Source organism: Mycolicibacterium rhodesiae (assembly GCF_002086695.1).
Lineage (GTDB): Bacteria > Actinomycetota > Actinomycetes > Mycobacteriales > Mycobacteriaceae > Mycobacterium > Mycobacterium rhodesiae.
This window is the reverse complement of record NZ_MVIH01000002.1, coordinates 1-56,175: the sequence shown is the minus strand read 5'-3', so window position 1 is coordinate 56,175 and position 56,175 is coordinate 1. Positions and strand designations below refer to the sequence as shown.

The 56,175-nt window shown below is 64.7% G+C and carries 57 protein-coding genes and 1 tRNA gene (1 of these 58 only partly in view); 25 read left to right on the top strand and 33 right to left on the bottom strand.

Annotated elements, in window-relative coordinates; all coding sequences use genetic code 11:
• Both BST42_RS04320 and BST42_RS04315 read right to left on the bottom strand, forming a co-directional pair.
• Positions 1-601, bottom strand: the 5' portion of a protein-coding gene (locus BST42_RS04320; RefSeq protein ID WP_237159245.1) for a 2-hydroxyacid dehydrogenase. Its footprint begins 386 nt before the window's first position; only the first 601 of its 987 coding nucleotides appear in the window; its start codon is at positions 599-601; its stop codon lies beyond the left edge, outside the window.
• Positions 577-1,698, bottom strand: a complete 1,122-nt coding sequence (locus BST42_RS04315; RefSeq protein ID WP_083117855.1) for an alpha/beta hydrolase — start codon at positions 1,696-1,698, stop codon at positions 577-579. The genes BST42_RS04320 and BST42_RS04315 overlap by 25 nt, the downstream gene beginning before the upstream one ends.
• 121 nt (positions 1,699-1,819) lie before the next feature.
• On the opposite strand from BST42_RS04315, the gene BST42_RS04310 reads away from it, so the two are divergent.
• Complete coding sequence (locus BST42_RS04310) at positions 1,820-2,398, top strand: VOC family protein (RefSeq protein WP_083117854.1); 579 nt, start codon at positions 1,820-1,822, stop codon at positions 2,396-2,398.
• Here the strand turns inward: BST42_RS04310 and BST42_RS04305 are convergent.
• Positions 2,395-3,015, bottom strand: coding sequence for a TetR/AcrR family transcriptional regulator (locus BST42_RS04305; RefSeq protein ID WP_083117347.1), 621 nt, complete (start codon positions 3,013-3,015; stop codon positions 2,395-2,397). The genes BST42_RS04310 and BST42_RS04305 overlap by 4 nt on opposite strands.
• A gap of 85 nt (positions 3,016-3,100) precedes the next feature.
• Between BST42_RS04305 and BST42_RS04300 the strand changes: the two genes are divergently transcribed.
• From BST42_RS04300 to BST42_RS04290, 3 genes are all read left to right on the top strand, one after another.
• A complete protein-coding gene (locus tag BST42_RS04300) occupies positions 3,101-4,000 on the top strand; it encodes an oxygenase MpaB family protein (protein WP_083117346.1) in 900 nt (299 codons plus the stop codon).
• Between the two features lie 90 nt (positions 4,001-4,090).
• A complete protein-coding gene (locus BST42_RS04295) occupies positions 4,091-4,411 on the top strand; it encodes an EthD family reductase (RefSeq protein WP_083117345.1) in 321 nt (106 codons plus the stop codon).
• Positions 4,412-4,458: 47 nt separating this feature from the next.
• Positions 4,459-5,370: a class I SAM-dependent methyltransferase gene (locus BST42_RS04290; protein ID WP_083117344.1), complete on the top strand. Its 912-nt coding sequence runs from the start codon at positions 4,459-4,461 to the stop codon at positions 5,368-5,370.
• 338 nt (positions 5,371-5,708) lie between these two features.
• Here BST42_RS04290 and BST42_RS29320 read toward each other — a convergent pair whose 3' ends face one another.
• Positions 5,709-6,014: a hypothetical protein gene (locus tag BST42_RS29320; protein ID WP_133057414.1), complete on the bottom strand. Its 306-nt coding sequence runs from the start codon at positions 6,012-6,014 to the stop codon at positions 5,709-5,711.
• Between the two features lie 121 nt (positions 6,015-6,135).
• Between BST42_RS29320 and BST42_RS04285 the strand changes: the two genes are divergently transcribed.
• Entirely contained in the window at positions 6,136-8,322 is a 2,187-nt protein-coding gene (locus tag BST42_RS04285) for a hypothetical protein (protein ID WP_133057413.1), read from the top strand.
• A 1-nt stretch (position 8,323) separates the two neighbouring features.
• On the opposite strand, the gene BST42_RS04280 is transcribed toward BST42_RS04285, so the two are convergent.
• Both BST42_RS04280 and BST42_RS04275 read right to left on the bottom strand, forming a co-directional pair.
• Positions 8,324-9,526, bottom strand: a complete 1,203-nt coding sequence (locus BST42_RS04280) for an alpha/beta hydrolase (RefSeq protein WP_083117342.1) — start codon at positions 9,524-9,526, stop codon at positions 8,324-8,326.
• Positions 9,527-9,581: 55 nt separating this feature from the next.
• Positions 9,582-11,414 carry an ArnT family glycosyltransferase gene (locus BST42_RS04275; protein WP_237159244.1) on the bottom strand — a complete coding sequence of 611 codons (1,833 nt, stop codon included), beginning with the start codon at positions 11,412-11,414 and terminating at the stop codon, positions 9,582-9,584.
• A gap of 99 nt (positions 11,415-11,513) precedes the next feature.
• Between BST42_RS04275 and BST42_RS04270 the strand changes: the two genes are divergently transcribed.
• Positions 11,514-12,305: a trans-aconitate 2-methyltransferase gene (locus tag BST42_RS04270; RefSeq protein ID WP_083117852.1), complete on the top strand. Its 792-nt coding sequence runs from the start codon at positions 11,514-11,516 to the stop codon at positions 12,303-12,305.
• On the opposite strand, the gene stf0 is transcribed toward BST42_RS04270, so the two are convergent.
• Entirely contained in the window at positions 12,266-13,069 is an 804-nt protein-coding gene (gene stf0 / locus BST42_RS04265) for a trehalose 2-sulfotransferase (RefSeq protein ID WP_083117341.1), read from the bottom strand. The genes BST42_RS04270 and stf0 overlap by 40 nt on opposite strands.
• A gap of 68 nt (positions 13,070-13,137) precedes the next feature.
• On the bottom strand, positions 13,138-14,496 hold the full coding sequence (locus BST42_RS04260; RefSeq protein ID WP_083117340.1) for a sulfatase family protein: 1,359 nt from the start codon (positions 14,494-14,496) through the stop codon (positions 13,138-13,140).
• A 213-nt stretch (positions 14,497-14,709) separates the two neighbouring features.
• Between BST42_RS04260 and BST42_RS04255 the strand changes: the two genes are divergently transcribed.
• A complete protein-coding gene (locus tag BST42_RS04255; RefSeq protein ID WP_083117339.1) occupies positions 14,710-15,378 on the top strand; it encodes a phosphatase PAP2 family protein in 669 nt (222 codons plus the stop codon).
• On the opposite strand, the gene BST42_RS04250 is transcribed toward BST42_RS04255, so the two are convergent.
• The 4 genes from BST42_RS04250 to BST42_RS29310 are packed head-to-tail and all read right to left on the bottom strand — an operon-like array spanning position 15,332 to position 20,582.
• Positions 15,332-16,822, bottom strand: coding sequence for a bifunctional phosphatase PAP2/diacylglycerol kinase family protein (locus BST42_RS04250; RefSeq protein ID WP_083117338.1), 1,491 nt, complete (start codon positions 16,820-16,822; stop codon positions 15,332-15,334). The two genes, BST42_RS04255 and BST42_RS04250, sit on opposite strands and share 47 nt — an antisense overlap.
• An 18-nt stretch (positions 16,823-16,840) precedes the next feature.
• Positions 16,841-17,800: a hypothetical protein gene (locus BST42_RS04245; protein ID WP_083117337.1), complete on the bottom strand. Its 960-nt coding sequence runs from the start codon at positions 17,798-17,800 to the stop codon at positions 16,841-16,843.
• Positions 17,797-20,127 carry a DUF5631 domain-containing protein gene (locus tag BST42_RS29315; RefSeq protein WP_133057412.1) on the bottom strand — a complete coding sequence of 777 codons (2,331 nt, stop codon included), beginning with the start codon at positions 20,125-20,127 and terminating at the stop codon, positions 17,797-17,799. The genes BST42_RS04245 and BST42_RS29315 overlap by 4 nt, the downstream gene beginning before the upstream one ends.
• Positions 20,124-20,582: a hypothetical protein gene (locus BST42_RS29310; protein ID WP_133057411.1), complete on the bottom strand. Its 459-nt coding sequence runs from the start codon at positions 20,580-20,582 to the stop codon at positions 20,124-20,126. Before BST42_RS29310 ends, BST42_RS29315 begins: the two co-directional genes overlap by 4 nt.
• 288 nt (positions 20,583-20,870) lie before the next feature.
• Between BST42_RS29310 and BST42_RS04235 the strand changes: the two genes are divergently transcribed.
• On the top strand, positions 20,871-21,533 hold the full coding sequence (locus BST42_RS04235) for a L,D-transpeptidase family protein (protein ID WP_083117335.1): 663 nt from the start codon (positions 20,871-20,873) through the stop codon (positions 21,531-21,533).
• 73 nt (positions 21,534-21,606) lie between these two features.
• On the opposite strand, the gene BST42_RS04230 is transcribed toward BST42_RS04235, so the two are convergent.
• A complete protein-coding gene (locus BST42_RS04230; protein ID WP_083117334.1) occupies positions 21,607-22,089 on the bottom strand; it encodes a nuclear transport factor 2 family protein in 483 nt (160 codons plus the stop codon).
• A 53-nt stretch (positions 22,090-22,142) separates the two neighbouring features.
• On the opposite strand from BST42_RS04230, the gene BST42_RS04225 reads away from it, so the two are divergent.
• Both BST42_RS04225 and wrbA read left to right on the top strand, forming a co-directional pair.
• Complete coding sequence (locus BST42_RS04225; protein ID WP_083117851.1) at positions 22,143-22,976, top strand: hypothetical protein; 834 nt, start codon at positions 22,143-22,145, stop codon at positions 22,974-22,976.
• Positions 22,973-23,584, top strand: coding sequence for an NAD(P)H:quinone oxidoreductase (gene wrbA, locus BST42_RS04220; protein WP_083117333.1), 612 nt, complete (start codon positions 22,973-22,975; stop codon positions 23,582-23,584). Before BST42_RS04225 ends, wrbA begins: the two co-directional genes overlap by 4 nt.
• A gap of 128 nt (positions 23,585-23,712) precedes the next feature.
• On the opposite strand, the gene BST42_RS29535 is transcribed toward wrbA, so the two are convergent.
• Both BST42_RS29535 and BST42_RS04215 read right to left on the bottom strand, forming a co-directional pair.
• Positions 23,713-23,856, bottom strand: coding sequence for a hypothetical protein (locus tag BST42_RS29535; RefSeq protein WP_165760778.1), 144 nt, complete (start codon positions 23,854-23,856; stop codon positions 23,713-23,715).
• Positions 23,857-24,100: 244 nt separating this feature from the next.
• Positions 24,101-24,694, bottom strand: a complete 594-nt coding sequence (locus BST42_RS04215; RefSeq protein ID WP_083117332.1) for a TetR/AcrR family transcriptional regulator — start codon at positions 24,692-24,694, stop codon at positions 24,101-24,103.
• A gap of 41 nt (positions 24,695-24,735) precedes the next feature.
• On the opposite strand from BST42_RS04215, the gene BST42_RS04210 reads away from it, so the two are divergent.
• From BST42_RS04210 to BST42_RS04200, 3 genes are all read left to right on the top strand, one after another.
• Complete coding sequence (locus BST42_RS04210) at positions 24,736-25,971, top strand: hypothetical protein (protein WP_083117331.1); 1,236 nt, start codon at positions 24,736-24,738, stop codon at positions 25,969-25,971.
• 3 nt (positions 25,972-25,974) lie between these two features.
• Positions 25,975-26,931 (top strand): NAD(P)H-dependent amine dehydrogenase family protein, encoded by a 957-nt coding sequence (locus BST42_RS30010; RefSeq protein WP_308207483.1) that lies wholly within the window; start codon positions 25,975-25,977, stop codon positions 26,929-26,931.
• Positions 26,932-27,092: 161 nt separating this feature from the next.
• The gene (locus BST42_RS04200; RefSeq protein ID WP_083117330.1) at positions 27,093-27,485 is read left to right on the top strand and encodes an Rv0313 family protein; all 393 of its coding nucleotides are present in this window, start codon (positions 27,093-27,095) and stop codon (positions 27,483-27,485) included.
• On the opposite strand, the gene BST42_RS04195 is transcribed toward BST42_RS04200, so the two are convergent.
• Positions 27,486-28,499: an alcohol dehydrogenase catalytic domain-containing protein gene (locus BST42_RS04195; RefSeq protein ID WP_083117329.1), complete on the bottom strand. Its 1,014-nt coding sequence runs from the start codon at positions 28,497-28,499 to the stop codon at positions 27,486-27,488.
• 122 nt (positions 28,500-28,621) lie between these two features.
• On the opposite strand from BST42_RS04195, the gene BST42_RS04190 reads away from it, so the two are divergent.
• Positions 28,622-29,140, top strand: a complete 519-nt coding sequence (locus BST42_RS04190) for a phenolic acid decarboxylase (RefSeq protein WP_083117328.1) — start codon at positions 28,622-28,624, stop codon at positions 29,138-29,140.
• On the opposite strand, the gene poxB is transcribed toward BST42_RS04190, so the two are convergent.
• From poxB to BST42_RS04150, 8 genes are all read right to left on the bottom strand, one after another.
• Positions 29,137-30,873, bottom strand: coding sequence for a ubiquinone-dependent pyruvate dehydrogenase (poxB, locus tag BST42_RS04185; RefSeq protein WP_083117327.1), 1,737 nt, complete (start codon positions 30,871-30,873; stop codon positions 29,137-29,139). The two genes, BST42_RS04190 and poxB, sit on opposite strands and share 4 nt — an antisense overlap.
• Before the next feature lie 9 nt (positions 30,874-30,882).
• Positions 30,883-31,140: a hypothetical protein gene (locus tag BST42_RS04180; protein WP_083117326.1), complete on the bottom strand. Its 258-nt coding sequence runs from the start codon at positions 31,138-31,140 to the stop codon at positions 30,883-30,885.
• Between the two features lie 78 nt (positions 31,141-31,218).
• Positions 31,219-32,202, bottom strand: a complete 984-nt coding sequence (locus BST42_RS04175; RefSeq protein ID WP_083117325.1) for an ABC transporter ATP-binding protein — start codon at positions 32,200-32,202, stop codon at positions 31,219-31,221.
• A complete protein-coding gene (locus BST42_RS04170) occupies positions 32,199-33,188 on the bottom strand; it encodes an ABC transporter ATP-binding protein (RefSeq protein ID WP_083117324.1) in 990 nt (329 codons plus the stop codon). The genes BST42_RS04175 and BST42_RS04170 overlap by 4 nt, the downstream gene beginning before the upstream one ends.
• Complete coding sequence (locus tag BST42_RS04165; RefSeq protein ID WP_083117323.1) at positions 33,185-34,147, bottom strand: ABC transporter permease; 963 nt, start codon at positions 34,145-34,147, stop codon at positions 33,185-33,187. Before BST42_RS04165 ends, BST42_RS04170 begins: the two co-directional genes overlap by 4 nt.
• Before the next feature lie 3 nt (positions 34,148-34,150).
• Complete coding sequence (locus BST42_RS04160) at positions 34,151-35,134, bottom strand: ABC transporter permease (RefSeq protein WP_083117322.1); 984 nt, start codon at positions 35,132-35,134, stop codon at positions 34,151-34,153.
• Entirely contained in the window at positions 35,134-36,765 is a 1,632-nt protein-coding gene (locus BST42_RS04155) for an ABC transporter substrate-binding protein (protein WP_083117321.1), read from the bottom strand. Before BST42_RS04155 ends, BST42_RS04160 begins: the two co-directional genes overlap by 1 nt.
• A 278-nt stretch (positions 36,766-37,043) precedes the next feature.
• On the bottom strand, positions 37,044-38,498 hold the full coding sequence (locus BST42_RS04150; protein WP_083117320.1) for a hypothetical protein: 1,455 nt from the start codon (positions 38,496-38,498) through the stop codon (positions 37,044-37,046).
• A 442-nt stretch (positions 38,499-38,940) separates the two neighbouring features.
• Between BST42_RS04150 and BST42_RS04145 the strand changes: the two genes are divergently transcribed.
• Positions 38,941-39,765 (top strand): glycoside hydrolase family 16 protein, encoded by an 825-nt coding sequence (locus BST42_RS04145; RefSeq protein WP_237159276.1) that lies wholly within the window; start codon positions 38,941-38,943, stop codon positions 39,763-39,765.
• Between the two features lie 21 nt (positions 39,766-39,786).
• Here BST42_RS04145 and BST42_RS04140 read toward each other — a convergent pair whose 3' ends face one another.
• Entirely contained in the window at positions 39,787-40,887 is a 1,101-nt protein-coding gene (locus BST42_RS04140) for a ferritin-like domain-containing protein (RefSeq protein WP_083117318.1), read from the bottom strand.
• Between the two features lie 124 nt (positions 40,888-41,011).
• Positions 41,012-41,875, bottom strand: coding sequence for a DUF4344 domain-containing metallopeptidase (locus BST42_RS04135; RefSeq protein ID WP_083117317.1), 864 nt, complete (start codon positions 41,873-41,875; stop codon positions 41,012-41,014).
• Between the two features lie 30 nt (positions 41,876-41,905).
• Between BST42_RS04135 and BST42_RS04130 the strand changes: the two genes are divergently transcribed.
• On the top strand, positions 41,906-42,886 hold the full coding sequence (locus BST42_RS04130) for an SMP-30/gluconolactonase/LRE family protein (RefSeq protein ID WP_165760777.1): 981 nt from the start codon (positions 41,906-41,908) through the stop codon (positions 42,884-42,886).
• Between the two features lie 7 nt (positions 42,887-42,893).
• Here the strand turns inward: BST42_RS04130 and BST42_RS04125 are convergent, their stop codons facing one another.
• The 4 genes from BST42_RS04125 to BST42_RS04110 all read right to left on the bottom strand — a co-directional run bounded on the left by BST42_RS04125 (position 42,894) and on the right by BST42_RS04110 (position 46,195).
• Positions 42,894-43,268: a DUF2834 domain-containing protein gene (locus tag BST42_RS04125; protein WP_083117315.1), complete on the bottom strand. Its 375-nt coding sequence runs from the start codon at positions 43,266-43,268 to the stop codon at positions 42,894-42,896.
• 33 nt (positions 43,269-43,301) lie between these two features.
• A complete protein-coding gene (locus tag BST42_RS04120; protein ID WP_237159243.1) occupies positions 43,302-44,822 on the bottom strand; it encodes a GMC family oxidoreductase in 1,521 nt (506 codons plus the stop codon).
• 37 nt (positions 44,823-44,859) lie between these two features.
• Positions 44,860-45,444 (bottom strand): DUF308 domain-containing protein, encoded by a 585-nt coding sequence (locus tag BST42_RS04115; protein WP_083117313.1) that lies wholly within the window; start codon positions 45,442-45,444, stop codon positions 44,860-44,862.
• Positions 45,445-45,601: 157 nt separating this feature from the next.
• On the bottom strand, positions 45,602-46,195 hold the full coding sequence (locus BST42_RS04110) for a TetR/AcrR family transcriptional regulator (protein ID WP_083117312.1): 594 nt from the start codon (positions 46,193-46,195) through the stop codon (positions 45,602-45,604).
• A 115-nt stretch (positions 46,196-46,310) separates the two neighbouring features.
• Between BST42_RS04110 and BST42_RS04105 the strand changes: the two genes are divergently transcribed.
• Both BST42_RS04105 and BST42_RS04100 read left to right on the top strand, forming a co-directional pair.
• Complete coding sequence (locus BST42_RS04105) at positions 46,311-46,997, top strand: Abi-alpha family protein (protein WP_083117311.1); 687 nt, start codon at positions 46,311-46,313, stop codon at positions 46,995-46,997.
• Positions 46,998-47,062: 65 nt separating this feature from the next.
• The gene (locus BST42_RS04100) at positions 47,063-48,259 is read left to right on the top strand and encodes a DUF445 domain-containing protein (RefSeq protein WP_276009848.1); all 1,197 of its coding nucleotides are present in this window, start codon (positions 47,063-47,065) and stop codon (positions 48,257-48,259) included.
• A gap of 6 nt (positions 48,260-48,265) precedes the next feature.
• On the opposite strand, the gene BST42_RS04095 is transcribed toward BST42_RS04100, so the two are convergent.
• A complete protein-coding gene (locus tag BST42_RS04095) occupies positions 48,266-48,631 on the bottom strand; it encodes a DUF1330 domain-containing protein (RefSeq protein ID WP_083117309.1) in 366 nt (121 codons plus the stop codon).
• 88 nt (positions 48,632-48,719) lie between these two features.
• On the opposite strand from BST42_RS04095, the gene BST42_RS04090 reads away from it, so the two are divergent.
• Entirely contained in the window at positions 48,720-49,331 is a 612-nt protein-coding gene (locus BST42_RS04090) for a TetR/AcrR family transcriptional regulator (protein WP_083117308.1), read from the top strand.
• A 64-nt stretch (positions 49,332-49,395) separates the two neighbouring features.
• Positions 49,396-50,070: a DUF998 domain-containing protein gene (locus BST42_RS04085; RefSeq protein ID WP_133057410.1), complete on the top strand. Its 675-nt coding sequence runs from the start codon at positions 49,396-49,398 to the stop codon at positions 50,068-50,070.
• Positions 50,071-50,107: 37 nt separating this feature from the next.
• Here BST42_RS04085 and BST42_RS04080 read toward each other — a convergent pair whose 3' ends face one another.
• Positions 50,108-50,722, bottom strand: a complete 615-nt coding sequence (locus BST42_RS04080) for a TetR/AcrR family transcriptional regulator (protein ID WP_083117306.1) — start codon at positions 50,720-50,722, stop codon at positions 50,108-50,110.
• A 73-nt stretch (positions 50,723-50,795) separates the two neighbouring features.
• On the opposite strand from BST42_RS04080, the gene BST42_RS04075 reads away from it, so the two are divergent.
• Together BST42_RS04075 and BST42_RS04070 are read left to right on the top strand one after the other, a co-directional pair.
• A complete protein-coding gene (locus BST42_RS04075; protein ID WP_083117305.1) occupies positions 50,796-51,659 on the top strand; it encodes an oxidoreductase in 864 nt (287 codons plus the stop codon).
• Positions 51,660-51,733: 74 nt separating this feature from the next.
• Positions 51,734-52,534, top strand: a complete 801-nt coding sequence (locus BST42_RS04070) for a mycofactocin-coupled SDR family oxidoreductase (RefSeq protein WP_083117304.1) — start codon at positions 51,734-51,736, stop codon at positions 52,532-52,534.
• Positions 52,535-52,571: 37 nt separating this feature from the next.
• Here the strand turns inward: BST42_RS04070 and BST42_RS04065 are convergent.
• Positions 52,572-52,645, bottom strand: a tRNA-Gly gene (locus BST42_RS04065).
• Positions 52,646-52,818: 173 nt separating this feature from the next.
• Between BST42_RS04065 and BST42_RS04060 the strand changes: the two genes are divergently transcribed.
• The 3 genes from BST42_RS04060 to BST42_RS04050 all read left to right on the top strand — a co-directional run.
• The gene (locus BST42_RS04060; protein ID WP_083117303.1) at positions 52,819-54,600 is read left to right on the top strand and encodes a glycoside hydrolase family 64 protein; all 1,782 of its coding nucleotides are present in this window, start codon (positions 52,819-52,821) and stop codon (positions 54,598-54,600) included.
• 20 nt (positions 54,601-54,620) lie between these two features.
• Positions 54,621-55,202 carry a dCTP deaminase gene (gene dcd / locus BST42_RS04055; protein WP_036342913.1) on the top strand — a complete coding sequence of 194 codons (582 nt, stop codon included), beginning with the start codon at positions 54,621-54,623 and terminating at the stop codon, positions 55,200-55,202.
• Between the two features lie 156 nt (positions 55,203-55,358).
• On the top strand, positions 55,359-56,175 hold an 817-nt coding region (locus BST42_RS04050), incomplete at its 3' end, for a DUF7159 family protein (RefSeq protein WP_435406006.1).

The following is a 56,175-nucleotide window of genomic DNA, read 5'->3' as shown; positions in this document are numbered from 1 at the left end:
CGCTGCCGGCGAGGAGATCGGGCAGCGAACGCCAGGTGGCGGTGCCGTCGTCGGCGGTGCTGGTGTGCAGGACGGTGCCGCCCATCGCGAGCACAATGCGCTCGACGCGTTTGGCGATGTTGCCGTAGCCGACCAGGCCGACAGTGCAGCTGCCGATGTCGCGCACGGTCTCGACCAGGCTGGGGTCCGTCGGCCAGCCGAGGCCCTGCCGGGTGAGGCGGTCCAGTGCGGGAAGCCGGCGCAACGCGGCCAGCATCAGCAGCACCGCGCCCTCCGCGACCGAGGGTGCGTTGGCGCCCGGCATGTTGGCCACCGCGATGCCCAGCTCGTCGGCTGTCTCGACGTCGATGGTGTTCACTCCCGCGCCCAGCTTGTGCACCAGTCGCAGCAGCGGTGCGCGGCGCAGATCCTCGCCGGACAGTGGACGCAACACGTGCCAGATGACCTCGGCATCGGGCAGCGCGCGGTGCAGCGCCTCGTCGTCGTCTTCGTGACACCAGTGAATGTCAAGCCAATCCGATTCTGGCTCAACAGTATCCAGCACCTTCTCGCCAGGGAGAAAGTGCGCCAGAACTCTCAGCGCCACCGCTTGGCGATCCACTTCGCGATCATGTCCGCCTGCTCGCCGCGCGCGCCCGGCGTGGTGAAGTAGTGGTCGGTGTCGATGGCGCACAGAGTCTTGTCGGTGCTGGCCAATGCGTCGAAGATGCGCTGAGCGTCGGACGGGAACACCCCGGTGTCCTGTTCGGCGTTGATCACCAATGCCGGGACCGTGACCCGGCCCAGATGCGGTTCTGCGCGGGTCTGGGCGGTCTTGAGGCTCCACATGCCGAGCCAGCCGCGCAGTGTGCAGGCTGCCGCGATGCCGTGCGCGGAGCGGTTGGCTTTCACCGGAACACCGGCGTAGCAGAGGTTGGGCTGACGTTTGGTGGGTTCGATGGCCGGGTCCACCATGCGCGGATCGGCCCAGGTACGCATCACGGTGAACGGCCGATCGGAGAAACCTGCGGCTTGCACCCGCTTGAGCTCGCTCTCCGCCCAGTCGGTGATGGCGTGGTTACGGGCTATCTGAGCTGACCGGTAGCGAGCCAGGAAGTCGTCGGAGAACGGTGGCCCGTTGCGCTCGTCGAACAGGTCGAGGTCGGGATCGGTGGCCAGTGCATCGTTTTCGTCGGTGACGGCGCCGTCCATCCAGGAGGTCAGGACGTCGGGGCGCCCGGGGTGGGCGGCACTGGCGATGTAGCCGTCGGCGGCCGGCAGTTCGGTCAGACCTGCGGCGGGCCGCATGCCGTCCAACGGGGTGATGTTGGGATCGACGGCCTGGGATTGATAGGCCGCCATCAATGAGCCGCCTCCCGAATTACCAAGGAGCACAACTGTTTCTACTCCTTGGATGTCGCGTAGCCAGCGCACCCCGACACCGATGTCGACCAGGGCGTGGTCGAGCATGAAGCTGCTTTCGAATCCGCGGAAGCGGGTGTTCCAGCCGAGGAAGCCGACCCCGCGGGTGGCCAGATAATCGGCGAGGTAATGCTCGGAGAAGTCGATCTGATAGTGGGTGGCGATCACGGCGACCTTCGGCTTGCGGCCGACTCCGCGATGGTAAAGCCCCTGGCAGGGGTGACCGCCAGCGCCGGCGCGGCGCGCGGTTGGCGAGGACACTCCGATGAATTCGCGCACGACTCCGGGGGTGGGCATGTCGGTGGCCTCCTTCGGGTGTGGATCGCTGAGGAGACGATATTCGTCAGCGTCGATGTGCATGCCTGAATCCGGTGTTAGGTTCGGTTGGGAGAGTCGACCAGGATCTGTGGGGGACGCCGTGATAAAGCCGCACAACACCAACCCAGAATTCGAGCTCGGGGGAATCAACCACATCGCATTGGTGTGCTCGGACATGGAGCGCACTGTCGATTTCTACTCGAACGTGCTGGGTATGCCGCTGGTCAAGTCGCTGAATCTGCCGGACGGACTGGGGCAGCACTTCTTTTTCGACGCAGGCAACGGCGATTGCGTTGCGTTCTTCTGGTTCGCTGAGGCGCCGGACGGCACGGTGGGCAGCACCACCCCGGCAGCGTTGCCCGGCCTGGGGTCGATCGTCAGCGCGGTGGGCTCGATGAATCACCTGGCCTTCCACGTGCCGGAGGAGAAGTTCGACGAGTACCGCCGGCGGCTCAAGGACAAAGGTGTGCGGGTGGGGCCGGTGCTCAACCACGACGACAGTCCGCAGGGGGCCACTCGCGAACTCCATCCCGGGGTGTACGTACGGTCCTTCTACTTCAGCGACCCGGACGGCATTGTCCTCGAATTCGCTTGCTGGACCAGGGAGTTCACCGATCACGAAGCTGCAACTGCGCCCAAGACGGCGGCCGACCGCAAGCAGCCGATCGCCGCTGGTTAGTCGCGGAACAGCCGCGGATCACCCAGCTCGTCGATGATCGCGGTGAGCTGATCGGCGAGTTCGGCGGGTGTCAGTGTGATCGCGCCGCCCAGCCAGGCGCTGATGGTCTGTCCGACGCCGCCGACGACGAAGTGCGCGAACGCCTTGATCCGATCGTTGGCGGGACGGTGTAGCAAGGCTTCGACGTGCTGGCCCGACAGCATCGCGAACAGCGCGCCGGACTCCTGTCGTTTGCGGACGACCGTGGTGTTGGACAGCTGCGAGCTGAACATCAGCCGACCCACCCGCGGATCGAGTTCGATGGTTCGCACGATGTTGGCCATGGCCGCGCGGTTCTGCGCATCGACCGGGGCGGTTGCCACGGCGGCCTGCGTGGTGGCGGCCAGGTCGGCGACCACCCAGTCGAAAACCGCCGCGACGAACTCGTCCTTGTCGGCGAAGCTTTCGTAGAAGTAGCGGGTGGCGACGCCGGCCTCTCGGCAGATACCCCGAACCGTCAGCTCAGCCGGGTCGACATTGCTGCCCAGCAGCTCCAGCCCGGCCTCCAGTAGACGGGCCCGTCTCCGGGCCAGCCGATCGGCGGCGTCCACGCCGCCGTAGGGCCGTGCCTGCGTCATTAGCCCATCTTGACATTGCTCAGGCCAGCGCGGCAATATTGGGAAACATTCGTTGTCAGATTCCCGTTTGATAGGTGGCCCCAGCGTGGCGATCCGTGAACCCGTCATCAGCCACGTCGACCGGGCGGTGAGTGCGCCGCCGATGCCGTCGGCTCGCCGCCGCAAGTGGGGGCCGGGCTTCGACGATGGGCTGATGGGTGTTGCGCTGCTCGCAGGCCCGGCGAACGTGATCATGGAGCTGGCGCTGCCGGGTGTCGGCTACGGCGTGATGGAGAGCCGGGTCGAGAGCGGACGAGCCGATCGGCACCCGATCAAACGGGCACGCACAACCTTCACTTACCTGGCGGTGGCCACCCGCGGCACCGACGAGCAGAAGAAGGCCTATCGACGTGCGGTCAACAAGTCGCACGCGCAGGTGTATTCGACCCCCGACAGCCCGGTCGAGTACAACGCGTTCGACAAGAACTTGCAGCTCTGGGTGGCCGCGTGCCTCTATAAGGGCGGAGTCGATGTGGCCCGGGTGTTCATCGGCGAGATGGACGACGAGACCGCCGACCGGCACTACCGGGAGAGCGCGGCATTGGCCACCACGTTGCAGGTACCCGCCGAGATGTGGCCTGCCGACCGGGCGGCATTCGACGAGTACTGGCGGCAATCGCTGGACAAGCTGCACATCGACGACACCATCCGCGAATATCTGTACCCGTTCGCGGTGTCGCGGATCCGGGGCGTGCGACTGCCGAAGCGGGTGCAGGAACCGCTCGAACAATTCAACCTGCTGATCACCACGGGCTTCCTGCCGCAGCGCTTCCGCGACGAGATGCACCTCGACTGGAATCCCGACAAACAGCGCAAGTTCGACCGGTTGATGGCGGGTATCCGGTTCGTCAACAACCTGACTCCACGGGTCATCCGCGAATTCCCGTTCAATCTGCTTCTGCGCGACGTGGATTGGCGGATCCGGACCGGCCGGCCGCTGGTCTGACCCTGCCGGAATCGGTTCGGGTATCGCTTTGGGGCATGACCGGCAATACTGGCTGGCATCGCCAGCGTCAGTAACGTCAGAGGAGATCAGGTGCCGGAAACCAAGATCACGGTCATCTACGACAACCCCACCGATCCGGATGCCTTCGAGGCCGCTTACGAGGCCGAACAACTCGAAGCCGCCCGCAAGATTCCGGGCCACATTCGGTTCGAGACCTCGAAGGTGTGGCCAAAGGAGGACGGTTCGCCGACTCCGGCCTACCGGATGATCGACCTGTACTACCCGGACTACGACGCTGCCAGCGCAGCAGTGGCCACCCCGGAGTTCGGCGCGTTCTTCGAGGCGATGGCGCGACTGTCGACCGGGGGTGTTCGAGTCCTTTTCTCGGACATTGAGATTCCCTCGCACTGACATCTGTCGCCCACACCTTGCCAGATTCCGCGGGTACCCTCGCGGCAGTGCGAAGTGACAACGACACCTGGGACATCACCACCAGCGTCGGTTCGACGGCTTTGTTCGTCGCGGCCGCCCGAGCACTCGAGGCCCAGAAACCCGACCCGCTGGCGGTCGACCCGTTCGCCGAGGTGTTCTGTCGTGCCGCGGGTGGTCCATGGGCTGCGGTGCTGGACGGCGAGGCGCCCGAGCATCCGCTGAAGACCCCGGAGTTCGGACAACACTTCGTCACCTTCCAGGCCGCGCGCACCCGGTACTTCGACGCGTACTTCCGCGCGGTGGCGCGGGCGGGCGTTCGTCAGATCGTCCTGCTCGCCGCGGGCCTCGATTCCCGCGCCTACCGGCTGGACTGGCCGGCGGGCACGACCGTGTACGAACTCGACCAGCCGCAGGTGCTGCAGTTCAAACGCGAGACCCTGGCCGCGCACGGTGCCACCGCGAAAGCCGAGCGCAAGGAGATCGCGATCGATTTGCGCGACGACTGGACGCAAGCCCTGCGCGACAGCGGTTTCCGGACCGACGAGCCCTCGGCATGGATTGCCGAAGGCCTTCTCATCTATCTGCCCGCCAGTGCCCAGGAGCAGCTGTTCACCGGGATCGACGCGCTGGCCGCTCCGGGCAGCCACGTCGCGGTCGAGGAGGGGCGACCGATGGATCGCGATGCGTTCCGCGAGAAGGTCCACGAAGCGAAGGCAAGCGACGACGAGCGCGGCCAGTGGTGGCAATTGGTGTACAACGAGCAGCATGCGCCTGCCGCGCAGTGGTTCGCCGAGCGCGGATGGACGGCGCAGGAGACCACGTTGATCGACTACCTGAAGACCGTGGGCCGGTCGGTTGAGTCGGCGGACGCCGAGGCGGCCAACATGCTGTCCAGCATCACGCTGGTGAGCGGGGTCAAGGACCACGCGACACACTAGCTGGTCGACTGTACCGCAACTGCGGCATGTCCGAGTTCTTCTGGGGCTCAACATGTTCGATTGGAGTATGAAAGCGGAACACACCGCCACGTTCTGCTGAACACTATTACTGACTGCAGCGTCAAATGATCAGGCCTGATAGGTATTGAGGGCTGCCGGGATTGGTCCCTGCGCTCACCGCCACCGTCGGAGGCCTTGATGAAATCTGCGAAGCTCGCCACTCGTTCAGCGGCTGCCACTGTCGCATTGGGTCTCGGGGTCGCGATGGCGAGCAGTGCCACCGCAACAGCGGCCCCTGATGCGTCGGCGGACAACGACCCGCCCTCGGCCAACTCGAGTCAGGGAAGCCCAGCGCCGGCATCGACGACACGAAAGCCGAAGGCTTCTTCAGGCAAGCCAAGCAAAGGCTCCGTCACCCCGAAGTCGAGCGACTCTTCTGTGCGGACGAAAGCCGGATCATCGCCTAAGGCAACGCGTTCGGCGGCGAACCGTGACGCTGCAGTTCTGCCCGCTGCGTCACGGCAATCCTCGGCAGCGGTGTCGGACAAGGTAATCGCAAATGTCACCGCCGAGGTCAAGACTGTACGCGCCGACGCCCGTTCCTTGACATCGGTGCTGAACTCGTTGGTGAAGCCGCTGACCAATATCCCTGAGAGTCCAGCCGCGTGGATGCTGGCTGCGGGCGCACGTCGCGAAGTCGGGGAAATACATTCGAGCACCGGACAATTCGCAAGTCGTGCGGTAGCCGCCTCCGACCCGCCGCCCGTGGGAGGCCGGCTGGCGCTGGCACTCGAAACCCTTCTGCAGCCGATCCGCACCCTATATGGTGACCTCACCGGCAAGGCGGACGAGGAGTTTCCCGGTTCGTGCGTGGATTCAAAGTGTGTGTCCAGCACCGACATCCCCACTCCACAGCCCAGTATCCAAACCACCTTCATCAACTTGACCGGCCGGCCGCTCACCCTGACCAACTTGTCGACATACGATCCCCTGGCATTCGGCCCACAGAACGGCTATGTCCTCGACAATGCGCGGCAGGTCGAAATGGGGTTCTACACCAACAACGATGAGGACACATCCAGCCGAGCCACGATGGATTGGACGGACGGCGTCGACACCTTCGACGTCTACATCCGTTTCGACAGTGCTTTCGTCACCCCGTCGAGCAGCAACCTGCAATCCGATGTATTCAACACGCCGACCCCGGTGTCCGGGACTCCCCAGGCGGCGGTGAGCCAGACAGTGCTATTCCTGCCGAAAGCAGGCACCGAAATCACCATTGCTCCGACCGATGGTGTCGGCCAAGCGATCGTCGCCACGGCACTGTGCGAGAACCGAGGCAGTTGCACACAGGACGCCGTCGACTCCCAGGTGGTGTACTCCGCCGCCAAAAACGTCGGCAACACCGTGTTCAACTACGGCACAGTGAATTCCGCCAATACCTACGAGGTGATCCACGAGGCCGTCAAGAGCAACGGCATCGAAGAGAACTTGAAGATCGCTGCCGGCGGCTCGGTCAAGTTCTCACTCGGACCGCTGAATTTCGAGACGGAAATCAGTGCGGTGCTCCAGCAGAAGTACGGGCACAGCTGGAGCGACGGCGTGATCACAAAGCAAGGTGCCACGGTGAATGTGGCACCCGGCATGTACGGCCAGATCCAGCTGTCCTACGGCGAGTATCACGACACCGTCGACATGACGCTGACCGAGAAGAACGTCACCATCAAGATTCCCGGCATCGAGTATGTCAGCCCCGTCCCTGCGGACGCGGAGAACGAGGACGGATCGCTGGTGGCCCCGCCGGTCTGGACCACGGTCGACTATGCCATCGGCACCGGTCCCGATCCCTACCCGAACTCGAACTCCACGCCAACAGCGCCCACGAATACGTCGGCACCGGTGAGCAATCCGACACCAGTGGATATCGCGCCGCCGGTGGCGGATCCCGCCCCGGCCCGAAAGACATTCAGCGCGGCGATCCGGGACTTCGTGAAAGATGAAACGAGGGCGATCCTGAATCTGCCCAGCGTCCTGCTCACCGGTCGTCCCTATCAACTGTCTACACGCGGTTACGAGATCGTCAACCTCACCCCATACCCGCAGAAGCTCATCGCGATCAGCGGCGAGATCGAAGAAGACGAATCCCCGACGGTCGGTTACGTTCTTCAGCCGTTTCAGATGGTGCGAATCGAGGTCGACTACGCCTCATACGGTGCGCAGGAGGCCGTGGTGAAATGGCAGCGCAACGACGGCGGCCCCGCGACGGTGAGCGAGGCGATTCTCAAGAACTATCCCGACGGCGGATCCTCCGTTCAATGCAAGAGCTCGGCCTGCATGGATGGCGGTGAGGATGAGCCGAATTCCGCCGAGGTGATGTACATCATCCAGCCCAGCCTCAGTTCCTTCGACCTCACCTCAGACCCGAACCTCGCTTCCGCGGCGGTCGACGCCGCGTGCTACTACGACAACGCGGGCCAAACTCCCGGTTCGTGCGGCGTCAATGTGACAGGCCAAAGTTATTACACCGCACCGGTGACCGCGCCGGACCGCTACAACTACAACAATGCATCGCAGCAGAACTCCTTCTCCGAAACCCTCACCACCTACAAGTCAGAGACCGACAGCTGGTCGGCTGGTGGGGGGATCAAGATCAAGGAGAAGTCCAGTCTCTTCGTCGGCCAGCAGATCGAATTCGAATCAACCGTTCTCTATACCGGATCCGTTCAGGAAAAGGACTCTGAATCCACCACGGTCAAGCAGAATGTGCCGCCGTACTCGACCGGCACGCTGTCCTACGGCGACGCCTACCTGCGCACCTACGGCGACTTCACGATCTTCCTGCCGAACAGCATCATCATCGTTCGGGACCAATGGCTGGAGAACCCGTCCGGCCTGGCCGCGATGGGTCCGGTGGTCAGCCTGACCGACTATCCTGGCCCGCCGCAGATCTGAGCTACCTATGCTGATCCCACATCACCGGCCGGAGGAACCGGTTGATGCGGCGTAGATACTCGGGCTGGCTGACGTGCAGGATGTGGTTGCCCGGGAACCAGTGCAGCGCACAACGATCCCAGTGTTCCCACAGCGCTTCGGCTTGTTCGGGTGGCGCCAGCCGATCGCCGAGGCCGGTGATGATCAGTCGCCGATCCCTCGGCACCAACGGCTCGTAGTTCAGCGCGCAGTGGTAGGCCGAGGCGGCCGCCGACTCGTCGCGGCCGATGGTGCCGAACTTGCGACCCATCTCGATCAGTTTGTTGGCCGGCCACCACTCGTCGAACGTCGACTCCGGAGTGACCACCGGAACGTTGGGGATCACCGCCTCCAGCCGGTCGTCGGCCGAGGCGACCAGCGCCGAGGTGTAGCCGCCCAAGGACATTCCGGTGAGTGCGGTGCGGTCGACTCCACAGTCGCGCAACCAGTTCAGAATTGACCTGAAGTCGTGGACCGCCTGGCCCATGGTCTCGGCGAATCCGGCCATGCCCTGGGAGAAGAAGCCGTATCCGCTGAAGGGCGAGCCCCTTTCGGCACGACGGCCGTGGAACGGCAGCGTGTAGAGCAGCACGTCGTACCCGGTCTTGTAGAACCACGGCAGCGAGAAGAAAAGCCCGTTGAACAGATAGGGCGAACCCATGAAACCGTGGATGACGCACAACGTCGGCCTGGGACCGTCGTCGTGGCGCCAATGCTGCGCCCACACAACGTTATTGCGCTCCAGCCGTTTCCACTGTTTCCGCATGTCCGGGTTGACCGGGACGAAGCTGCTCTCGAACCGCAGATTCTCCACGTTGCCATGTGCGAGGTATTGCGCGACGGGGTTCGCCGGTCGGGTCGTCACGACGGGCACGTCGGTGGGTGCGGGAAATGATGCCACCGGGTCGCGGCGAGCGGCGAGTTCGGCGTAGAACTGCAGATTGCTGCGCTCACGGTGCAGGTCGGACCGGCGAACGATGCTCTTGGCGACGGTGGGCAGCATGGACACCCCGACCAGCGACGCGATCGCCGTGCGCAGACCGATGTCGGCCACCGCGGAGGCGTCAACGGTCAGCCGCTGGAGTGCGGTCAGATCGGTGCGGTCGGGCAATCCCTCGTATCCGGCGTCGGCACCCGGCACATCGGGCACCGGCACCGGAATGGGCAGGTCGACGTTCGACGTCATTGTCGCGGCCTTTCGAGGTTGGCATCTGTCCTCGGATGCTAACCGGGCGCGCGGTTCACAACAGGCGATACACCGTCGCGCCGCCGACCTTCACCGGTCGGTAATGCTGTTGTACCCAGTCGGCGATCTGCCCACCGACGCGGTCGTGGCTGCGCATGCGGCCGCTTTCGACGTAGTAGCTGATTTTCTGGGCATGTACATCGTCGATGAATTGCGCCAGCGTGGGGACCGGGTCGTTGCTCCAGCCGCCGATCGCCATGACCGCGGTGCCGGACGCGATTTCCAGCGAGGCCGCCACCTGTGAGCCGGAGGTGGCCGCCGACCACAGGGTGCGGGTGGCGGCCAGCGTCTCGGCCAGCCGCGGGTCGACTCTGTCCGAGCCGGCGCCCATCATCATCGTCTTGCCGAAACGGTTGCCGACGGTCGGCCACACGTCGGCGGTGTGGGCTGCGTTGGGTATCGATCCGTTGTGCGGGGTGGCGGCGGTCGCCACCGAGAACATCGCGGTGCCGGTGAGGCCCGCCACAAGCGAGACCGCCAGCGCGACGGGAGTGAGCCGTGGCCATCGGGTCAGTGCCGCGGCCAGCAGAACGATGGCTGCAACGGCCGCGTACTCGATGAGCGAGCGGGTCCAGGTCGGACCCAATTGTGCGCGTTGCAGCAGAACGACGGCCCACCAGGCGGCGGCTACCACCATCACGATCGCCGCGGATCTGCTCCACACCGCGGCCAGCCCGATCAGCGCGCCGGCCGCCGGGGCCAAGGCGATGGTGTAGTACGGGTGCACCATTCCGGTCATGTAGCTGAATACCACTGTGCACACGGCCAGCCACCCGGTCCACATGGTGAAGCTCGCCGCCTCAATGCGGTTCAGCTTGCGGCGCAACGCAAGATACGCGCCTGCCATGACAGCGACGACGACGGCGGGCAGCAGCCAGGACGCCTCGTAGCCCATCTCTGCGGACAGAAGTCGCAGCACCCCGGCGTGGGTGCTCCACCCGCTGGGGTGCCCGTGGAACACCGCGTTGCCGCCTCCGAAGATGCGGTCGATGCCGTTGTACCCCAGTGCGAGATTGAGCACCGTGTTGTCGGTCGAGCTGCCGATGTAGGGACGCGCCGCGGCCGGCCACAGCTGGACCACCGCGACCCACCACCCACACGAAATCACCAGTGCGACAGTGGCACTCAGTAGATGCAGCACTCGTCGCCACCATTTCGTGGGTGCGAACAGTAGGTAGGCGAGACCGAATGCGGGCAGCACCATCAGCCCGGCCAGCATCTTGGTGAGGAATGCCAGCCCCAGCGCGACACCCACGAGCATCAGCCATCGCCAGGACGCTCCGGGGATGGCGCGAATCAGAAAGTAGGCGCCCGCGACCATCAGCAGCACCATCAGTGCGTCAGGGTTGTTGTAGCGAAACATCAACGTGGCAGCCGGGGTGAGCGCCAAGACGGCGCCCGCGATCAGGCCCGCCACTGCACCGCGCGCGGGGTCGGTCACGACGCGACGCACCGCAGCGTAGAGCAGCGCGACCGCCCCGACCCCCATCAACGCTTGCGGAACCAGGACCGCCCAGCTGTTCATCCCGAACAACCGCACCGACAACCCCGTCACCCACAACGCGGCAGGCGGTTTGTCGACGGTGATGAAGTTGTTGGGATCCAGTGAGCCGAAGAACCACGCACCCCAGTTCTTGGCGCCGGACTGGGCGGCCGCCGCATAGAAGGCGTTGCCGTAGCCGTTGATCGGCAGATTCCAGAGATACAGCGCCGCGGTGGCGACGAGAAGTACGGTCACAGCGAAGGCCGGCCACCGGGGCGCGGCGCGCACCGGGACGTCAGCGATGCCCGCACCGAGTAGCTCGGTGTGGTCGGCGGTGGCGGTCACCGCACCACCGTGCCTGAAAGTGCTGGCTGACGCGCATTCGCAGAGCTGGGAAGTCGCTGTGTATTTCATGATTCCCGCGCGTGTGGTGAAGTGGGCGGCATGTGGAACCCGCAGACCTACCTGACGTTCGCCGATCAGCGCGGCAGGCCGTTCTTCGACCTGCTGGGGCGGGTTGGCGCCGAGTCCCCGCGGCGGGTCGCCGACCTGGGCTGCGGCCCGGGTAATCTCACCGAACAGCTGGCTGCCCGCTGGCCGGGCGCCGTCCTGGAGGCCGTGGACAGCTCCGCGGAGATGGTCGCCGCGGCGCGCGAACGCGGAATCGACGCCGAGTTGGCCGATATCACCGCGTGGACACCGCGCCCGGACACCGACGTCGTGTTCAGTAACGCGGCGCTGCAATGGATTCCGGGGCATCCCGAGCTGATGGTGCGCTGGGCCGGCCAGCTGGATCCGGGTGCCTGGATCGCCGTCCAGGTGCCCGGTAACTTCGACGCGCCGTCCCATGTGGCAGTGCGCCGGCTGGCAGAACAGGAGCGCTGGTCAAACATCCTGGGTGACTTCGCTTTCCGCACGGGCAAGGTCGTCGAGACGCCGATCCGGTATGCCGAGATCCTCACCGAGGCGGGCTGCCAGGTCGACGTCTGGGAGACCACCTACCTTCACGAGCTCGCCGGAGAGAACGCCGTGCTCAACTGGATCACCGGCACCGCGCTCACCCCCGTGCGTGATCGGCTCGACGACGACCAGTGGCACCAGTTTCGGAGCGAACTGATCCCGATGCTCGACGAGGCCTATCCCGCCCGACCAGACGGGCGAACCTACTTCCCGTTCCGGCGGATCTTCGTCGTCGCTCAGGTGGGCAGTCCGTCGCGTTCGGCGTCGGCGCGGTAGCGGTCCACCCATTCGTCGGACCGGTGATCCGCCTGGCGTTCCAGGACAGGTGCGGGCGCCAAGCGGGGGTCGAGCCCGAGTGCCTCGAGCACCTGCGCCACGACCTCGGTCAGGTTGCGCCACAACACCGGATAGGGCACATCGATCGGGTGGACGTCCTCTTCGGCGAACCAGTTGCGCCAGCCCTCCTCCTGTGCCCGCAGCATCTGCACGACGTGGGCGATCGCTCCGGCGTGGTATTCGGCTCGCGAGTCTCGCACCGGATCCGGCCTACCGCGCCAAACCCGGGTCTGAACGGCCCGCCAGAACGAAACCGCTTGCGACACAACATCTGGTCGATATACGTGAATCAGCACCGGATCGCTGCCGACCACATCGCGGATGGCCGACAGCAGGCCTGATCCCGACCGTTCGGGCAGATCCTTGGCCCGGCTGAGCAGAAGTGAGGTCTGATTCCACATCAGTTTGCCGCCCCAGATGCCGTTGGGTGTGCGGCCGACCGTGCGGATGTAGTCGCGCCAGATCTCCGCGGGAGCCAGGTCCGGCTTGCCCTCGATCAGGGGATCGAGCAGGCGCAGAATCGATTCGTCGTCGGTGTCGGCAAACCACTCTTTGGGCTGGGGGGACATGCTGGTGTTCGGCAGGTACTGGAAGAACTCTTGGGGCTCACCAGCGACGCCGGTCGCTCGTAATGACTCCACCAACAGCGTGCTTCCACTGCGCTGTGAGGCGAGAACGAGGTAGGCCGTCGGATGATCGGGCATGGTCTGAGCCTAACGGCACTCGGACACCGACGCCCAGGTCAGCGGGCTTTAATTCGCTGTGACGAAAACTATTGTGGGAAGCCGATTTCGTCGTCCAAACCTCGCTCCGAGGCAACCGCCGAACGGCTCGTCAGGGTGAGTCCGTTGATCTCGAAATAGGTCTCGGTGTAGCGGGCTGCGATCCGTGTTCCGACGAACTCTGAGGGGATGGCGTCGCCGGTCTTCTGCCGCCAGTCGTTGAGTCGGATCGCGAGATCCTCGGCGATGCTCTCAGCTTCCGCGCTCGGCTCGACCAGGAGGTTGGTGGACTCGGCCGGGTCGACTTCAAGGTCGTAGAGTTCACGCGCCGGTCGTGGTGCATTGATGAACGGCTCCACCGCCTGGCCGGATGGGCTTTCCTCGATGTCCAGCGGCAGGTCAAGCAGCGGCCGTTGCGCGTAGTTTTCGATGTAGCTGTACTTCTTGCTGCGGATGGCCCGGATGGGGTCATACGAGTCGTGGTAGGTCTTTTCGGTGTAGACGTGCTCGCGGACAGGATTATCCTGTCCAGCAAGGAGATTGGCGGCGTGTGAAAGCCCTTCGACGTCGTCGCCGGGGGTTATGCCGACCAATTCCAACAGGGTTGGTAGCAGATCGACTCCGCTGAACAGCTCGTCGTAGATCAGCGGACTCTTACGGAGCCGACTCGGCGGGCGAATGATCGTCGCGATGCCGGTGCCGGCGTCGTACAGGGTCGACTTGGCGCGGGGGAAGGCCGGGCCGTGGTCGGTCAAGAACACCACCCAGGTGTCTTTGGCCAGCCCAGTGTCGTCGAGGGTGTCGAGCAATCGGCCCACCGCGGCATCGGCGACGGAAATGGAACCGTAGAAATCGGCGAGATCGCTTCGTACCTCAGGGGTGTCCGGGAGGAAATCAGGGACCTCGACAACGGCGGTGTCGGCTGGTTCGTAGCGATCATGCGGGTACGGCCGGTGGGTCTCGAAGAATCCCGCGGTGAGCAGGAACGGGCTGATTCCCGCGAGTGGTGCGCTGTCGGTGAGCCACTCTCGGGCCCGTTCGACAACGTATCCACAGTAGGAATCGGAGACGTCGAACTCGTCGTAGCCCAGCCGCGCCGGGAACGATGTCTCGTGCTGCATACCGAATAGCGCTGAATACCAACCGTGCTCGTGAAGGATGTGGGGCAGCGTGCGAACACCGGCGCGATACTCGAAGCCGTGATGGGCCAGACCGATCAGTCCGTTGCTGTGCGGGTAGCGGCCGGTGAACAGTGATCCGCGCGCTGGCGAGCACAGCGGGGCGGTGGCATGTGCGCGAGTGAAAAGGATTCCTTCGGCTGCTAGTCGGTCCAGGTGCGGGCTCGACACTCCGGGATATCCATAGGCGCCCAGGCAGCGACCCAAGTCATGCCAGTGCACGATCAGCATGTTGTCCCGGCTCACGTACGCCTCCGTTCGACTCGTGGGGTCTAGCTTGCCCCGCGGGGTGACGGTGCCCGCATTCGGCGTCCGGCGCAAGCGTTATCCACAGTGGGAGTTTGGCCCGGCAGTGCGCGCGGAAGGTTACCGATTCCGAACAATCCCGGTAGCAGGGCGGTCACTCCGACGATCGTGCCAGGCTGCCGTGGTACTGAAGAACAGATGGCATCGAAGAAAACCTGGCTGACCGCCTCGATCGTCGTCGCCGTGGCTGTCTACGCGACGATGTGGATCGGGTACGCGCTCAACTGGGGATGGCTGGATTCGGTCGACACCGACCTGCTCCAGACATTCCACAACATCGGTGCTTCGCGCCCCGGTTGGGTGTCCTTCTGGGTCGTGTTCTGCGTCGTGTTCGGACCGAACGGCTTCCGGGTGGCGGCGTTGATACTGCTGATCATCGCGTTGGTGCGCCGCAGGGTGCCTACCGCGTTGTTCCTGGTGATCAGCATCGGACTGATGGGCCTGGTGACCGAGGGCGCCAAGTCCCTCGCGGGCCGGCCCCGCCCGGCGACGGCGTTTGTCGACGGCCAGGGATCGTCGTTCCCGTCCGGCCACGCACTGGGGGTCATGGTGGGCGTGCTGGCCCTGCTCACCGTACTGTGGCCGCACCTGAGCCCCCGGCTCCGGCGGGTGTTGAGCGTCGGCGGTGGCCTGTTGATCGTGACGGTCGGGGTGGCGCGGGTGGTGCTCAACGTCCACCACCCGTCCGACGTGCTGGCCGGGTGGGCACTCGGCTACCTCTACTACCTGCTATGCCTGCGGCTGGTACCGCCCATACCGCTCACACCAGCGGTCGAAACACCGGCAGCACTCGGTACTTCGCGCTGAAGCTGGCTTTGTCGTACGTGTCGCCGACTTCGCCGTCGCGGGCCAGCGGCGTCGGGCCGTCGACGGCTTCGAACGAAAATTCCGGCGCCTGAATCTCGTGGTACAGCGGGCTGCGTTCAAGCCGGCCGAAAGCGACTGCACTGAGGATGCGCAATCGGCTGAAACGCTTGCCGGTCTCCAGGATGCGAACGTCGATAAGCCCGTCGTCCATGCGGGTCCGCCGGGCCGGGGCGAAACCCGACGGCAGATAGACGGAATTACCGAGGAAGAACAGCGATGTCTGAATTGTCTTGTTGTCGAATCGGATTCGAACCGGCGTCCCGCGGCGCAGGGTGTGCAGCATCGCGTACATCCCGGCCAGCGGCTTGCCGACCTTGTGCTCGAGCTTCTCCCGCGTCTGGACGAACAACGGGTACGCGCCGATGCTGGCGGTGTTGATCACCATCTGATCCTCGTTGAGGCACACCAGGTCTACGCAGGACACGTTGCCATCGCGGATGGCTGAGACGGTGCGCTCGACGGTGTCGCAGCCGATGTCCTTGGCGAAATGGTTGAACGTTCCGGCGGGAAACACCGCCAGCGGCAGCCCCGTGGAGATGGCTACCGAAGCCGCAGCAGACACGGTGCCGTCGCCGCCGCCGACCCCGAGCACCTCGGCGCGCTGGGCGGCCTCCCGCAAGACGGTCTCCGGATCGTCGTCCGGACCCAGTTCGACGATCTCGGCCTTCGGCAGCTTGTCGCGGACCTCGTCGATGACCCGAGTTCCGGTGCCGCTGCCCGAGGCGGGGTTGATCACCAGGACCACGCCGTCCCCGTCGGGACGCTTCGGGGTGTCGATCACGAGAGGCTCGGTCGAGGGCAGCTTGGCCGGGACGATCGGCGGGACCAGCCGGCCACCCAGCACAGCGATCGCGGCACCGATGCCGAATCCGGCGAAGACGTCGCCGGGGTAGTGGGCGCCAGTGGCCACCCGGGACAGGCCCACCAACCCGGCGAGCAGCGCCAGCCCCAGGCCCAGCGGTGGATTCTCCAAGCCCACGCCGACGGCGAAGGCGGCGGCGCTGGCCGAGTGGCCGGAGGGAAGCGAGTTCGACGTCGGGACTCGGCGTGACCGTCGGACCAGCGGAACCAGGGTGCGGTTAGGGCGATCGCGCTTCCAGACCCGCTTGGCGCCCTGATTGGTCGCCAAGCTGGTGACGGCCAGCGTGATCACCCCACGACCGGCGCCGCGGCGTGCCGAGGGCGAGCCCGTCGCAGCCAGGACTGCGGCGATCGCGAACCACAGCTTGGAGTGGTCGGCGGCGCGGGTGAGAACCGGCATGGCCTTGTCGAGAAGCAGGCTCGGCGATTCGGCAACGGCCTCGAACACCTCGCGGTCCAGGGTGCCCAGTCCGCCGGTGATCTGGCGGATGCCCTGACCTTCTAGCAAGCTTCGCGATGTCATCGCTCCACGGTATCGGGGTCAGGACTTCGGCTCGCCGGATCCCTCGTCTGCGGGCTTGCTGTCGGGCAGGATGATGCGCCTCGTCGCGACCGGCTTGCCGTCGACCTTCTTGGTGACCTGAGGGCCGGCGGGCGGTGGGGCGGTGATGCGGCCCTGCACCGGCGCGCCGTTCTTCACCGTCGGCACGGACACTCGCTTGGTGTCAGCCTTGGCGTCCTTCTCCGATCCGCCCGCGCCGTGCATCGCGCCCGGCGGGATCATCGGCATGCCGCCCATGCCACCGGCGGGCGCCGACGTCGGCGCAGCCATCCGCGGTGCCGGCACTTGGGTGTTTGCCGCTGACGGCGAGGTGCCTGCGGCGGGCACCGGCGGCGGGCCGAGCATCGCTGTCGGCGAGGTACCGCCGATCCCGCCTCCGCCACCGGATCCGCCTCCGCCAGAACCTATTTCACCGGGTGTCTCGCTGAAATCGCCGAGTGGGTCGGTCAGGCTGGCTTTGTCGAGTTCTGCCGAGGCGCCACCGGCTTGCTGCATCATGCCCATGCCGGCCTGCATCATCTGTTGGGCGCCTTGCGCGACTTGCTGCGGGATCTGGGCCAGTGGCTGCAGTGCGCCGCCCATCGCACCGGCCATCGCGCCGGCGAGCTGAGAGGCCATCTGCGGAAGTTGTTGGGCCATTTGATCGGCCTGGCCCTGGCCGGCGACGCCTTTCATCTCGGCGCTGGCCTGCTCGTCCTGGGCGGGGAACTTCGCGGCGGCCTCGGCGGTCTTCGAGTCGCGCTTGGCGTGTTCTTCGATGCTCTCGCTGTTGTCCTTGGGGTCGCCGAGATTGGCGGCTAGGCCAAGGACGCGCAGCAGTTGTTCGATCGGGGTCGCACCCGCGACGAGCGGGTCGGAGGTGATGGGCGGCGGGGGTATGTTGCCTGCATTGGCCGACTGATAGCCGCCCTCGGTGACGTTGAGCTGTCCACCAGTCATCGGTGCACCTCTCCCTTCAATGCCAGGTTCAGCACCTGAAACCACGCGAAGTGGTAATTGGCAGCGGTCTTTTCGCCCTTGATCAGGGCGTCGATGGTCGCCAGGAGCTGCCAATTGCCGACATTAGCGGTGTCGACATGATCGGGGTAGTCACCCAGAACCTTGGCTGCGACGTTGGCGAGATGCTCGCGCAGGAGCTCGACTTCAGAATCCAGGTAACCGGTGCCGGTCGATGCGGCTTTGGCCAACGTGTGGGCGAGGCGGGGCAGGCCGTCGCGCCACTTGGTGGCTTGGGCGAGTTCCCAGCCGAGGTCTTCGACCTCCGCGGTGTCACGCGCACGGATGGACATCTGCGTCGGCTGTGCGTCTTCTTCGGGAGGAAGGTATTGCCCGGGCGCGTAGGCGGCGGTCAGGGTGGTCTCACCGAGTAGCGCGTCGAGTGGCTTATTGCGATTTCCTGGCTTGAGAAGCTTGATTCCGGTGGGGATTTCGACGTGCGGCGGGATCCAACCGCTGGCGAGGTCGGTAGCCAGGACGGTAGTGACGTCGTCGCGGTCGCCGATGGCCCAGCGCAGCTTTGGTTCCTGCCGCGCGACCGCATCGAGAAGTCTGTTGAGGCGCTGCTGAGCTTGGGTTACGACGGCGCTGGCGCCGGCCATTGCGCCGGTAGTGGTTGCGGCGACGGCATTTTCGGTGAGCCCAGCCGGTGCGGGGGCTGCCGTTGATGCGGCTGTCGGGGCCTGGCGGACCACGGCGGGTTGATTGAGCTGAGTGCCGGCGGATGGGTGGACCGGTGCCGAGCCCGGGGAGGCGGCGCTCGGCATGGCCGGCTGGGCGGCGGGCGCGGTGGCCGCGGGGGGTCGCAGGTCTGCGCCGTAGGCGGGTAGCGGACCTTGAGGTGCGGCGGGGACACCGGTCGAGGGCATGACCGGTGCTTGGGCTGCCGGGGCGGCGACGTAGGTCTGAGGGGTGTCTGCTGGGGGAGCGACGGGTGCCTGGGCGGCATCGTAAGTCGGTGCGGCGTGGGCTGTTTCGAAGAGCGGCGCTCCTGCGGTCGGCGCGGTGGGCGCCATCGGCGGTGCGGCCATGCTCTCTGGGTGAAGGGGTGCCTGCGGCTGCATGGCGTGGGCAGCGGTGTTGGAGAGTCCTTCGGCTCCCGACGACACGGGGCCGCCGGCCTGTGCGCCGCTGTTGAAATTCTGGGCGAAGCCTTCGGGGGACAGTGCGTTTGTGGGGGCTGAGGGGAGGGACGAGGGTGATGGGGTAAGGCTTGCAGACGGCAGGCCTTGAGTTGGCGCGGTGGCGCCGCCCGCGTTGATTGCGGGCGTAGGCGCAGCGGCTGCAACACCCGTCGCCCCCACTTGCTGGGGAATTGGGTTTACCGCCGAAGTATTGAGATTTCCAGTGAGGCCCGCTCCGCCACCTGAGTTCGTATTGGCGGGAGCTGCCGGTTGAGTTACCGCCGGCGTTGTGGTGGTACCCGCGGTGCCGCCCTTTTGCAGTCCTGAGTTCCCACCAGGTTGCGCCACTCCTGTCGTGGCCGATGGTGATGCGCTGGTACCACTGACGCCGGACCCGCCAGACGGATTGGCTGATGCGCCAACGGGTTCATTGGAATGTGAGCCGCCGCCATGTGCGCCGCCACTTAGCCCAGACGATGTGCCCGCTCCCGAAAAATGAGCCGCTCCACTGCCCGCCGCACTCGACTTTTTGTTAAGAAGTTCCTTGACCTGATTCTGCACGTCTTCGCGATTCGGCGAAGAAAAAGCCCCGTTGAGATCAATCCCGTTCGCACGCGCGAGCTCGCGAGCGGACACTCCAGCATCTGATTTGTCAAGTACACGTTGGGTGGCACTGATGACGTTGTCACAGCTGCTGGCGGCGCTGCTATTCGCCTGTGATTGCGAGTCCATCACCACGTCGACGATCTTTCCCAGCTTGATCGCGACCGGATCTTTCGATTGCTGAATCGCCTGGATGGCTGAATTCCCTTGTTGCGCAATCTCACTTAGATGAGTTCGGAGATACTGAGTTGAGCGGTGCGCAGCTTCGTACGATTGTTGATTGACTGCGTTCCTTTCGGCAATTTCCCTGGCCTGATTCTCTCCAGTGCTGAAGGCATCGCGGGCGTCGTCAGCGGTGACGCCTTCTTGGGGGCCTAGCGGGCCAGTCCGCACCGATTGCAGCATGTCAGCGTAGGTTTCGAATTCGGTACTAAGCAATCCTCGATTGCCGGCAGCCGATGTCAGCGTCGTGAGCGAGGCGACGCCAGGCCATTGGTGGCCGACCAGCAATTCAGACCATTCGCCCGGGGGTAAATCGCTCATGTGCAGTTCTGTTTGATCCGTGCGGTAGCGTCATCGGCACTCCGCAGTAAGGGCTCTTGTTCAGAGTCAGGTGTCTCAGCCAGATATTCAAGCGTCAGTTTCTGAAAAGTTGTCGCTAAGTCGGTGATGCTCTGCGCGAGGTCATTTGGTGTCGCGGGGTGGCGGTTTAGCGCATCACTTAGGTATTGGCCGCCGGCATGTACTGCAAGGCGACCGTTACTTGCAACCGCCAAAATAGCTGTTGGGTCCGATCCGCCGTTTTTATTATTGGTCACTACGATCGCGTTGTGAACCAGGTTGTACGCGTCGCACACAGCCTTCTTCGCACTGGCGACTTCCTGCTCGCTGTAGGTCTTGGCAGCGGGAGTCTCCGGCTTCGGCGCAGGCCGAAACCAGGCGCCGATCGCAACGACGACGGCGATCACTGCGATGACGATCGCGATGATCGTCGGCAACCGCGACGGGCCTCCCGACGGGGGAGGTCCCTGCCACGGAGTTGGTCCTGCAGGCCCGGGTCCGTACGGCACGTGCGACATGTCGAAAATGGTATCCCTTGCGTTTGCCGGTCCGCTATTCACCAATAAGGGCAATACCCGCTCCGACCAGCATGTACACGCAGTTCAGCCGCTCCGAGAACGCCCGCAAATTCGCCCACGTCGACCAGACATCGTTAGCTGGCCCAGACGCAACCGTCACCGAACCTTGACTTGACCCGCCAGGAACCCCACAGGGACCATGAACCGATGCGTCGAGCCGTCGTTTCGATCTGTGCTGCCTTCAGTGCGGCGCTGCTCGCGCTGTCCTCGGCACCGCCCAGCCACGCTGAAACCCCCTGGTTCCAATCCAACGTCGGCAACGCCACTCAGGTGCTTTCCGTCGTCAGCACCGGCGGAGCCACCGCCAAAATGGACGTCTGGCAGCGCGGTGCCAACGGCTGGCAGCCTGTCCTCGTCGGGGTCCCCACCCACGTCGGCGCCAACGGCATGGTCCCGCAGTCCCACGACGGCGAAATGAAGACGCCGATGGGCATCTTCACTCTCGACTTCGCCTTCGGCACCGAGCCCAACCCGGGCGGCGGTCTGCAGTACGTGCAAGTTACGAAGGACCACTGGTGGGACGGCGACATGAAGAGCCCGACCTACAACACCATGCAGGTCTGCAAGAAGGCCGACTGCCCGTTCGACACCAACCCGGCCAGCGGTACCGAGAACCTCTACATCCCGCAGTACGCCCACGCGATCGTGATGGGCGTCAACAAGGCGCGCATCCCCGGCAACGGCGGCGCCTTCTTCGTCCACACCACCGACGGTGGCCCCACCGCGGGATGCGTCTCGCTCGACGACGACACCCTCGTCAAGATCATGCGCTGGCTTCAGCCCGGCGCGCTGATCGCGGTCGCTAAGTAGCGCTCATCGAGCGTGCGGGCTGTCGTTGACCGCAGCGACGATCGTCACCGACAAGCCCCACGCTCGACGCGAACTAGGGGTTCGGGTTGATCGCGGCGCCGGGCGTTGCCTTGAAGTTCAGTGCCTCGGTCGACATCGTGAACTCGTAGGTCCGGTCGTATCCGGTCTTGCTGATCTTCCAGCCGTCGGGCGTCTTGCGGTAGCGGTCGCGGTAGAACGCCGCACCCTCCAGCACGAAATTGAACTCCGGCACGATCACCCGGTCCTGCAGGTACCAGATGGCCTCGGCCTCGTCGCCGTCCACGCTGATCTCCGGATGGGTCACGCGGTGCTCGGTCAGAACTCCGGCCGGCATCGACTTGCGCATGAACTCCACCAGATCCTTGCGGTTGGTGAAGCGATGCTCCTCACCCAGGGACGAGCCGTAGTCACCGACGATGTCCTCGGTCAGGGTGTCGGCGAAATCGTCCCAATGCTTGGTGTCCAGCGCCCGCAGGTAGCGGTACTTGACCTGTTTGATCGCTTCGATTGCTTCCGCATCAGCCATGCCGGTCATTGCAGCACACCGAATCTGTCGCCGGGGGCGGTTGTCCCGGTGACAATGTGCCCATGGCTGAATCGGACGAGGCCGACGCCGCCGTCCCGCGAACCACCTTCATCGACGGCTTCCTGCGGTCGCCGTTCTCCGGCATCGCGCCGTGGATCCTCATGGCCATCATGTCGGGGCCGGGCCGCTTCGGGCAGGCCGCGGCCGCCGCGCTGGCCCTCACCCTCATCGTCATGTGGGCCGGCAGCCGCCGCGGCATCAAGGTGCATTCACTCGAAGTGTTCGGCGCCGTGGTGTTCGCCGGGTTCGTCGCCTTGGGCATCTTCGGCTCGCGGGCGCTCGTCACCTGGCTCGAGCTGTGGGCCGGCGAGATCACCAACGGCCTGTTGGCTGCCTACGCGCTCGCCACGCTGGCGATCCGACGTCCGTTCACAATCGCCTACGCCCGCGACACCGTCGACCCCGAACACTGGGACAGTCCACTGTTCATCCGGGTCAACTACGCACTGAGCGCGGTGTGGGCCGGCGCGTTCGTGATCAACACGGCGGTCGGAACGTTCGGCGACGCGGTGCTGCACGACGGCGACAACTTCTGGACCGGCTGGATTGTCCAGCTCGCCGTGACACTGATCGCCGTCGCCATCACCGAGTTTTATCCCGACTACGCGCGAGCGAAATTCTTGGCGGCCAGCGGTGAATCTACCGAAGCGCCACCATCATTCGGGAAGCTTCTGGAATGGCTGCCTGGATTCGTGATCGGCATCGGCGTCGCCGGTTGGGTCAGCGGTGCGCTTCCCGCCGGAGTGGGTATCGCATTGATCGTGGTCGGCATCCTCGCCGGGGTGCTCATGCGAAAGATGTTCCCGGAACACGACGAGAAAAAGGAAACGACATGACAAAACTTGCGGTCATCTATTACTCGGCCACCGGGCACGGCACCGCGATGGCCAAGATCATCGCCGGAGCGGCCGAACAAGCGGGGGCCGAGGTGCGGGTGCGGCATATCGCCGAGACTCGAGACCCGGAGTCATTCGCTCAGAACCCGGCATGGAGCGCCAATTACGACGCCACCAAAGACCTGCCCGCAGCCACGGGTGACGACATTGTCTGGGCTGATGCGGTCATCTTCGGTACACCCACCCGATTCGGCTCTCCTGCAGCGCAATTCCGAACGTTCATCGACTCGCTGGGTGGATTGTGGGCTCAGGGCAAACTGGCCGACAAGGTGTACGCCGCGTTCACGTCTTCCCAGACCGCCCACGGCGGGCAGGAGACCACGCTGCTTGCGCTCTACATCACGCTCATGCACTTCGGCGGCATCCTGGTACCGCCCGGCTACACCGATCCGCTGAAGTTCGCCGACGGGAACCCGTACGGGGTCAGCCACATCACCGGCCCGAACAACCAGAATCCGATTGCCGACGAGACGGCCGCCGCACTCGAGCACTTGGCGCGACGCGTCGTCACCATCGCCGGACGGCTCGGCCCCGCCGATCCAGCGTGAGTCTTGGCATCTGCGATGGCTTAGTTCTTCGCGCCAAAGGCGCTCTGTAGCTGATGAATTCGGCTACTGACGACGGTTGGGTCTTGTGATCGCGCCTGCGATGTCAGCCGTCTGAGGGCGGCGACGTGTCAGAGTTCGTTTTCGTAGCGCTGCGCGATGGCCACGAGTTCTTCGCGGACCGTTGACGGCGGCATAGCGCTGATACGTGCGTACAGACGGCGACGCGTCATGGCCCGCTTCATGTCTTTGCGGAACTGCGCAATCGACGACATTTTCTCAACTCCTTGATGTCCCCCGGGTCAGCAGGGGATTTGTTTTTTGCTGTAGACGTCCATCAATCAGGGATCGCCTGTTTGAAGGAACACCTCGATGCTCCTTGTTAATTTCAGGTAAATCAACTTTGGCCCTGTGAGATTCGCGACAGATGCGCGCCTATTGGACCTGTTTGTGGCCTGGGTCATGTGACCGCGCACACGATGAACGGCGGAGGGCGACGGCGTTCGCTGTAGCGCGGGCTCAGTCCTGTAGATACCGAGTGACCATGTCCACCAACAGCTGACGCTCACGCTGCCACTCCAGGTGCGAGTTCACGATCATCTCGACCAGCACCATGCCGCGCAGCGACGACCAGATCACTTCGGCCACGCCGGGATCGTCGGAGATCAGCCGACCCAGTTGGTTGATCGCGGTGTTGATCTCCAGCAGGTGGCGTTTGGCGCTGTCGCCGTGCGTGCCCCGGGTGGCCCGCAGAATCTCGAATGCCGCCAACGACGTCGGGCTGCTGTAGCAGCGGAATGCGGTGTCGACGACGACCTCGATGCGCTCCCGCAATCCCAGATCGGCGACGTCGGCCTCACTGAGGCTTTTGAGCAAGCCGGCCACACCCTCGTCGACGACGGCCATCAGCAACCCGTTGCGATCGCCGAAGTGGTACTGAATGACTCCCCAAGTGACCCCGGCACGCTCGGCGACGTGTTTGGCGGTTGCCGCCTGAAAACCCTCTTCGACCACGCAGCGCACCGTCTCGTCGATGATCAACGCCCGGGTGTCGTCGCCCCGCTTACGCGGCGCCTGAGTCTGCCGCGTCGGGGGAGTGCCCAGCGCTTTCACATCGTTGACTTTATAACATTGAGCCGACTATGTTTCGCGGTATGAGCCAGCCCCTCAGCCGCTATGCCCAGTTGTCCCGGGCCGAACTTGCCACTTTGGTCCCCGAACTGCTGTTGATCGGCCAGATGATCGACCGCTCCGGAATGGCGTGGTGCATCCAGTCCTTCGGCCGGCCCGAGATGCTGCAGATCGCCATCGAGGAATGGGCCGGCGCCAGCCCGATCTACACCAAGCGCATGCAGAAGGCCCTGAAGTACGAGGGCGTCGACATCTTCACGATCTTCAAGGGTCTGCAACTCGACATCGGAGCCCCGCCGCAATTCATGGACTTCCGCTACACCGTCCACGACAGATGGCACGGCGAATTTCACCTCGACCACTGCGGCGCCCTGCTCGATGTCGAACCGATGGGACCCGACTACGTCAAGGGCATGTGCCACGACATCGAGGACCCCACGTTCGACGCGACCGCCGTCGCCACCAACGCCAAGGCGCAGGTGCGTCCGATCCACCGCCCGCCGCGCACGCCTGCCGACCGGCAGCCGCACTGCGCCTGGACCGTCATCATCGACGAGTCCTATCCCGAGGTGACCGGCATCCCGGCGCTCGACATCGTGGCCAAGACCAAGGCCGCCAATTGGGAACTCGGCGCCATCGATCCCAATGATGAAGGCCAAGCTGATTATTCGGGCGTGCTGGTGTCCGACGTCGACTTCGGGGCGTTCTCGCACTCGGCACTGGTGCGTATCGCCGACGAAGTGGTGCTGCAGATGCACCTGCTGAACCTGTCCTTCGGCATCGCGGTGCGCGCCCGCGCGGGTGACAACGCAGAGCTGGCCACCGACATCTGCACCAAGCAGCTCGTCGGCATCGCCGGTGTGGCGGCCGAGCGCATCAAGCGAGCCCTCAAGCTGCCCAACGACTTTGACGGGCTGGCCAAGGTCATCGAACTGCACCCGCTGTTCAACCCAGCCGGTTATGTCGTCGCCGAGGTCGAGGGTGGTCGGTTGCATGTGCACCCCTCGCCGGCGCACGACGACGGCTCGTGGGTGCCGCTGTGCTCCCCGGCGTCCCCGGGACCGTTGCAGGCCATCGCCACCGCGGTCGATCCGTACATCGCGGTGCGCATCACCGGAACCGGTGACGATTGGACCGCCGAGTTCGAGAAGACCGAGACCCCCGCCAAGGATTCACCCGAGGTGGAGGTCACCAAATTCAGTCAGGGTGTCACCTTCGAGTTCGAAGAACGCCGCTCCCTGCCGCTGACGGTGGTGTAGTCGATGGCCTACCGCGTCGTGCAATGGGGCACCGGGGCGGTGGGGGTAGAAGCCATCCGCGGCATCCTGGACCATCCCGAGCTGGAATTGGTTGGCGTCAAGGTCTATTCGGAGGCCAAGGCCGGAGTCGACGCCGGCGTGTTGGCCGGCCGGGACCCGGTCGGCGTCACCACGGCGATCGGCGTCGACACCGCCGCCGCCGACGCCGTCGTCTATGCGCCACGGCACCCGTCGCTTGACGACGCGGTCGCGATCCTGGCGTCCGGGGCCAACCTGATCACCACCGCCTTCGCGTTCCACCCAGCGCGGATGGAACCGGCCGATCGCGACCGGCTGCAGCAGGCGTGTGCAGATGGCAGCTCATCGGTGCATGGCACCGGACTCAACCCCGGCAACCTCGGTGTAGTTATTCCGTTGGCGCTCAGCGGTATGTCGCGGACCGTCGAGCACGTGAGAGTGCAGGAGCGCGCCGACTGGTCGGTGTACGACAGCACCGAGATCACGTTCGACCAGATGAAGTTCGGCAGTTCGATCGACGAGGTGGACGCCGACACCGATGGACTGTGCTTCACCAGTCAGCTTTTCCAGGAACAGGTTTGGCTGCTGGGTGACGCGCTGAATCTGGGTGTCGACGAGGTCACCACAGAACTGGAACTGATTCCGGCGAGTGCCGATCGCGACGTGTGCGGGCGAACTCTGCGCGCCGGCACCGTCGCCGGTCAGCACTGGCAGTGGTCGGGCCTGTGCAACGGGGTCCCGGTCGTCGAGGTGGAAACGCTCTGGACCGTAGGCGAACCGCAACCGAAGCACTGGCCGGCACCCCGGCACGGGTGGACCGTCACCATCGAAGGAACCCCCTCGATACAGGCGCACCTGATGACACTGGCCAGCTTTCGTCGCGACGTTCCCTGGACGAACATGTGCGGTCAGCGAGCGTGGCCACCGCGATGCAGGCGGTGAACGCTGTTGGTGCTGTGTGCGATGCCGCTGCGGGATTCGTCACGATGGCGGATCTGCCGCTGAGCCTTTACCGCGGTGCTCGGTGAATCGAGGACTCGGTTTCGCCGTGCGCGAAGGTCAACTTCTCGACGGGGCCGCCAACTGCGCGCACACTGGCAGTCATGGATAACAACGGACCGTTCGGGTTCGATCCCGACGACATCGACCGCGTGGTGCGGCAGGCCAGCGAGGGCCTTCGCGACGCCTTCGGGCAGTTTCTGGCCAGCTCAGGGCAGGGCGCCGCGTTCGGGGGGCTGTTCGACGAGTTCACTCGTCGCTCACGGCCCCGCTCAGAACCTGAGACCGCGGGAGAGGCCGGTGACGGGGTGTGGGCGATCTACACCACCGATGCCGACGGCAAGGCCCGCGTCGAACAGGTCTACCGGGACGAGCTCGACGCGCTGCGCGCGAACAAACACAACACCGACCCCACCCGAAACGTCCGGTTCCTGCCCTACGGGATCGACGTCAGTGTCCTCGACGCGTCCGAGCACGCCGAGGACAACACCGAGTAGCTACATCGTCAGGACCATGCGATAGCGCGCACGGCCCTCGTCCATCGCTGCGTACGCCTCGGCGGCCTCAGCCAGCGGCCGCTCCTCGATGCGGGCCCGCACCCCGGATTGCAGCGCGAAGTGCAGCGTGTCTTCGACGTCGGCCGACGTTCCTGATGGATGCCCGACCACGCTGAAGTTGCCGAAGATCAGATCGCCCGGCGCGATGGGCAGCGGGTCGAATGTGGCGCCGACGATCACCAGTTCGCCTTGCGGCGCCAGCCCGGGGACCGTGGCCGCCATGGCTGCCGAGTTGGCCGCGGTGGCCAGCACCACCTGTACGCCGCCGAGTGCCTGCAGGGCCTCACCGACGTCGCTGGCCGTGGAGTCGACGTAGTGATGGGCGCCGAGTTCCTTGGCGTCGTCGGCCTTGCCCGCTCCGCGTGCGATCGCGATGGTCTCGAATCCCATGGCGCGAGCCCACTGCACACCAAGGTGTCCGAGCCCGCCGATGCCGAGGACGGCCACACGGTCCCCGGCCACCGCGCGGGTCGTGCGCAGCGCGTTGTAGGTCGTCACGCCTGCACACCCCATGGGTGCGGCTTCGGCGAACGACAGTCCGTCGGGGATGCGGGCCAGCGCGGTGCGCGGCACGATCACTGATTCGGCATAGCCGCCCGGATAATTCCAGCTCGGCACCTCGAGGTTCACGCACTGCATGAACTGGCCCTTACGGCACGGCAGACACCTGGTGCAGTTGCCGCCGAACCAGCCCACAGCCACCCGGTCGCCCACCGCGAAACCCTCGACACCAGAGCCCAATTCGGCGATCGTGCCGGCGATCTCATGGCCGGGAGTAATAGGCCAGGTGAGATTCGGGAAGGACCCGGTGACGAAGGCGTGGTCGGTGCCGCATACCCCGCAGGCGTTGACAGCAATGCGCACATGGTCCGGCGGGGGTGAGGTGGTCTCAACCTCCGTCAGCTCCAGCGGAGCGTTGGCTGCTTTCACGTGGACGGCGCGGTGTGTGGCCATGGGCTCCCTCGATTCGTTGCGATGCTGGGTAAAGCAAACTCGACTCAGCATAGCGGTCTTCCTTTCGATTCTGCCTCGCCGGGTCCTGTTTGAGAACGGTTGGGCTGGGCACGCCACCCCTCATGACCAGCGTCGAGCATCCGATTCCCCCGCAAGACTTGTCAGCGATCACCGGGCACCGCTTCGTCTACACCTATGCCAACGGCTGGCAGTACGAGATGTACGTGAAGAACGCTCACACAATCGATTACCGCATCCATACCGGGCACGTCGGTGGCAGATGGGTCAAAGGTCAAGAGGTGGATCTCGTTCAACTCGACGACGACAGCTTCAAGATCTCATGGACCGAACCGACCGGAACCTCCGTGGCCGTCAACGTGATGCCGGGGAAACGTCGCCTTCACGGCGTCATCTTCTTCCCGCAGTGGATTCAACAGCACGGTGAGCGCACCGTCTGCTTTCAGAACGATCACCTCGACGAGATGCGTCAGTACCGCGACGAGGGCCCGACGTATCCGATCTACGTGGTGCCCGAATTCGCCTACATCACGCTCTTCGAGCAGGTAGGCGAGGACGACGACTCGGTGATCGACGTGGCACCCAGCGAGCTCCCAGCCGGGTGGGCCGACCGGACCAACTAGTCGAGGATGCGCCGGGCGACGTTGGTGCTCACCAGGTCGAGCAACTCGTCGCCGCGTCCGGCCAGGATGGTGCGGATCGCGTACAGCGTGAAGCCTTTGGCCTGCTCGGCGGAAATCGCTGGTGGAATGGACAATTCCTGACGGGCCGTCACCACATCGATCAGCGCCGGACCGTCGTAGGCCAGTGCATCGGCCACCGCTTGCTCCAGATCCGCGGGCTGTTCGACTCGCCGCCCGAACAGTCCGATCGCCCGAGCGACAGCTCCGAAATCGGGGTTCTTCAGCTCGGTGCCGAAGTTCACCACCCCGGCGGCCTTCATCTCGAGTTCGACGAAGTTCAGCGACGAATTGTTGAAGACGATGACCTTCACCGGCAGGTTGTTCTGCACCAAGGTGAGTAGCTCGCCGAACCCCATGGTCAGTCCGCCGTCGCCCGCCAGGGCGATCACCTGACGTCCTGGGAATGCGGTCTGCGCGCCGATCGCGTGCGGCAGCGCACACGCCATGGTGCCGTGCGTGAACGATCCGGAGAGCCGCCGCCGGCCATTCATCGTCAGGTACCGAGCTGCCCACACCGTGGGTGAGCCGACATCGAAGGTGAACACCGTGTCGTCGTGAGCGAGTCGATCAACCACGCCCGCAACGTATTCCGGACGGATGGGGGTCTTGTCGCGGTCGTTGACCGCGAGCGAGTCGAGCGACCTGCGGGTGCGTTGATAGTGGCTGAGCGACCGGTCCAGGTGCGTCCGGTCGGCCTTGCGGGACAGTAGCGGCAGCAGCGCGTCGATGGTGTCCTTCACCGAACCGACCAAACCGAGATCCACCGGTGTACGCCGGCCGAGGTGGCTGCCGCGGATGTCGACCTGGATGACTTGAGCGTTGTCCGGATAGAACTGCGAGTACGGGAAGTCGGTGCCCAGCATCAGCAGCACGTCGGCTTCCTTGATGGCCTTATAACCAGATGCGAAACCGAGCAACCCGGTCATCCCGACGTCGAACGGGTTGTCGTATTCGATGTGCTCTTTGCCGCGGAAGGCATGCACGATAGGCGAATTCAGAGTCTCGGCAAGCCGGAGAAGTTCGGTGTGCGCGCCTGCGGTTCCGGCGCCACCGAGGATGGTCACACGCGACCCCGCGTTGAGGATGTCCGCCGCGCGCCGCAGTGACTCGTCGTCAGGGCGCAGCACCGATCGGGTCGGCCGTACCGGTTTGGTGTTCCAGTCACGGTCGGGAAGCTTGGCCAGGAACACCTCGCCCGGGATCACCAGGACCGCGACTCCGTTTTCTTCGATCGCGGTGCGCATCGCGATCTCGACCAGGCGTGGGGCCATTTCCGGAGTGCTGACCAACTCGCAGTAGACGCTGCATTCGCGGAACAACTCCTGCGGATGCGTTTCCTGGAAGTAGCCGGTGCCGACCTCGCTGAGCGGGATGTGCGCAGCGATCGCCAACACCGGAACCCGGGTGCGTTGGGCGTCGTAGAGACCGTTGATGAGGTGGGTGTTGCCGGGTCCGCAGCTGCCGGCACACACCGCCAGCTGACCGGTCAGCGCGGCGTCGGCAGTCGCGGCGAACGCAGCCGTCTCCTCGTGGCGTACGTGCTCCCACCTCATGCCCTCGGAGCGCCGGATCGCGTCGGTGAAGCCGTTGAGGCTGTCGCCTGGTAGGCCGTAGACACGGCTGATGCCACTGGATTTCAGCGCTGCGATGAGATGCTGGGCGACGGTAGGCACAGCAGAAGTCTAGGCCTCAGCGGCGACGGTCACCGGGCGAGCGGCCTGGCCGAAGGACTCTTCCTCGGTCCGGCGGCGGTCGATGGCGAAGCAGGCCAGGCTGGCCAGGAACGCGACGACGGCGATGGCCGCGGCCAGCGCTGACGGACCCGGGCCACCCGGACCCAGCGTGCTCAGGAACAGCGCAAACGCCACGATTGCCGACAGATTCAACATCAGGCCCAGCGTGCGGAGAACCTCTCCCGTGCCGCCATCCTGATCGTTCATGATCGCCCCTAGTGTCCGAGTTGTGCTGGCTTAATATCCCCGCACAAAGCCAGGTCGAAACGTGTGAGCGACGGTCGATCAGAACCGGGGGTGATGGCAGGCCGCGAAGTGTGCGGGCTCCAGCTCGGCGAGAGGCGGTTCCTCGGTCCGGCAGATGTCAGTGGCGAAGGTGCAGCGGGTGTGGAACCTGCAGGCAGGCGGCGGGTCGACGGGGCTCGGGACGTCACCTTCGAGGATGAGGCGTTCGCGGGCGGTATTTCTGCGAGGGTCGGGTATCGGCACCGCCGACAGCAGCGCGTTGCTGTAGGGGTGCAGCGGGTGTCCGTAGAGCCCGTCGGCGCTGGCGTGCTCGACGATCTTGCCCAGATACATCACCGCCACTCGATCCGAGACGTGGCGCACGACACCGAGGTCGTGCGCGACGAACAAGTAGGACAGGCCGAACTCGTCCTGCAACTCCTCGAGCAGATTGACGATCTGGGCCTGGACCGAGACGTCGAGCGCCGAGACCGGTTCGTCGGCGATGATCAACTTGGGTCTCAAGGCCAACGCGCGGGCGATGCCGATACGCTGGCGCTGGCCGCCGGAGAACTCGTGCGGATAGCGGTTGAAGTGTTCAGCCTGCAGCCCCACCCGGTCGAGTAGCTCATGTACTTGTCGCTTCAACTCGGCGCCGCTGGCCAGGCCGTGCAAGGCCAGGGGATCACCGATTATCTGCCCCACCCGCTTGCGGGGGTTCAACGAGGCGAACGGATCCTGGAAGACCATCTGCATCTGACGACGTAACGGCCGCAGTTCGCGACGCGACCGCCCGACCAACTCCTGGCCCTCGAAGCGGACCGATCCCGACGTCGGTGTCACCAGCTGAAGAATGGCTCGGCACAGAGTTGACTTGCCGCAGCCGGATTCGCCGACCAGGCCGAGTGTTTCCCCCTCGTGCAGAGTGAATGTGACTCCGTCGACGGCGCGTACCCGCGCCACTTCCCGATCGACGACGACGCCGGACTTGATCGGGAAATGCTTGACGAGGTCGGTGACCTCGAGCAGAGGATCGCCCTTCATCGATTCGCCACCTTTTCGGCGGGGGTCAACCAACAGCGGTCCAGGTGTCCAGCGTCGGTCACGCGAGCCTCCAGAGTCGGTGGCTGCGTGCACTTGTCGAAGGCGAACTTGCACCGTGGGGCGAACCGGCACCCGGTCGGAGGGCTCAGCAGCGACGGCGGCGACCCACCGATTTGGGGAAGCCGGTCCGGTCGGTCTTCGTCCAGACGGGCGATCGAGCCCAGCAGCCCCCAGGTGTAGGGATGCTGCGGGTTGTAGAACAGCTCTTCCAGAGGTGCGTCTTCGACGATCTGCCCGGCGTACATGACCACCACGCGGTCGGCCAGCTCGGCAACCACGCCGAGATCGTGGGTGATGAGCACGACCGACAGGTTGCGGTCACGGTTCAATGTGTCAAGCAGACGCAGGATTTGGGCCTGGATGGTGACGTCGAGCGCGGTGGTGGGCTCGTCGGCGATCAGCACTTCGGGCTCCAGTGCCAGCGCCATGGCAATCATCACGCGTTGGCGCATACCGCCGGAGAATTCGTGTGGGTAGTCACGCACCCTGCGTTCCGGGTTCGGGATGCCCACCGAGCGCAGCAGGTCGACTGCATGAGAAAGAGCTTCGGACCTGGATACGTCGCGGTGAGCGCGGATCATCTCGGCGATCTGATCGCCCACCCGGTACACCGGATTGAGGGACGTCATCGGATCCTGGAAGATCATCGCGATGTGTTCGCCACGGATGGTTCGCAATTCGCTGTCGGACAACCCGGTGAGTTCCCGGCCGTCGAAGATCACCGAGCCGCTTATTCTCGCGTTGGGCGCCCGGGTGAGTCCGATCAGGGTCTGCGCCGTGACGCTCTTGCCGCTGCCCGATTCTCCGACGACGGCGACGACCTCGCCGGGGTGGACCTCGAACGACACACCGTCGACCGCGTGCACCACTCCGTCCTCGGTGGCGAAGCTGACCCGCAGGTCGGTGACGGTCAGGATGGGGTTCATGCGGGGGCCGCCTCTCCTAGGCGGATTCGCGGGTCGAGAACCGCATAGAGAATGTCCACGATGGTGTTGAACAGCACGATGAAGAAAGCGCCGAACATCGTGATGGCCATCAGCGGCGGCAGGTCCAGCTTGCCGATCGCCTGTCCGGCGTAGAGGCCCACACCGTTGAGGTTGAAGACAGTTTCGGTCAGGATGGCCCCGCCGCCGACCACCGCGCCGAAGTCGAGGCCGAACAGCGTGACGATCGGGATCATCGAATTGCGCAGCACATGCCGCATGCGCACCTGGCGCTCACTGATTCCCTTTGCGCGAGCAGTGCGCACGTAGTCCTCGTTCATCACGTCGAGCATGTTGGAGCGCAGGACGCGACTGTAGAAACCCACATAGAGGACCGCCAGGGTGATCCACGGCAAGATCAGGTGGTACAGCCAATTCAGCGGGTCCTCCGTCAAGGGAACGTAGCTACCAGTCGGGAACAGCTGGACCTTGAAGCTGAAGTAGTACAACAGTATTGCTGCCAGCCAGAACACCGGCATCGAGATTCCGACCAGCGACAAGATCGTCAGTGCCCGGTCGGTGAACCCACCGGCACGAACCGCGCTGAGGTACCCGAACCACACCGCAAGTGCCATCCACAGAATCGCGGCGCCGATGGTGAGCGACAACGTCACCGGAAGCCCGTTCCAAATCTGCTGCGCCACATTCTGATTGCTTGCATAAGAGGTGAGTTCGCCGGTGAAGATCTGCTTCATCATCGTCAGGTATTGCACCGGCAGGGGCTGATCGAGGCCCAGATCGGCGCTCACCCGGGCGATGAGTGCAGGGTTTGCGTTTTTGCCGGCAATCCGGGCGGCCGGGTCGGAGTTGGGGATGACGTTGAAGATCAAGAACACGATCACCGAGATGGCGAACAGTACGGCGATCATGCCGATCAGCCGACGCGCGATGAACCGGGCCATGGGCTAGTGCTCCAAGCGAATCTTGGCGCGCGGGTCCAGCGAGTCGCGCAAGCCATCGCCGAACACGTTGAGAGACAGCACGGTCAGAACGATCATCAGCCCGGGAACGATCGTCAGATGCGGCGCGGTGTAGATGGTTTGGTAACCGTCAGCGATCATCGTGCCCCACGAGGCGTTCGGCGGCCGCACACCGGCCCCGAGAAATGACAGGGCTGACTCCAGCAGCATGTTGTTGGCGATGTTGAGAGTGAAGAACACGATGATCGTGGACACGATGTTGGGGAGAAGCTCGGAGACCATGATGCGCACCGGTCCTTTGCCTTGGGCGACAGCGGCTTCCACGAACTCCTTTTCACGTAGGGCCAGGATCTCGCCGCGAATCGGCCTGGCCATATACGGCACGTAGACACACCCGATGATCAGGATGGGAATCCACAATGAGTCTCCGGCGATTTGCAGCCCGCCGACACTAATGCCGCCGAGAGCCAGCGTTGTGCCCAGGGCGATACCGAGCAACAGCACTGGGAAGGCCCATACGACATCGAGAATCCGCGACAGGATCGAGTCGATCCAGCCTCGGTAATAGCCGGCCAACATGCCGACGACGACAGCCAGCAGCGTGGTGATCACTGCGGCAGCGACGCCCACATAGATCGACGTCCGACCGCCGTACATCAGGCGCACCATGACGTCGCGGCCGTTCTGGTCAGCACCGAGCAGGTAACGACCGCGAAGCCCGGGCCCCAACGGGGTTCCGTCAGTCGCGACGATGTTGGTCGGTTGCCCGTCGATCAGGATCTTGTCGGTGATGTGGTTCTGGTTCGGCCCGGTGTGGGCGACATGGTCGGCCCACAGCGGTGCTGCAAGGCTGAACACCACGATGAGCAAGAACAGCACGCCGAAGGCCAGCGAGACCTTGTTGCGCTGCAGCCGAATCCAGGCCAAGTGCCAGGGACTGCGCCCTCGCACAGCAGTCGGAGGCGCCATTACTTGAGCGCGAACGACGTGTAGTCCTGGTTGAACAGAAGATGGTGATAGGACTTGTCGAAGTTCATGCGCTCGGAGACGAACGTGGTGTATTCCTCGTTGCCATAGGGGGCCCACACGGCCTGCTCCATGTAGGCCTTGTCCAGCGCCGCGTACTGCTTCTTCACGTCGCCGGTGAGCTGCTGAGTCAGCAACTCGTTCTGCTTGGCGTCGAGTTCCGGCAGGTTGGCCTGGGAGAAGTTGTTGCTGTTGGTCGGGAGGATGCTCGCGCCGTTGAGCAGTGGACGGAAGAAGTCGTCGGGGTGTGGGAAGTCCTGGAACCAGTCGGCGAACCCGGTATCGAGATCGGGAGTCGAGGTGTTGCCGATCGTGGTGAAGTACACGTCGCCGGCGATCACCTTGAGTTGGGCGTTGAACCCCAACTGGGTCAGCAGATCGTGATAGTACTCACCGATCCGCTTGCGGTCCGGTTCGTCGTCGGTCCAGACGGTGATGTCTTTGTCGGTTGGATTCGCCTCGGCCAGAAGCTGTTTGGCCTTGGCAAGATCAGGGCCGGGATACAGCTTGTACTCCTCGTATCCAGGCATGCCGGGCGGAAGGATCTGCTGGGTCGGGTGGAGCCGGCCGCCGAACACCCGGTTGAGCGCCTCCGGGTCGATGGCGTAGTTGATGGCCTGGCGGACCTTGAGGTCGTTGAAGGGTGCCTTCTGGGTGTTCATCCAGAAGTAGTAGGTGTTGATCGAGTTCTCGAGCCGGAATCGGCTGCTGTATTTGGCTTTGACCTCGGGTAGCCGGTCGGCGTCGGGTGGGTCGGTCATGAAGTCGATCTGATTCTGTTCGACGCCGGTGACCTGCGAAGAGTTGTTCTTGTTCTGGGTGACCGTGATCTTGTCGACCTGCGCATCGGCGACCTCGCTGGCACCGGCGTCCTTGACCGTCTTGAACTGCGGATTGCGCTCCATCGTAAGCGTATTCGGCGCGTCGACCTTGGTGATCACAAACGGGCCACTCGCGGGCGGCGGGTTGTTGGTGACGTCCTTGTCCAGTGTGGTGGTCGGTGGTACTGGGGCGGCGAACATCAAGGCCAGGACGCTGTTGAACGTCCCGTTGGGCTTGTCCAGCTGGATGGTGATGTCACCGCTGTTGTCATCGGCGGCGATGCCGCTGATGGTGTCGGCTTTACCGTCGGCGAAATCCTTTGCGCCGACGATACCTTCGTAGAACACCGAGCCGCCGGAATTGGCCTTGAACAGGCGCTTGATGGCGTAGGTGAAGTCAGAAGCCTTGATGGGGGTGCCGTCGGAGTATTTCATGTTCGGCCGTAGGGTCAGCTTGTAGGTCTTGCCGTCCGGCGAGATCTGTGGCATGTCCTTGGCGAGGCCGGGAACGATGTCTGTTCCCGCATCACCCTTTTGGTGCTTGTACGTCAAAAGTGGGGTGTAGACGTTCCACAACACTTCCCATCCCTCCAGTGTGTAGGACAGCTGTGGGTCTACATAATCCGGGAACGAGGTCATGGAGACGTTGATGTCTCCACCCTGACTGCCGCCGCCCTTGCCGCCACACGCCGCTATGCCAAATGCGGTCACGGCCGCCACAGTTCCGATGGCGATGACGTTGCGCAGCTTCATATCGCTCCCTTGATCAACAGCATCCGGACAGAGTCGAGTGATAGGAGACTCTGCCGTAACTCTTAGATCTTGGCGGCAGAACGGCGCGACCGCATCTGGAGAAATGCGCGGCCAGGAGGGCATGAAACGCCAGCGTTACCGGCCCGGTGGTTGCTGGAATCACGCCGCGGCGTGCCGGTTTCGATTGCGACAACCAGCAAACCGTAGTGGGAGCGGGTACGGTCGCTAGTTGTCAAGCCGCGCTAGCGATTTGCGACTGCGCGGCGAACCCGACTCGATCAGGCGGTCTGTAACCCTGAGTGACCCGGCACGTGCAGGTAGCCGTTGGGGTCGGCCTCGTCCCAAATCGCCGCGTAGATCTGTACCTTGAGCGCCTGGGCCGCCGCTTCGACATTGAGCACATCGGCCAGTTCGTCGTAGCCGTAGTACAGGATCGACAGAGCTGTGGTCGTCAGCAGCACGTCATTGATCGCGCTCTGTGCTGCGTCCCGGTGGCCGAGGGAGGCTTGGTAGAGCGCAGGCAGCAGGTTGGCGATCGGCGCCACGGCGCTCAGGCCGGGCACCATCTGTGAGACGCGCCAGCTGGCTTCATAGAGCTCACGCACGACGGGCCGTACTTCGACGGGAAATGCCGCCACCAAAGCCTTTTCGGCGCCGTATACCGCCTCCGGCATGCCGTAGGGCTTCGGGTCGTCGGCCGGGAAGGGATTGATCACGTCCGGGAGCTGAATGTCCGGCAGGGTGATGTCGCCGGCCGACGGGGTCACCGCTGCGGCGAGCGTAGCCGTCGCCTCGGGGGTCACCTGGTCCGGCGGTGGGGTCGTCGTCGACAGCGGCAACCCGGACTCACCGCGGATGTGCAGCAAGGCAAACGGGTCGAACAGGTTCCACAGCGAGCCGATGAACCAGGACTGCAACTGCAGGGCAGGTGCTTCCAGGTTGAGCACGTCGGCGACCTCGTTGTAGCCGTAGTACAAAATCGCGATCGGGTTGATCGTGACGATCAGGTTGTTGATGACGCGCTGGGAGGCTGCCTTGTCACCGGCGAGCGCGTCGGGAAGCTCAGTGATGATGTTGGTGAACGGGACGATGATGTTGACCCACGGGATCGTCTGGGTGAGGCGGTAGCCGAGCTCGAATCCCTCACGGGCGACTGCCTTTACGGGGTTGGGGAATATCGCCATGAAGGACTGCTCGAGAGTCCAGATCGGGCCGGGCATATCCTGCGGTGCCGGCTCGGGCGGCATCCACCGGAACGGGTTCCAGAACGCCGTCGCGATTGAGGCGGCGGCGGTCGGCGTTGCGGCAGCCGTCGGCGTCACGGCAGCATCCGCCGTGGTCGTTTCGGTGGTCACGGCGGCAGCGGCGGGTCGGGGCGCGGCATGTCCGGTGCCCTTGAACAGCCCTTCGAGTTTCGTGACCTGAGCGGCCTCGAACTCGGCGGCGGTGGTTGCAACCGATTTCAGCGCCGACGCGGCGGGCTTGGAGTCGGAAGTTGCTGCGCTGCTGATCTTGTCGGCGGGCTTCGACACCGCCTTGGTGCGCTTCGTGGTGCCGGTGGCGGACTTCTTCGGGCCGGCGTTGGGCTTGGCCGAATCTGACGCGCTCGATGATGAATCCGATTTGCCGGTGTCTGCGCTTGCTACGCCTTGGCTTGCTGCGGCAACAGCCGCGCCCACCCCGACCGCAACCGCGAGTCCGCCAACGTACCCGACGTATTTGTTTGACCCCATTTGCTGACCCTTCGTTAGCTCTAGGGCATCGTAGAGGAGCGGGCAGGTCAGGGCCACCCCAAACGGTAAACGGCGCGGTTCCGAATGCTTGCCCTCGCGCAACGGCGGGGTTACCCAGCAGCCTCGCAGGAAGCCGTCGGCTGCGGACCGCGAGAACAGAATCCGAGGTCACCGCATGTTTGCGAGGCTGGCTCGGCGCGAGCCGGTCTCCGTCGAAATCAGCTGTCGAAAATTAGCGGCGAGGTAAGGATGTGGTCGGCGTGGCGACACGCGGTCGCGACACTTCGCGCCGCGACACCCGCGGGTCGTATACGAATGTTGGCCGGGTCGTTTACGCAGGTAAATCGACCGTTCACGATGAGTTCGGCCAGCGGGAGTAGAAGTGACGGCCCCGGTTGCGAGTCCGGCCAGGATTTCATTCTATGGTTTAGCCGTGCCAGAAATTGATCGTCGCAGCCTGATGCTCATGGCGGGGTTCGGCGCGGTCGCCGCCGCGCTGCCGATGCCGGCGGCAGGTGCCACGCCCACCCGTCCGCAAGCACCGGCTCCGAATGCCGCGGCGCCTGCGTATCTCTTCCATGACGAGTTCGACGGGCCGGCAGGCTCGGCTCCCGATCCCTCGAAGTGGCGGATCGCCAAGGCGCGCGAGACCATCAAGAACCCGGTGTTCTGGGATCGGCCCGAGAACATGGGCCAGTACCGCGACGATCGTCAGCACGTCTTTCTGGACGGCAATTCCAACCTCGTCATCCGTGCGACCCGCGACAACAACAAGTACGTCAGCGGCAAGGTCTTGGGGAACTGGTGGGGCGGAATCGGGACCACCTGGGAAGCCCGGATCAAGTTCAACTGCTTGACCGCGGGCTGCTGGCCGGCCTGGTGGCTGATGAACGACCATCCCGAAGTCGGTGGCGAGGTGGACCTCGCCGAGTGGTACGGCAATGGTGAATGGCCTTCGGGGACAACCGTTCACGCGCGTCTGGATGGAACCTCCTTCGCCACCCAACCGACGCCGATCGACGGAAACTGGCATACCTGGCGTGTCACGTGGAACGACTCGGGAATGTACTTCTGGAAGGACTACGTCGACGGCGCCGAGCCGTACTTCACGGTTCCGGCCAACTCCATCGACGACTGGCCGTTCAACTTCCCCGACTACCGGATGTTCCCGGTGCTGAACCTGGCCGTCAGCGGCTCAGGCGGTGGCGATCCGCGCGGGGGTACCTACCCGGCCGACATGCTCGTCGACTACGTGCGGGTCTGGTAACAGACCGGGGGAGCGCTGGCCCTAGCTCATGCCGGCCGCGATCACCTCGTCGACCTCAGTGGCACGGGCCGCCATTTCGGCGTGCGCCTTGTCCAGCGACTCGGCCTGATCCTCATCGGCCTTCATCAGCGAATCGATGTTGAGGTCGGCCATGTCGTGAACGCCCATGTCCCGGAAGGCTTTTTGCACCTTGTCGCCCCACAGCCCGATGTCCTTGACAATCGGCACGATGCGGCTGAACAGGTGCGAGCGGAACTGGATCATCAGCGGCGAATGATCGACCCACTCGGCGCACTCCTTGACATTGAGACCCAGCCTCTCCATGACCTCCTCGCCGCGGAACCGGTCACGCATCAGATAGCAGGCATCCACGACGAATTCCTCACGGTCGTCGCGCTCGGCCGTGGTCAGCTCGGAGTAGTAGTCCTTCAACGAGATTCGTCCGAAGGCGACGTGACGGGCCTCGTCCTGCATGACATATGCGAGCAACTGCTTGGCCAGCGAGCCCTCTGGCGCCAGGTCGCGCTGCACCCCGAACGCTGCGAGCGCCAGGCCTTCGATCAGAACCTGCATGCCCAGGTACGGCATGTCCCAGCGTGAGTCGCTGAGGGTGTCTGCCAGCAGAGCGGAAAGGTTGGAGTTGATCGGATAGACCAGACCGATCTTCTCCTGCAGGAATCGTGAGAAGGCTTCGACGTGCCGGGCCTCGTCCATGGTCTGGGTGGCGGCGTAGAACTTGGCGTCCAAATCGGGGACCACCTCGACGATCTTGGCCGCGCACACCATGGCCCCCTGCTCCCCGTGCAGGAACTGCGAGAAGTTCCAAGCCTGGTTGTGCTGGCGCATCTCGGCGCGGCGCTTCTCGTCCGCTGACTCCCACGCCGGGCTGCCGAACAGCGGATGGAACTCGTCGGGCATTCCGACCGGGTTCATCGGGTCGACGTCCAGGCTCCAGTCGATGCGCGACTGCGCGTCCCACTGCTTGTCCTTGCCCTTCTGATAGAGCGACAGAAGTCGGGCCCGTCCCTCGTCGTATTCCCAGGTGAAGCGAGCGTCGCCGGCGCTGGGGACCTCCCACGAGTAGGGGTCGGGAACCTGGGTGTACATGTCTTTGGTGGTCACGAGTTGTCGCCTTTCGCCCCGGTCTTATGACTTGAATCACACAGTGCGCCCGGTTCGGCGGCCCCGTCAAGCGACATCGCCTGATCAGCGAAATTGAAGTAGACGATTACTTAACGCGGGCTCGCTACTTCCAGTGCTCGTCGAGCAACGTCGACCAGGCGTGGCTGAGCTGCTTCCACTCGTCCGGGCAGCCCTGCGCACGCTCCTGGGGGAGCCCGCCGTCGGTGATCATGTCGGCGTTGGCGTCGGGGTTGGACCCGTAGATCCAGCACTGCAGGTTGTACACGCGCTGCTGGTCCAGTGAGTGGACGTCGGCCATATCCGCCGCGCCGAGTTCGGTGCGCGCAGAGGCCGACGCTTGGAAAGCCCGGGCGAAGTTTGTGATGGCCTTCAACGACTCGGAATCGACTTTGCCGTTGTCGCCGGGCGTCAGCAGGATGTACGCGGCCAGTTGGTCGGCGGCGTCTTCTTCCTTGCCGGTGATCGGAAGGTCGTAGAGGGTGATCGCCATGTGGCCGGTCTCGTGATAGAAGGTGGCGTCCTCGGAACCGATGGCCGACGCGGTGGGGTCTTTGTCGCCCGCCTTGGTGAAGATCTTCTCGCCAAGGTCGGCATCCTCGTAGCAGATGGTGATGGTCTTCTGGCTCGGACTCCAGAAGGCGTTCGCCTGGTCGCATTGCGAGCCGTGCAGGGGGATGTCCTGGGGCAGTTTCAGTGATTGGTTGATGTCGTCGGCAAGGTCTTCAAGAACCTTGTTGTCCTGCAACAACTTTTTGCCGTTCTGCGCTTCAGGACTGGTGGCATCGTCATAGGTGACGATCATCTTCCCGCCGGCGTCCGCCGTCGCAGTGTCCTCGGGGCCCTTGGACTTCGCGGTGTCCGACGCCGCTGAGCCGCCTGAGGATTCGGCCTTCTCCTCAGTGCCGCCGCCCCCGCATCCGGCAAGCAACAGCCCTACTGCCAACACCGGGAGAATCCGAGCGTTCATCTTCGCGACCTCCGTAGAAGCGACCTGTTATTGACACGTTCGCAGATTTGCGCCGGTGGTGGGGGTTTTAGATCAGCCTCGCCAAGAAAGATTGCCGACGAACTGGGAACATGGGCGGGCATCTACCGCCAGCAGGGAGACCAAGTGCCGCCGAAGCCAGACGTCCTGTCAGACCATCGCGACGAGCTCGGTGAAGGACCATGGTGGGACGCCGAGGACGGCACTTTCTACTGGGTGGACAGCACCGGATGTTCAATCCACTGGGTTCGCCTGGACGGCAGTGACGTCGCCACGATCTCTACGCCCGGCGAAGTGGGCTTCGTCGTGAAAACCCGGTCCGGGCTCCTTCTCGCCGGCTGCCGTGACGGCCTCTACTCCTACAACGGTGATGGATGGCAGTCGAAGTGGACCGGTAGTTGGGACACCTCGAGCGTGCGGTGCAACGACGGAAAAACTGACCGTAACGGGCTTCTGTGGTTCGGCACGATGCACGACGCCGAGACCGAGCCCGTCGCGCATCTCTATCGCCTTCGGGATGGACGGCCGCAGGTGCAGCTTGACGGCGTCACTGTTTCGAACGGTCTCGGCTGGTCGCCGGACGGCAAGCTGATGTACTACGCGGATTCGCCTACCCAGACGATTCGGGTCTTCGATTACGACGCGTCGGCCGGTGAGATCAACAACGGACGAATCTTCGCGACGGACGTGAAGCCTTCCGACCCGGACGGCCTCACCGTCGATGCGGATGGGTGTGTCTGGTCGGCGAAATGGGATGGGGGCAGGGTCGTCCGGTATACGCCGGACGGCCGGATCGATCGTGAAGTGGAGGTGCCGGTGTCGCGCCCGACCAGCTGCATGTTCGTAGGCAGCGATCTGCGCACGCTGGCCATCACCTCGGCTCTGCCTGACGTGCCCGACACGGAACCACTCGCCGGCGCGGTGTTCCTCGTCGACGCCGGCACTCAGGGCTTGCCCGAGACACGGTTCGACGAGCAGCAGCTCACGGGTTAGGTCGAGTTCAGTTGGCTGCCAGATTGTTTCGCTCGGCGAGTTTGAGCTGTCTGGCAATCAGGAAGAGCGGGAACGCCACGCTGATGGCGATCAAGAAGCCAGCCGCGACATAGGCCCACACGAAGCGGACCCCGAGTCGACGACCCTCGGCGACCATGAGCACGACAGCCGCCAGCGCGACGATCAGCAAGTCGTTGGTCAACGACGAGGTCGCGTAGTTGACGTACCCGGCCGAGAAGAACCCGGTGATGCCGCCGTTGCCGTCGCTGAGCATGTAGGCAATCGTGTTGCCGAAGGCGAACACCAGCGCGGCGATTGCCAGGACGAGGTAGATGCCGCAGAGCAACTTGTCCATTGGAGATAGGCGCGAAATCGTCGTCATCGACGGATTATGCGCTGACCGAGCGTGTGCGTCTCAGAAGTTCCTGATCAGCGCGGCGGCCTTTTCGGCAATCATCATGGTTGTCGCGTTCGTGTTCGTCGCGACGATACGCGGCATGACCGATGCGTCGGCGACACGCAGACCGCTCAGTCCATGGACTCGCAGGTCCGGGCCCACTACCGCTTCGGGTCCGATGCCCATGGCGCAGGTGCCCACGGGGTGGTAGTAGGTGCCTGTCGCGCGGGCCAGGTAATCGCGCAGCCCCGACTGGCTCTCGACGTCGGGACCCGGCAGCACTTCCCGGGCGCGCCAGTGGTCGAACGCCTTGTCGTTCGCGATCTCTCGGGCCACTTGCACGCCGTGCATCATCCGCTGCACGTCGGCGTCCGTACCGAGATAGTTCGGGTCGATGAGCGGCGGCGTCGCTGGATCCGGCCCCGCGAGACGCACCGACCCGCGCGCTGTCGGAATGGTGGCGACCGCGATCGTGAAGCTGTTCACCGGCGCGGTCAGGTGCGGCGGATGAAAGGGCACATGAATGAACATCAGCTGCATGTCGGGGCCACTCAGTGATGCTTCGCTGCGCCACAGCATCGAGGCTTCGGCAAGATTGGCGCACCCGGCCGGGATTGCGCGGGACGCCTGGTAGACCACTCCGCACAGCGGATGATCGTGCAGGTTGCGTCCCACGCCGGGCAGATCGTGAAGGACTCGTAGCCCGACGGCTTCCAGTTCGGCAGCGGGACCCACGCCGGATAGCAGCAGCAGTCGGGGCGAGTCCACCGCGCCCGCGCTCAACACCACCTCGGTGGTTGCACCGGCGGTCACCGGCCGGCCTTCGCGGGTGAACTCCACCCCGGTGCAACGACTTCCGGAGAGGACGAGGCGGCGTGCGCGTGACCCCGTCGACACGACCAGATTTGATCTGTGCTTACGGATCGGGTGCAGGTACGCGGTCGCGGCGCTCTGACGCATGCCCTCGTGGATCGCGAGGTCGTGCCACCCCGCACCCTCGGGCGTGGCCCCGCTGAAGTCCTCGGTCAGGGGATAACCCGCAGACCGGGCGGCGTCGAGGAATGCGCGCGACAGCGGATTGGGGTGCGCGGCAGGGGCCGGGCGCATCGGTCCGTCCACGCCGCGGTAGCGCGGGTCTCCGCCCGCGACGGTCTCCATTCGCTTGAAGAACGGCAGCACCGCATCGTAATCCCATCCTGTGCAACCGGATTCGTACCACGTGGCGAAGTCGTTGGGATGACCTCTCAGATGGACCATCGCGTTGATACTGCTGCTGCCGCCGACCGTGTGGCCACGCGGCCACAGGTGTGCGACGCCGTCGGTGCCTGGTTGCGGCGCGGTGCGATACGCGTAGTCCACATCGGTTCCCCACAGCGACGGCCACACGGATGGAGTGGACAACTCGGGCTTGTCATCGGCCCCACCAGATTCCAGTAACAGCACCGACACGGCCGGGTCTTCCGCGAGGCGGGCGGCCAGCACACAGCCTGCCGAGCCTGCGCCGACCACGACATAGTCATATGTCTCGTCGAAGCTCATCGATTGCATCTCCTCGTGAATCTGGTTGCGGCGATGGTCAGGAGCGGCGACGGCGGCGATGACCGACGGTCAGGACTACCGCGGAGAGCAGGAAGTAGAACGCGCCGAAGGCGGCGTACGGGGCAATGGCAGTCAGGTGGGGCACCTCGGTGGAGGCTGCTTGCACGAGGAAACTGGCGCCTGCAACTGCCGACTGGATTCCACTGATAACCATCGGCCACTGTCCGCCTGCATCTTTCCAGCGACGCACGCCGGTGCTCAGTTGGAGGAGTCCAGACATCGCCGCCCAGATGCCGAACACGCCGAACACGGCGTTCATGCTCGAGGTCAGGGCGATCGCGACGGCGACGGTGGTCGCGACGCTGACTACCGAGTTGACCGCTTGTGTCGGATTGCGCCGTAAGCCGCCGTTGCGTTGCCCGTCAATGAGATTGGCTACCGCGTCCCACGCCGGGTAGATCAGGAGCAGTGTTGCGATGACAACGGTGGAACTGTCGGCCAGGGTGACGGCGGCGCCGACCCATGCGATGGAGAATGCGGCACGCGCGTAGTAGTAACGCTCGAGCCACGTGTGGCCTCCGGGGGCGGCGTGCTCTCGGACGTGGTCGACTGTCTCGGTCATTTCTTCAACCTTCGTTCGGGTGAAGGCACGAGCGACTAGAGCGCAGGGGATGCCCTGGCTCTGCTCGCGCCGAGATCCGCGCATGGCAGATCAACCGAGGCCGTCACTGTTGCGGCTCGGAGCTGCGACGCTTACCTGTCGAAACTTGTAGTGGCGGCTATCTGTTGGGTGAAGCCGATCGCAAGCGGTCGATGGCGGGCCGGGTGATCGCGGCGAAAACCTCGGGCTCGCCGTAGGCCCGCGCCGACGACATGGCCCCGTGGACCGTCGCCATCAGTGCCTCGGCTTCGGCGTGTGGGCTACCGCTCAGCGTGATGATCCCCTCCTGCACACCGCGTTCCAGTGCGGACTCCAGCCATGCGGACAGGGTGCGGAAGTATGCGCGCAGTTCGAGCACGATCTCGTCGGGGAGCACGGGGATCTGGGTGGCGAGCAGCGCGCAGAGGCAGTAGCTGGTCTCCGGTGCGCCGATGCACGCCTCCCAGAAGCCGGTGAACGCCCGAAGTTGTTCGAGCGCATCCGATGCATCGCGCTCCATTGCGGCGAGGCCCGCTTCGGCCTGCTCCCGATACTGCTTGACCAGCGTGCGTACAAGGTCGGACTTGGTCGGGAAGTGATGGTGAATGCTGGCCTTCCGGATTCCCACGACCGCCGCGATGTCGGCGTAACTGAAGCCGCTGTATCCGCCGGCAACGATCGACGAGTGCGCGCACCGCAGGATCGCGTCGGAAGTGGTGGTCGGAGTGGACATGTTCAGGAGCCTACCTTCTAGTAGGTAGGCGGATCAAGCCCGCGCGAAGAGCCGCTCGGCTCGCGATCATCCCGGTCTGCGTCACCCGGGACACGCGGCGGGCTATTTTCTGCGGATGGCTTTCTCATATGACCCGCGGGGACTGATCGGGCGTGCGGTGGACGCCGCACGTGTGGGTCTCGATGTCTACAGCTGGGCTGAGGAACAAGTCGTCGGTGCTATCCGGCACGGACTCGATTCGCTGGACCCCGCCGAAGCACCCGATGACGCCGCCGCCGAGGCCGTGTCGGAGGCATCAACGCCAGACCCGGACTCGCTGTCCGGGAAGATGGGCCGGCTGTTGGACCGCGCACTCGACCAGAACACCAAGGGGAGCCAGGTCGAGCTCTACCACCACCTGCTAGATCAGCTCGTCGCCGATGAAGCGCGCATCCTGGGCGCTCTGTCAGACGGGTCGTCGTCGCCGATGGTGAACGTGTACAACTGGCTCAGTCCGCGTGTCCCGGGGCGTGCGGCCTTGGAGAATGCCTCTCTAGTCGGACGTACCGCGAATGTGGCTCTGCCACAGATGGTTCCGCAGTACGTCAGCCACCTGCTGTCGCTCGGTCTCGTGCAGGCCGGTCCCGAGGACCCTTCGCTGGCCACGGAATACGAGGTGCTGATGGCCGAGACGTCGGTGCTCGCCGCCATCAAGAGCGCGTCGCGCGGTCCGCTGGCCGCCAAGGTCGAGAAGTCGACGCTGACGCTCTCGCCGCTCGGTGCGTCGCTGTGGGCGGCCGCCACAGGGGAACTCGGTCAGTGAGCTCAGTATCGGTGCTGGCTATCTCCAGCTGGACCGAGATCAAGGCCGACTTCAGTTCCTATTGGATGGTGTACCTGTCGATGCCGTTCGTCGCGGCATTCGTCGGGTGGAGCACGAAGATCGTGGCACTCGAAATGCTCTATCGCCCGATCGAGTTCAGGGGGTGGGGCCCGTTCGGGTGGCAGGGCATCGTGCCTCGGCGGGCGGGCAAGGTCGGCTCGAAGACCATCGACCTGCTGACGTCCAACCTGCTGAAACCCGAAGAGCTGCTGGACCGCATCGACGCCAACGAAGCAGTCGACGCGCTGCGCGGCCCGCTCGCAGCAGCAATCGACGACATCTCCCGCGACCTTGCCAACGAGATCCGCCCGGGCCTGTGGGACGCGCTGCCGGAATCCGCCCGACGCGGGATCCAGGAGCGGATGCACAAGCAGGCGCCCCAGATCGTCGAGAACATGCTGACCGAGATGAAGGCCGACCTTCCGCGCTACCTCGATCTGCACTTCATGGCGGTCACAACGCTGGTGCGCAACAAGGAGAAGCTCGTCAAGCTGATGCGCAGTGTCACCACCGACGCCATGGCGTTCGTGCGACGCAGCGGCATCTACTTCGGTCTGGTGATCGGTCTGGTCCAGATGGTGGCGTGGGCGCTGTTCAAGAACCCGTGGATCATGCCGGCGTTCGGGTTCGCGGTCGGTTTCATCAGTGATTACATCGCGTTGAACATGCTCTTCCGCCCGATGCACCCGCGAAAGTTCCTCGGAATCATCCCCTTTCAGGGGTTGCTGCACGCCGAGCGCGACAAGATCACCCGGGACTACGCCAAGATCTTGGCCGACGACCTGTTCTCGCCCGAGCTCATGTTCGACGCGATCATCAAAGGCCCCGGCTCGGACAAACTCTTCGCGTTGGCCGCCAAGGAAATCGACGCCGCCATCGACGCCCAGACCGGCGTTGCGCGGCCGATGGTCACGCTGGCGGTCGGTACCAAGCGATATCGGGCGCTGAAGGACCGCGTCGTCACCCTGGTGTTGGAGCGGCTGCCGGACACCCTGCTCGAGGCGCAGGAGTACGCGGCGAACGCGTTGAACCTCGAGCAGGTCGTCATCGACAAGATGAGTCAACTGACCGAGGAAGAGTACGAGTCGATCCTGCGTCCGGTGTTCAAGGACGACGAGCCTTTGATGATCGCGGTCGGCGCGGTACTCGGTGGCGTGGTCGGTGAGCTTCAGGTGCAGATCATCGAATTCTTCACGCACTGAGTGCGGCTACAGCGCAGGCGTGGTCGGCTGTAGAACGGCGGTGGCGACGGCCTCCGCCCGCAGATGCTCGAACGCTTGGTAGTCCGGATCGTTGACCATGTCGACGAAGTGCCGCCGGCTGGGGTAGCGGAACAGGGCCACCAGGTCCCAGTCGCCACCCGCGTCGGCTACGAGCGACGGATGCCCGGCCCCGCCGTACACGATCGTCACGCCGTAGCGCTCTTTGATGCCGGAGCTGCTGAAGTGCTCGATGTACTGCGAGTACTTGTCAGCACCGCCGGGCGCGAACCGCACGAGGTTGAGCATCACCACCGGCGCATCGGGATCGGCCGCGACGAAGTGCTCGAGTGCGGACGCGTCGAGAACAGACATTGTCTTCTCCTTGGTAAGTTACTTGCTGAACAACACGCAAGTTACTCGCGGACACCGACAAGTACGGCCTCAGGCAGGATGACCAGGCATGGAACAGTTGCGCGCGGCCCGCCGAACACAGGCCGAACGCCGCGAAGATGCCCGGAAGCGCGTGCTGCAGGCGGCGACATCGTTGGTCGCAGCGCACGGATCGCGCGCGGTGTCGTTGGCGGCCGTCGGCGAGGCCGCCGGCTACAGCCGCGGCATCGTCCACCATCACTTCGGCGGCAAGGCGCAGTTGCTCGAGGAGCTGATCAAGTACACCCAGACGTTCGACGTGCCGGCCGACTCGGCGACCGGGCTCAGCCGGCTGACGGATTTCGTCGGGGCCTACTTGGGTGGCCTGCACGAGCGCTCGCCGCGCTCGGAAGCGTTCCTGAAACTGTGGACCGAATCCGCGGGTGCCGAACCGTCGCTGGCTGCGCTCTTCGCCGAGCGCGACGCACAGTTCCGGGAAGTCCTCGCGCAGTACATCGTCGACGGGATCGAGGACGGGTCCATCCGACCCGACGCAGACCCTCAGACTGCCGCCGTCGCGATCATCGGGCTCCTGCGCGGCAGCGCTCTGATGGCCTTCTCGACGGCGCGTGACGTGTCGGCGGCGGATCTGGCGGCGATTGCGGTGGAAGGTGTCGAACGGAGCTTGGCCGCTGGCGGCTGACGCTCGCTTGCGCCCGTGTCCGCAAACCTGAGGTGCCTTGGTGAAAATCACCTAGCCTGGCCAGGTGCGACCGCCGCGAAGCTCACATATCGCGGCCGCAGCGTTTTTCGTGGGCGCCGTGCTCTACGGCAGCTGGATCATCACGATGTTCGTCGACTCGGGGCCTGCGCAGGCAAGCGATTACGTGAGCGAACTCATCGCCGTCGACCAGCCGCTGAGTGGAATCTTGCGAGCGGCAGACTTCGCGACCGCTGCCGTCATCGGGTTCGGCGTGATCGTCAGAGTGGTGGGCGGGCGCGTTCGCGGCGGTATGGCCGCGCTTGCCTGGGCCGCGTTGGCGATGTTCGCCGTCGCCACCGCACTTGACAGTGCGTGGGCGATGTCGTGTGCGCCGCATGTCGATCCCGCCTGTGCTGCAAGGGAAGCGGCCGGCGCGGTGCCCCTTTCCCATCAGCTGCACACCGTGAGCAGCGTGATAGCTGTTGCCGCAGCGCTGATTTCACTGATCGCGTTCCTGCGCGTGGATTCAGCGGAACACATCGGCCGGTGGGTGCGCCGGTTCGGACTGTGGGTTTTGGCCGGACTTGCCCTGACGACGGTATCGACGGTGGTCAGCGTTTTTCTGGCCAGCTCCGACCGCGGCGGTGCCTTGGGGATGGCTCAGCGGCTGCAGCTGCTGTGTATGAGCGGTTGGTTGGTCTACGTGGGTCTTCGAGAGGCCACGCGCCGGTCGTGCTGACGTAGGGCGGTCCCGCGAACTGTCGTACTGATCGGGTTCAACGGGGTAGCACGGCGAGCCACACGTGGGTCAACGTCTTGGCCGCATCGTTCAGTGCGCCCTTGCGCTTGGCTGCTGCGTAGAAGTGCCGCTCGGTCATTGACACCAGGGCAGCGCTGATGGCGGCCGCACCTAGCGGGGTGTCGTCGTCGGGTACACCGGCTTTGACCAACAACCCGCGCGTTGCATCGCCTGTGGCCGAGACCGCTGCCTGCCACGATGCCTCGATCTCCGGGACAACAGGCGCCAACTCCACGGCCACCTTCATGACGGCGCCGTGCTCGGTCCACATCCTTGCCGTCTGAGTTACGGCTTCGCGCAGGGCTTCTCGCGGATCCTCGGGTGTGTGGGTCTTGGCGCGGTCGACAGCCTGCACCACGCTGGTCGCGGTCCTACCCACCAAGGCCGCAAGGACGTCGTTCTTCGAGCCGAAGTAGAAGTACAGGGCACCGCGGGTGATGCCGGCCGCCGTTGCGATGGTCTCAACGGTCATACGTTCCAGGCCGTCCTCGGTGAGCTGACGTTCCGCCGCGTCGAGAATCGCGAGCTCGCGCTGGTCTCCCTTTGACGGTGAGGCCCGGCGCCTGGTTGAGCGCTCCTTCTGTCCAGCCATGATCGGACTCTACAGGCCGCTGACAAAAGTCTACACAGTGTCGAGTTTATTCAACGTCATGTAGATTCGAGCTATGTCACCACACCACCACCGGATCTTCTTCATCACCGGCGTCAGCTCGGGGCTGGGACGTGCCTTCGCCCAAGCGGCGCTCGACGACGGCCATTCCGTCGTCGGCACGGTCCGGAAGTCGGCGGACGCGGATGCCTTCAGCGCTATGGCACCGGGACGGGCGATCGCCCGAAAGCTCGACGTGACCGACGACGACGCCGTATTCGCCGTCGTTGACGATATTGAAGCCACCGTCGGTCCCATCGACGTCGCGATCGCAAATGCGGGCTACGGACACGAAGGAGTCTTCGAGGAGTCCTCCATGTCTGAATTGCGAGCGCAGTTCGACGCCAACGTGTTTGGTGCTGTTGCGACCGTCAAGGCAGTGCTACCGCACATGCGTCGACGTCGGTCGGGGCACATCTTCGGCGTCACCTCGATGGGCGGGTTGATGACCGTTCCGGGATTGGCTTACTACCACGGCAGTAAGCACGCCCTCGAAGGCATCCTCGAAACCGTCGGCAAAGAGGTCAAGGCACTCGGGATCCACGTCACCGCCGTCGAACCCGGCTCCTTCCGCACCGATTGGGCGGGCCGGTCCATGGTCCGGACGCAACGCAGCATCAGTGACTACGACGAGCTGATGGATCCCGTACGCGCCAACCGAATCGCGGCCAGCGGCAACCAACTGGGTGATCCCGCCAAAGCCGGGCGCGCCCTGTTGACCGTCATCGACTCCCCGAATCCGCCTGCGCACCTGATCCTCGGCTCCGACGCCCTACGGCTGGTGACGAATGGGCGTGCCGCGGTGGACGAGGAGATTGCGGCGTGGGCCGATGTATCGCGCTCCACGGATTTCCCGGACGGCGCCCAGATCGCGAACTGAACGGCGGCACGGGGGAGCCCACGATCATCTGACTGGTGATCTCCGCTCCGCACAGGCGGTTAGGCTCACTGTCCATGGGTGCCCTGGACGGTCGCGTCGCGTTCATCACCGGGGGCGCGCGTGGCCAAGGACGCGCGCACGCTCTGGCGCTGGCGGCGGAAGGCGCGAACATCGCCCTCGCCGACGCGCCCCGCCCGATGAACCTGACCTATCCACTGGCCACGGAGGAAGATCTGCGCGCGACCGCCAAGGACGTCGAAGAGCTTGGCGTGCTGTGCCTTCCGATCGCGACGGATGTCCGCGACGCCGACGCGGTGAACGCCGCCATCGAGGAAACCGTCCGCGGCCTGGGCGGCCTCGACATTCTGGTGGCCAACGCGGGCGTAGTGAGCACCGGAGTGCTCGACGAGGTGACCGACGAGGCGTGGTCGCAACTCATGGACACCAATCTGACGGGCGTGTTCCACATCCTGCGGGCTGCCTTACCGGTGATGCGCCAGCAGCGTTTTGGCCGGATCGTGGTGACCTCGTCGATGGGCGGCCGCATGGGCATCCCAGAACTCGGGGCGTACAACGCCACCAAGTGGGGCGTGATCGGGCTGGCCAAGTCGGTGGCGCTGGAGGTCGCCAAGGACGGCATCACCGTCAACGTCATCTGCCCGACCACCGTGCACACTCCGATGGTGCAGCCAGTGGACAGCGACGGTGTTCCTGACGAACTGGTACAGCGGATGATGCGGGCCAATCCGATTCCGCAGCCGTGGATCGAGCCCGAAGATGTCAGCCGCGCGTTGCTCTATCTGGTCACCGACCCCGGCGTCGTCACCGGAAGTGTCCTCGAGATCGGACTGGGCAGCAGCGCTCGACTGCACTGACGGGCTCGGGTCGCGCTGCTCAGTGCTGCCGGTGTCGTGGAGCCGATGACGGGAATCGAACCCGCGTATTCAGCTTGGGAAGCTGATGTTCTGCCATTGAACTACATCGGCGATGGACACAGACGTTAGCACCATGGGCAGCTGCCGTGTGACAGGAGACGGCGCGGCCGGGATAGCAAAGTGCTGAGCGCCGGGCAGGAATCGGAAGAAAAGCTGCCAATCGGCTGAGATAGCGCTAGATATCGGCATAGTATGGCGCAGCCAGCTACGTCGAACGGAACCTCATGAAGTATGCCGCGCTCGTCGGTTGGGTCGGAGCATCCGCCGTGGCCGCCGGTATCGGCATCGCATTGCTGGCCAACCCCGCGACCGGCCACGCCGAAACCTCGAACTCCGACACGACGAGCAGTTCGCGGCCCTCCCAGGCAAAAGCAACGGCGTCCAGCGCCCGAACCGTCCGGCGCCCCACTTCGGCCACACCCAAAGCGCGTACCGGCCCGGCCCGCGTCAAACCGGCGCCCACCGTCGACGTGCTGCGTTCCGTCCAAGCAGCCCAACGCAATTGGTTTCAACGCACGTTCGAAGCCGTTACTCCGACGTTCCCGTCTCAGACCAGATCCGAAGCGCTCGATCCCGGCGAAACCAGTGACCCGTTCCAACTTGGGGGCGTCGACACCGACGGTCGCCGACTGACCTATGCGGTCCACGGAACCGGCACCGGCGGCGGCACCCTGAAGATCTCCGGCTCCCAGGCCACCTACACCGCCCCGACCGGCTGGAACGGCACCGATCCCTACACCGACACCTTCCAGCTCACCACCTCCGATTTCTGGAGCGGCCCGCACATCCACGGCCTGTCCGGCCTGATCAACCTGCTGAGCTTCGGTCTGCTCGGGTCCAGCGGCCACACCGCGACCGGCACCGTCACCATGTCCGTCGAGCCGTACAGCGCGGGCACCTTCCCAGTCGACTTCGTCAACAACTCGTCGTACGACAGCGGGCAGATCTACGTCACTGTGCTCGGCCAGACCTCCAAGGATCACTGGGCCTGGGTGGACCAGAACGGAACGACGCACGCGATCAACCACGACGACGCCAATGCGCCCGGCCACTTGGTCAAGGACGGGGTGAACTACGCGAACATGTCGTACACCCTCGGCCAGGCCGCTAACCTGCGGATGCCGCCGGACTTGCAGGGTGCCCGGATCTACGTGTCGGTCGCCCAACCGCTGTATATCGGTATCAACCAAGATAATTCGGGCTGGACGGTGCCCGACCCCGTCGGCGTCACCAACCCCAACTACGGCACCGTCTACGACTGGTTCGAATTCACCTTCCAGTACGGCGGAGTGCCCTTCGGCGGCAACACCACCCAGGTGGACCAGTTCGGGCTGCCGCTGAGCTTCACCCTCACCCAGGGCTCCTTCTCCGACACCCGCGGTACCACCGCCACGCGGAATCAGGTGTTCACCACCTATCAGAACTCGGTACCGACCGAATTCCAGCAGCTCGTCATCAACGACGGCCAGGGCAATCCGTTGCGCATCGCGTCGCCCCGCTCGGTGCAGCCCGGGGCACTGGCGCACTACCTCGACGAGCCGGTCAACGACTTCTGGACCACATACAAGACCGAGTCGTTCACGTTCACCTCGCCGGGCAGCTACACCGTGACCGGCCAAATCAACGCCAACGACCAGTTCGCCTACACCGTCACTGCGCTCAACCCGGCCGGCGTCTCGGGTAACTACGTGATGGACAGGCCGACGACAGCGCAGGTCTTCGCCGGTGACGGCCCCTTCGTCGGCACCCACGAGCAGGGCGCCTTCCTCGCTCAACTCGACGCCGCCTTCAACCGCGGCGTCGCCGCCTCGCCGGACCAGTGGGGCAATGTCGCGGCGTACTACCCGGCCGATACGAAATACAACTCCTACGCGCAGGTCTTCCACGAACTGGGCCTCGACGGGAAGAACTACGGCTTCCCCTACGACGATGTGAACGGCCAGAGCTCGGTCCTCATTCTCAACAATTCGCTGCCGCCTGACGCTGTCACGATCACGATCAACTGATCCGCCGCTACGCTCGTCGCGTGCTGCTCTCCGATCGCGATATCCGCGCCGCCATCAACGACGGTCGACTGGGCATCGACCCGTTCGACGACGCCCTGGTGCAACCGTCGAGCGTCGACGTCCGGCTGGACAGCCTGTTCCGGGTGTTCAACAACACCCGCTACACCCACATCGACCCCGCCAAGCAGCAGGACGAGCTGACCAGCCTGGTCGAGCCCGACAAGGGCGAGCCGTTCGTCCTGCACCCCGGTGAGTTCGTGCTCGGCTCGACGCTGGAGTGCTGCACCCTGCCCGACGACCTCGCGGGCCGGCTCGAAGGCAAGTCGTCGCTGGGCCGTCTCGGCCTGCTGACGCACTCCACCGCAGGCTTCATCGACCCCGGCTTCTCCGGGCACATCACCCTGGAACTGTCGAACGTCGCGAACCTGCCCATCACGCTGTGGCCAGGCATGAAAATCGGCCAGCTGTGCCTGCTGCGTCTGACCAGCCCCGCCGAAAATCCCTACGGCAGCGCCAGCGTCGGCTCCAAATACCAGGGGCAACGCGGCCCCACTCCGTCGCGCTCGTATCAGAACTTTCTTCAGTCCGAGGCAGGCGCGTAACCTCAAAGCTCCAGGGTCAGGCACCGCCCACCAGCTAATCCGTTTGGCTGTAACAACGCCGCTAGCTGCGGCGATGAACTCTACGGTTGAGCGGCTCTAGCCAGGTGGAGCGCAGTAACGGGTCGGGGAGATCCAGCAAACAACCTTGGAGGGGTAGTGGACATCGCACTCGGTGTGTCCATGACGCCGACGACGGTGCGCATGGTGCTGGTCGAAGGCGAGAAAGCCGACGGCGTGACCGTCGATCACGATGCCTTCGACATCCAGACCGGCGAAGGTGCAGCAACCGCTGCCGAGCAAGTGGTTGCGGCCATTCTCGGTACCCGGGAAAGCGCCGCCGAAGGCGGACACCGTCTGGTGTCGACTGGCGTCACGTGGACCGACCACGCGGCGGCGGCCGGACTGCGCGACGCCCTCGCGGCCCGCAAGATCGACGACGTCGTCCTGGTGTCCGAACTGCACGCCGCCGGTGCGCTGGCGCAGGCCGTCGGCCAGACCGTCGGCTACGACCGCACAGCCCTGATGTTCCTGGAGCGCGACACCGCCACCGTCTCGGTGGTCGACACCGCGACCGGCGATATCGTCAAGGTGCAGACCGAACACCTGCATGCTCAGGACGCGGTCGCCGAACTGCAGCGCATGATCGCCGGCCTGGAGGCCATCGCCGAACCGCCGCAGGGTGTGTTCGTGCTCGGCTCCGGCGTCGACGTCGCGGCGGTCAAATCCCAGCTCACACTGGGCACAGCGCTGCCGGTGCACGCTCCCGACGAAGCCGAACTCGCGCTGGCCCGCGGCGCCGCATTGGCCTCCGCGACGGCACCTCGCTACGACGCGTCCACCGTCGGCCTGGCCTACGCCCAGGACCCCGCGGGCCCCCCCCCGGGGGGGGGGGGGGCGGCGGGGGGGGGGGGGGGGGGGGGGGGGGGGGGGGGGGGGGGGGGGGGGGGGGGGGGGGGGGGGGGGGGGGGGGGGG

Bases quoted from the DNA above. Each gene is read 5' to 3' on its own strand.
- BST42_RS04120 (WP_237159243.1), bottom strand. From the start codon at position 44,822: ATGAGCTTCGACGAGACATATGACTATGTCGTGGTCGGCGCAGGCTCG.
- BST42_RS04160 (WP_083117322.1), bottom strand. From the start codon at position 35,134: ATGGCGCCTCCGACTGCTGTGCGAGGGCGCAGTCCCTGGCACTTGGCC.
- BST42_RS04165 (WP_083117323.1), bottom strand. From the start codon at position 34,147: ATGGCCCGGTTCATCGCGCGTCGGCTGATCGGCATGATCGCCGTACTG.
- BST42_RS04280 (WP_083117342.1), bottom strand. From the start codon at position 9,526: ATGACGTCGAACGTCGACCTGCCCATTCCGGTGCCGGTGCCCGATGTG.
- BST42_RS04075 (WP_083117305.1), top strand. From the start codon at position 50,796: ATGTCACCACACCACCACCGGATCTTCTTCATCACCGGCGTCAGCTCG.
- BST42_RS04260 (WP_083117340.1), bottom strand. From the start codon at position 14,496: ATGCTGATCGTGCACTGGCATGACTTGGGTCGCTGCCTGGGCGCCTAT.
- BST42_RS04235 (WP_083117335.1), top strand. From the start codon at position 20,871: ATGCGTCGAGCCGTCGTTTCGATCTGTGCTGCCTTCAGTGCGGCGCTG.
- BST42_RS04150 (WP_083117320.1), bottom strand. From the start codon at position 38,498: ATGGGGTCAAACAAATACGTCGGGTACGTTGGCGGACTCGCGGTTGCG.
- BST42_RS04180 (WP_083117326.1), bottom strand. From the start codon at position 31,140: ATGAACGATCAGGATGGCGGCACGGGAGAGGTTCTCCGCACGCTGGGC.
- BST42_RS04195 (WP_083117329.1), bottom strand. From the start codon at position 28,499: ATGGCCACACACCGCGCCGTCCACGTGAAAGCAGCCAACGCTCCGCTG.
- BST42_RS04155 (WP_083117321.1), bottom strand. From the start codon at position 36,765: ATGAAGCTGCGCAACGTCATCGCCATCGGAACTGTGGCGGCCGTGACC.
- BST42_RS29315 (WP_133057412.1), bottom strand. From the start codon at position 20,127: ATGAGCGATTTACCCCCGGGCGAATGGTCTGAATTGCTGGTCGGCCAC.
- BST42_RS04210 (WP_083117331.1), top strand. From the start codon at position 24,736: ATGAGCCAGCCCCTCAGCCGCTATGCCCAGTTGTCCCGGGCCGAACTT.
- BST42_RS29535 (WP_165760778.1), bottom strand. From the start codon at position 23,856: ATGTCGTCGATTGCGCAGTTCCGCAAAGACATGAAGCGGGCCATGACG.
- wrbA (WP_083117333.1), top strand. From the start codon at position 22,973: ATGACAAAACTTGCGGTCATCTATTACTCGGCCACCGGGCACGGCACC.
- BST42_RS04305 (WP_083117347.1), bottom strand. From the start codon at position 3,015: ATGACGCAGGCACGGCCCTACGGCGGCGTGGACGCCGCCGATCGGCTG.
- BST42_RS04090 (WP_083117308.1), top strand. From the start codon at position 48,720: ATGGAACAGTTGCGCGCGGCCCGCCGAACACAGGCCGAACGCCGCGAA.
- BST42_RS04135 (WP_083117317.1), bottom strand. From the start codon at position 41,875: ATGAACGCTCGGATTCTCCCGGTGTTGGCAGTAGGGCTGTTGCTTGCC.
- BST42_RS04110 (WP_083117312.1), bottom strand. From the start codon at position 46,195: ATGTCCACTCCGACCACCACTTCCGACGCGATCCTGCGGTGCGCGCAC.
- BST42_RS04250 (WP_083117338.1), bottom strand. From the start codon at position 16,822: ATGACATCGCGAAGCTTGCTAGAAGGTCAGGGCATCCGCCAGATCACC.
- stf0 (WP_083117341.1), bottom strand. From the start codon at position 13,069: ATGCCCGATCATCCGACGGCCTACCTCGTTCTCGCCTCACAGCGCAGT.
- BST42_RS04125 (WP_083117315.1), bottom strand. From the start codon at position 43,268: ATGACGACGATTTCGCGCCTATCTCCAATGGACAAGTTGCTCTGCGGC.
- BST42_RS04060 (WP_083117303.1), top strand. From the start codon at position 52,819: ATGAAGTATGCCGCGCTCGTCGGTTGGGTCGGAGCATCCGCCGTGGCC.
- BST42_RS04170 (WP_083117324.1), bottom strand. From the start codon at position 33,188: ATGAACCCCATCCTGACCGTCACCGACCTGCGGGTCAGCTTCGCCACC.
- BST42_RS30010 (WP_308207483.1), top strand. From the start codon at position 25,975: ATGGCCTACCGCGTCGTGCAATGGGGCACCGGGGCGGTGGGGGTAGAA.
- BST42_RS04255 (WP_083117339.1), top strand. From the start codon at position 14,710: ATGGCATCGAAGAAAACCTGGCTGACCGCCTCGATCGTCGTCGCCGTG.
- BST42_RS04175 (WP_083117325.1), bottom strand. From the start codon at position 32,202: ATGAAGGGCGATCCTCTGCTCGAGGTCACCGACCTCGTCAAGCATTTC.
- BST42_RS04315 (WP_083117855.1), bottom strand. From the start codon at position 1,698: ATGCCCACCCCCGGAGTCGTGCGCGAATTCATCGGAGTGTCCTCGCCA.
- BST42_RS04190 (WP_083117328.1), top strand. From the start codon at position 28,622: ATGACCAGCGTCGAGCATCCGATTCCCCCGCAAGACTTGTCAGCGATC.
- BST42_RS04105 (WP_083117311.1), top strand. From the start codon at position 46,311: ATGGCTTTCTCATATGACCCGCGGGGACTGATCGGGCGTGCGGTGGAC.
- BST42_RS04230 (WP_083117334.1), bottom strand. From the start codon at position 22,089: ATGACCGGCATGGCTGATGCGGAAGCAATCGAAGCGATCAAACAGGTC.
- BST42_RS04070 (WP_083117304.1), top strand. From the start codon at position 51,734: ATGGGTGCCCTGGACGGTCGCGTCGCGTTCATCACCGGGGGCGCGCGT.
- BST42_RS04080 (WP_083117306.1), bottom strand. From the start codon at position 50,722: ATGGCTGGACAGAAGGAGCGCTCAACCAGGCGCCGGGCCTCACCGTCA.
- BST42_RS04115 (WP_083117313.1), bottom strand. From the start codon at position 45,444: ATGACCGAGACAGTCGACCACGTCCGAGAGCACGCCGCCCCCGGAGGC.
- BST42_RS04245 (WP_083117337.1), bottom strand. From the start codon at position 17,800: ATGACTGGTGGACAGCTCAACGTCACCGAGGGCGGCTATCAGTCGGCC.
- BST42_RS04100 (WP_276009848.1), top strand. From the start codon at position 47,063: ATGGTGTACCTGTCGATGCCGTTCGTCGCGGCATTCGTCGGGTGGAGC.
- BST42_RS04225 (WP_083117851.1), top strand. From the start codon at position 22,143: ATGGCTGAATCGGACGAGGCCGACGCCGCCGTCCCGCGAACCACCTTC.
- BST42_RS04270 (WP_083117852.1), top strand. From the start codon at position 11,514: ATGTGGAACCCGCAGACCTACCTGACGTTCGCCGATCAGCGCGGCAGG.
- BST42_RS04095 (WP_083117309.1), bottom strand. From the start codon at position 48,631: ATGTCTGTTCTCGACGCGTCCGCACTCGAGCACTTCGTCGCGGCCGAT.
- BST42_RS04200 (WP_083117330.1), top strand. From the start codon at position 27,093: ATGGATAACAACGGACCGTTCGGGTTCGATCCCGACGACATCGACCGC.